The organism is Aeromonas sp. MR19 (assembly GCF_963899305.1).
Taxonomy (GTDB): Bacteria; Pseudomonadota; Gammaproteobacteria; order Enterobacterales; family Aeromonadaceae; genus Aeromonas; species Aeromonas bestiarum.
Genome location: NZ_CAWQWZ010000051.1, coordinates 1 through 56,051, shown reverse-complemented (window position 1 = coordinate 56,051; position 56,051 = coordinate 1). Strand labels below are relative to the sequence as shown.

At 61.8% G+C, this 56,051-nt stretch carries 52 protein-coding genes and 3 tRNA genes (1 of these 55 running past the window's edge); 37 read left to right on the top strand and 18 right to left on the bottom strand.

All coding sequences use genetic code 11. The features are described from left to right. From arcC to AACQ95_RS18655, 3 genes are all read left to right on the top strand, one after another. Positions 1–209 carry the 3' end of a carbamate kinase gene (gene arcC, locus AACQ95_RS18665; RefSeq protein ID WP_043142723.1) on the top strand. Its footprint begins 718 nt before the window's first position, so 209 of the gene's 927 nt are visible here — the last part of the coding sequence; the start codon falls outside the window, past its left edge; it ends in the stop codon at positions 207–209. 102 nt (positions 210–311) lie between these two features. After that, the gene (gene argF / locus AACQ95_RS18660; protein WP_042870242.1) at positions 312–1,316 is read left to right on the top strand and encodes an ornithine carbamoyltransferase; all 1,005 of its coding nucleotides are present in this window, start codon (positions 312–314) and stop codon (positions 1,314–1,316) included. Between the two features lie 122 nt (positions 1,317–1,438). Continuing rightward, on the top strand, positions 1,439–2,845 hold the full coding sequence (locus AACQ95_RS18655; RefSeq protein ID WP_241279307.1) for a YfcC family protein: 1,407 nt from the start codon (positions 1,439–1,441) through the stop codon (positions 2,843–2,845). A gap of 166 nt (positions 2,846–3,011) precedes the next feature. On the opposite strand, the gene AACQ95_RS18650 is transcribed toward AACQ95_RS18655, so the two are convergent. From AACQ95_RS18650 to AACQ95_RS18635, 4 genes are all read right to left on the bottom strand, one after another. Further along, positions 3,012–3,503 carry an arginine repressor gene (locus tag AACQ95_RS18650; protein WP_042870238.1) on the bottom strand — a complete coding sequence of 164 codons (492 nt, stop codon included), beginning with the start codon at positions 3,501–3,503 and terminating at the stop codon, positions 3,012–3,014. Between the two features lie 201 nt (positions 3,504–3,704). Continuing rightward, entirely contained in the window at positions 3,705–4,169 is a 465-nt protein-coding gene (pyrI, locus tag AACQ95_RS18645; protein WP_005318436.1) for an aspartate carbamoyltransferase regulatory subunit, read from the bottom strand. Positions 4,170–4,186: 17 nt separating this feature from the next. Further along, complete coding sequence (gene pyrB, locus AACQ95_RS18640; protein ID WP_241279306.1) at positions 4,187–5,107, bottom strand: aspartate carbamoyltransferase; 921 nt, start codon at positions 5,105–5,107, stop codon at positions 4,187–4,189. Between the two features lie 274 nt (positions 5,108–5,381). Continuing rightward, positions 5,382–5,924, bottom strand: a complete 543-nt coding sequence (locus AACQ95_RS18635) for a hypothetical protein (RefSeq protein ID WP_241279305.1) — start codon at positions 5,922–5,924, stop codon at positions 5,382–5,384. Positions 5,925–6,125: 201 nt separating this feature from the next. Here AACQ95_RS18635 and AACQ95_RS18630 point away from each other — a divergent pair. From AACQ95_RS18630 to AACQ95_RS18620, 3 genes are all read left to right on the top strand, one after another. Continuing rightward, positions 6,126–6,202 (top strand) — tRNA-Trp (locus AACQ95_RS18630). Positions 6,203–6,520: 318 nt separating this feature from the next. Continuing rightward, positions 6,521–7,891: a phosphatidylserine decarboxylase family protein gene (locus AACQ95_RS18625; RefSeq protein WP_241279304.1), complete on the top strand. Its 1,371-nt coding sequence runs from the start codon at positions 6,521–6,523 to the stop codon at positions 7,889–7,891. A 255-nt stretch (positions 7,892–8,146) separates the two neighbouring features. Further along, positions 8,147–10,036: a methyl-accepting chemotaxis protein gene (locus tag AACQ95_RS18620; protein WP_241279303.1), complete on the top strand. Its 1,890-nt coding sequence runs from the start codon at positions 8,147–8,149 to the stop codon at positions 10,034–10,036. Between the two features lie 64 nt (positions 10,037–10,100). Here the strand turns inward: AACQ95_RS18620 and AACQ95_RS18615 are convergent, their stop codons facing one another. After that, positions 10,101–10,613: a lipocalin family protein gene (locus tag AACQ95_RS18615; RefSeq protein ID WP_241279302.1), complete on the bottom strand. Its 513-nt coding sequence runs from the start codon at positions 10,611–10,613 to the stop codon at positions 10,101–10,103. A gap of 17 nt (positions 10,614–10,630) precedes the next feature. Further along, positions 10,631–11,533: an AraC family transcriptional regulator gene (locus tag AACQ95_RS18610; protein WP_043142706.1), complete on the bottom strand. Its 903-nt coding sequence runs from the start codon at positions 11,531–11,533 to the stop codon at positions 10,631–10,633. Positions 11,534–11,678: 145 nt separating this feature from the next. Here AACQ95_RS18610 and yqhD point away from each other — a divergent pair, with 145 nt between their 5' ends. From yqhD to AACQ95_RS18570, 8 genes are all read left to right on the top strand, one after another. Beyond that, on the top strand, positions 11,679–12,842 hold the full coding sequence (yqhD, locus tag AACQ95_RS18605) for an alcohol dehydrogenase (RefSeq protein ID WP_241279301.1): 1,164 nt from the start codon (positions 11,679–11,681) through the stop codon (positions 12,840–12,842). A 507-nt stretch (positions 12,843–13,349) separates the two neighbouring features. Continuing rightward, a complete protein-coding gene (locus tag AACQ95_RS18600; RefSeq protein ID WP_043142703.1) occupies positions 13,350–14,873 on the top strand; it encodes a Re/Si-specific NAD(P)(+) transhydrogenase subunit alpha in 1,524 nt (507 codons plus the stop codon). Between the two features lie 11 nt (positions 14,874–14,884). Next, the gene (pntB, locus tag AACQ95_RS18595) at positions 14,885–16,369 is read left to right on the top strand and encodes a Re/Si-specific NAD(P)(+) transhydrogenase subunit beta (RefSeq protein WP_043142701.1); all 1,485 of its coding nucleotides are present in this window, start codon (positions 14,885–14,887) and stop codon (positions 16,367–16,369) included. Between the two features lie 96 nt (positions 16,370–16,465). Beyond that, positions 16,466–17,218 carry a substrate-binding periplasmic protein gene (locus tag AACQ95_RS18590; RefSeq protein ID WP_098981620.1) on the top strand — a complete coding sequence of 251 codons (753 nt, stop codon included), beginning with the start codon at positions 16,466–16,468 and terminating at the stop codon, positions 17,216–17,218. Between the two features lie 185 nt (positions 17,219–17,403). Continuing rightward, a complete protein-coding gene (locus AACQ95_RS18585) occupies positions 17,404–18,072 on the top strand; it encodes a helix-turn-helix transcriptional regulator (RefSeq protein WP_209428576.1) in 669 nt (222 codons plus the stop codon). Between the two features lie 25 nt (positions 18,073–18,097). Then, the gene (locus AACQ95_RS18580) at positions 18,098–19,405 is read left to right on the top strand and encodes an L-cysteine desulfidase family protein (protein WP_043554160.1); all 1,308 of its coding nucleotides are present in this window, start codon (positions 18,098–18,100) and stop codon (positions 19,403–19,405) included. A 237-nt stretch (positions 19,406–19,642) separates the two neighbouring features. Then, positions 19,643–21,043, top strand: a complete 1,401-nt coding sequence (locus AACQ95_RS18575; RefSeq protein ID WP_098981622.1) for an L-cystine transporter — start codon at positions 19,643–19,645, stop codon at positions 21,041–21,043. An 87-nt stretch (positions 21,044–21,130) separates the two neighbouring features. After that, positions 21,131–22,459 (top strand): CoA-disulfide reductase, encoded by a 1,329-nt coding sequence (locus AACQ95_RS18570; protein WP_241279300.1) that lies wholly within the window; start codon positions 21,131–21,133, stop codon positions 22,457–22,459. Between the two features lie 126 nt (positions 22,460–22,585). Here AACQ95_RS18570 and AACQ95_RS18565 read toward each other — a convergent pair whose 3' ends face one another. Next, a complete protein-coding gene (locus AACQ95_RS18565) occupies positions 22,586–23,341 on the bottom strand; it encodes an outer membrane protein assembly factor BamD (protein ID WP_043119513.1) in 756 nt (251 codons plus the stop codon). 117 nt (positions 23,342–23,458) lie between these two features. On the opposite strand from AACQ95_RS18565, the gene rluD reads away from it, so the two are divergent. The 4 genes from rluD to AACQ95_RS18545 all read left to right on the top strand — a co-directional run bounded on the left by rluD (position 23,459) and on the right by AACQ95_RS18545 (position 28,970). Continuing rightward, positions 23,459–24,439: a 23S rRNA pseudouridine(1911/1915/1917) synthase RluD gene (gene rluD / locus AACQ95_RS18560; RefSeq protein WP_241279299.1), complete on the top strand. Its 981-nt coding sequence runs from the start codon at positions 23,459–23,461 to the stop codon at positions 24,437–24,439. 127 nt (positions 24,440–24,566) lie between these two features. Next, positions 24,567–25,304, top strand: a complete 738-nt coding sequence (pgeF, locus tag AACQ95_RS18555; RefSeq protein WP_241279298.1) for a peptidoglycan editing factor PgeF — start codon at positions 24,567–24,569, stop codon at positions 25,302–25,304. A gap of 207 nt (positions 25,305–25,511) precedes the next feature. Further along, entirely contained in the window at positions 25,512–28,085 is a 2,574-nt protein-coding gene (gene clpB / locus AACQ95_RS18550) for an ATP-dependent chaperone ClpB (RefSeq protein ID WP_043142678.1), read from the top strand. Between the two features lie 60 nt (positions 28,086–28,145). After that, positions 28,146–28,970 (top strand): MBL fold metallo-hydrolase, encoded by an 825-nt coding sequence (locus AACQ95_RS18545; protein WP_241279297.1) that lies wholly within the window; start codon positions 28,146–28,148, stop codon positions 28,968–28,970. 218 nt (positions 28,971–29,188) lie between these two features. On the opposite strand, the gene asnA is transcribed toward AACQ95_RS18545, so the two are convergent. Continuing rightward, positions 29,189–30,181: an aspartate--ammonia ligase gene (gene asnA / locus AACQ95_RS18540; protein ID WP_172955252.1), complete on the bottom strand. Its 993-nt coding sequence runs from the start codon at positions 30,179–30,181 to the stop codon at positions 29,189–29,191. A gap of 153 nt (positions 30,182–30,334) precedes the next feature. On the opposite strand from asnA, the gene asnC reads away from it, so the two are divergent. Further along, positions 30,335–30,796, top strand: a complete 462-nt coding sequence (gene asnC / locus AACQ95_RS18535) for a transcriptional regulator AsnC (RefSeq protein WP_042870194.1) — start codon at positions 30,335–30,337, stop codon at positions 30,794–30,796. Positions 30,797–30,992: 196 nt separating this feature from the next. On the opposite strand, the gene AACQ95_RS18530 is transcribed toward asnC, so the two are convergent. After that, positions 30,993–31,757: a substrate-binding periplasmic protein gene (locus tag AACQ95_RS18530; protein ID WP_241279295.1), complete on the bottom strand. Its 765-nt coding sequence runs from the start codon at positions 31,755–31,757 to the stop codon at positions 30,993–30,995. Positions 31,758–31,842: 85 nt separating this feature from the next. Here AACQ95_RS18530 and AACQ95_RS18525 point away from each other — a divergent pair, with 85 nt between their 5' ends. Then, positions 31,843–32,379, top strand: a complete 537-nt coding sequence (locus AACQ95_RS18525; protein WP_103472265.1) for a DUF2301 domain-containing membrane protein — start codon at positions 31,843–31,845, stop codon at positions 32,377–32,379. Here the strand turns inward: AACQ95_RS18525 and AACQ95_RS18520 are convergent. Next, positions 32,376–32,780, bottom strand: coding sequence for a CBS domain-containing protein (locus AACQ95_RS18520; protein WP_241279294.1), 405 nt, complete (start codon positions 32,778–32,780; stop codon positions 32,376–32,378). The two genes, AACQ95_RS18525 and AACQ95_RS18520, sit on opposite strands and share 4 nt — an antisense overlap. A 133-nt stretch (positions 32,781–32,913) precedes the next feature. Here AACQ95_RS18520 and AACQ95_RS18515 point away from each other — a divergent pair, with 133 nt between their 5' ends. Further along, entirely contained in the window at positions 32,914–33,618 is a 705-nt protein-coding gene (locus AACQ95_RS18515; RefSeq protein ID WP_103472263.1) for an SDR family oxidoreductase, read from the top strand. A 16-nt stretch (positions 33,619–33,634) separates the two neighbouring features. Here AACQ95_RS18515 and AACQ95_RS18510 read toward each other — a convergent pair whose 3' ends face one another. Then, positions 33,635–34,147 carry a 2-amino-4-hydroxy-6-hydroxymethyldihydropteridine diphosphokinase gene (locus AACQ95_RS18510; protein WP_156994783.1) on the bottom strand — a complete coding sequence of 171 codons (513 nt, stop codon included), beginning with the start codon at positions 34,145–34,147 and terminating at the stop codon, positions 33,635–33,637. A 127-nt stretch (positions 34,148–34,274) separates the two neighbouring features. Here AACQ95_RS18510 and cydH point away from each other — a divergent pair, with 127 nt between their 5' ends. From cydH to AACQ95_RS18490, 4 genes are all read left to right on the top strand, one after another. Further along, the gene (gene cydH / locus AACQ95_RS18505) at positions 34,275–34,367 is read left to right on the top strand and encodes a cytochrome bd-I oxidase subunit CydH (RefSeq protein ID WP_017409791.1); all 93 of its coding nucleotides are present in this window, start codon (positions 34,275–34,277) and stop codon (positions 34,365–34,367) included. 105 nt (positions 34,368–34,472) lie between these two features. After that, entirely contained in the window at positions 34,473–35,873 is a 1,401-nt protein-coding gene (locus AACQ95_RS18500) for a sensor histidine kinase (RefSeq protein WP_043554143.1), read from the top strand. 8 nt (positions 35,874–35,881) lie between these two features. After that, positions 35,882–36,397: a hypothetical protein gene (locus tag AACQ95_RS18495; RefSeq protein WP_043142662.1), complete on the top strand. Its 516-nt coding sequence runs from the start codon at positions 35,882–35,884 to the stop codon at positions 36,395–36,397. After that, on the top strand, positions 36,394–37,674 hold the full coding sequence (locus AACQ95_RS18490) for a sigma 54-interacting transcriptional regulator (RefSeq protein ID WP_042870179.1): 1,281 nt from the start codon (positions 36,394–36,396) through the stop codon (positions 37,672–37,674). Before AACQ95_RS18495 ends, AACQ95_RS18490 begins: the two co-directional genes overlap by 4 nt. Positions 37,675–37,746: 72 nt before the next feature. Here the strand turns inward: AACQ95_RS18490 and AACQ95_RS18485 are convergent, their stop codons facing one another. Further along, a complete protein-coding gene (locus AACQ95_RS18485; protein WP_241279293.1) occupies positions 37,747–38,229 on the bottom strand; it encodes a DUF1097 domain-containing protein in 483 nt (160 codons plus the stop codon). Between the two features lie 373 nt (positions 38,230–38,602). Between AACQ95_RS18485 and msrP the strand changes: the two genes are divergently transcribed. Then, positions 38,603–39,607, top strand: coding sequence for a protein-methionine-sulfoxide reductase catalytic subunit MsrP (gene msrP / locus AACQ95_RS18480; protein ID WP_241279292.1), 1,005 nt, complete (start codon positions 38,603–38,605; stop codon positions 39,605–39,607). A gap of 97 nt (positions 39,608–39,704) precedes the next feature. Continuing rightward, positions 39,705–40,337, top strand: a complete 633-nt coding sequence (locus AACQ95_RS18475) for a protein-methionine-sulfoxide reductase heme-binding subunit MsrQ (RefSeq protein WP_241279291.1) — start codon at positions 39,705–39,707, stop codon at positions 40,335–40,337. Between the two features lie 48 nt (positions 40,338–40,385). On the opposite strand, the gene AACQ95_RS18470 is transcribed toward AACQ95_RS18475, so the two are convergent. Further along, complete coding sequence (locus AACQ95_RS18470) at positions 40,386–40,634, bottom strand: PepSY domain-containing protein (RefSeq protein ID WP_043142652.1); 249 nt, start codon at positions 40,632–40,634, stop codon at positions 40,386–40,388. Between the two features lie 63 nt (positions 40,635–40,697). Between AACQ95_RS18470 and AACQ95_RS18465 the strand changes: the two genes are divergently transcribed. The 4 genes from AACQ95_RS18465 to AACQ95_RS18450 all read left to right on the top strand — a co-directional run bounded on the left by AACQ95_RS18465 (position 40,698) and on the right by AACQ95_RS18450 (position 43,830). Next, positions 40,698–41,030: a PepSY domain-containing protein gene (locus AACQ95_RS18465; protein WP_043142650.1), complete on the top strand. Its 333-nt coding sequence runs from the start codon at positions 40,698–40,700 to the stop codon at positions 41,028–41,030. An 82-nt stretch (positions 41,031–41,112) separates the two neighbouring features. Further along, entirely contained in the window at positions 41,113–41,769 is a 657-nt protein-coding gene (locus tag AACQ95_RS18460; RefSeq protein ID WP_005318517.1) for a response regulator transcription factor, read from the top strand. A gap of 37 nt (positions 41,770–41,806) precedes the next feature. Further along, the gene (locus AACQ95_RS18455; RefSeq protein ID WP_043142649.1) at positions 41,807–43,156 is read left to right on the top strand and encodes a sensor histidine kinase; all 1,350 of its coding nucleotides are present in this window, start codon (positions 41,807–41,809) and stop codon (positions 43,154–43,156) included. Positions 43,157–43,368: 212 nt separating this feature from the next. Further along, entirely contained in the window at positions 43,369–43,830 is a 462-nt protein-coding gene (locus AACQ95_RS18450) for a hypothetical protein (protein WP_043142646.1), read from the top strand. 223 nt (positions 43,831–44,053) lie between these two features. Here the strand turns inward: AACQ95_RS18450 and torA are convergent, their stop codons facing one another. Together torA and AACQ95_RS18440 are read right to left on the bottom strand one after the other, a co-directional pair. Continuing rightward, on the bottom strand, positions 44,054–46,534 hold the full coding sequence (gene torA, locus AACQ95_RS18445) for a trimethylamine-N-oxide reductase TorA (protein ID WP_241279290.1): 2,481 nt from the start codon (positions 46,532–46,534) through the stop codon (positions 44,054–44,056). A 22-nt stretch (positions 46,535–46,556) separates the two neighbouring features. Further along, complete coding sequence (locus AACQ95_RS18440) at positions 46,557–47,687, bottom strand: NapC/NirT family cytochrome c (RefSeq protein WP_241279289.1); 1,131 nt, start codon at positions 47,685–47,687, stop codon at positions 46,557–46,559. A gap of 366 nt (positions 47,688–48,053) precedes the next feature. Here AACQ95_RS18440 and AACQ95_RS18435 point away from each other — a divergent pair, with 366 nt between their 5' ends. Then, entirely contained in the window at positions 48,054–50,024 is a 1,971-nt protein-coding gene (locus AACQ95_RS18435; RefSeq protein ID WP_241279288.1) for a DNA topoisomerase III, read from the top strand. 72 nt (positions 50,025–50,096) lie between these two features. Here AACQ95_RS18435 and AACQ95_RS18430 read toward each other — a convergent pair whose 3' ends face one another. Beyond that, positions 50,097–51,452 (bottom strand): TrkH family potassium uptake protein, encoded by a 1,356-nt coding sequence (locus AACQ95_RS18430; RefSeq protein WP_103472257.1) that lies wholly within the window; start codon positions 51,450–51,452, stop codon positions 50,097–50,099. Beyond that, a complete protein-coding gene (locus AACQ95_RS18425) occupies positions 51,449–52,102 on the bottom strand; it encodes a potassium channel family protein (RefSeq protein ID WP_043554131.1) in 654 nt (217 codons plus the stop codon). The genes AACQ95_RS18430 and AACQ95_RS18425 overlap by 4 nt, the downstream gene beginning before the upstream one ends. Before the next feature lie 127 nt (positions 52,103–52,229). On the opposite strand from AACQ95_RS18425, the gene murB reads away from it, so the two are divergent. After that, positions 52,230–53,267, top strand: coding sequence for a UDP-N-acetylmuramate dehydrogenase (gene murB, locus AACQ95_RS18420; protein ID WP_241279287.1), 1,038 nt, complete (start codon positions 52,230–52,232; stop codon positions 53,265–53,267). Next, entirely contained in the window at positions 53,264–54,229 is a 966-nt protein-coding gene (birA, locus tag AACQ95_RS18415) for a bifunctional biotin--[acetyl-CoA-carboxylase] ligase/biotin operon repressor BirA (RefSeq protein WP_103472255.1), read from the top strand. Before murB ends, birA begins: the two co-directional genes overlap by 4 nt. Positions 54,230–54,306: 77 nt before the next feature. Here the strand turns inward: birA and coaA are convergent, their stop codons facing one another. Continuing rightward, on the bottom strand, positions 54,307–55,245 hold the full coding sequence (gene coaA, locus AACQ95_RS18410; protein WP_042036009.1) for a type I pantothenate kinase: 939 nt from the start codon (positions 55,243–55,245) through the stop codon (positions 54,307–54,309). Between the two features lie 261 nt (positions 55,246–55,506). On the opposite strand from coaA, the gene AACQ95_RS18405 reads away from it, so the two are divergent. From AACQ95_RS18405 to AACQ95_RS18395, 3 genes are all read left to right on the top strand, one after another. After that, a tRNA-Tyr gene (locus AACQ95_RS18405) sits at positions 55,507–55,591 on the top strand. Between the two features lie 38 nt (positions 55,592–55,629). Continuing rightward, a tRNA-Gly gene (locus tag AACQ95_RS18400) sits at positions 55,630–55,704 on the top strand. Between the two features lie 172 nt (positions 55,705–55,876). Further along, the coding region (locus AACQ95_RS18395; RefSeq protein ID WP_234839612.1) for a GTP-binding protein at positions 55,877–56,051 on the top strand (175 nt) is incomplete at its 3' end.

Here is a 56,051-nt window from a genome sequence, read left to right as displayed (position 1 = left end):
CCCAGCACCCGCTGCGCGTCACCAGCCCGGCCGAACTGGCTGGCGTCAAGTTCGATGCAGGCTCCATGGGGCCCAAGGTCGAAGCGTCCTGTGAATTCGTCAAGGCGACCGGCGGCATGGTCGGGATCGGTTCTCTGGAAGATGGCCTGGCCATCCTCAAGGGCGAAGCCGGCACCAATATCGTTGCCACCCGCACCGTGAATGCCTAGTCAACAACACTGCCCGAATGGGGCCTGAACAAGTTTGTACTGTGTATGCGTAGTCAATAACACTGCCCAAATTGGTCTGAACAAATATAGAGAGAACTCATCATGGCTTTTAATCTGCGTAACCGTAACTTCCTGAAACTGCTGGACTTCACCCCGCGCGAAATCCAATACATGATCGACCTGGCCATCGACCTGAAGAAAGCCAAATACGGTGGCTATGAGCGCAAGCACCTGACCGGCAAAAACATCGCCCTGATCTTCGAGAAGACCTCCACCCGTACCCGTTGTGCGTTTGAAGTGGCGGCCTTCGACCAGGGCGCTCAAGTCTCCTACCTCGGCCCAAGCGGTTCCCAGATCGGTCACAAGGAGTCCATGAAGGACACTGCACGTGTACTGGGCCGCATGTATGACGGCATCGAATACCGTGGCTATGGCCAGGAAATCGTGGAAGAGCTGGGTGCCTATGCCGGCGTCCCGGTCTGGAATGGCCTGACCAACGAATTCCACCCGACCCAGATCCTGGCCGACTTCATGACCATGCTGGAGCACGGCAAGGGCAAGCGTCTGGATCAGATCAAGTTCGCCTACCTGGGTGATGCCCGCAACAACATGGGCAACTCCCTGATGGTCGGCGCCGCCAAGATGGGCATGGACATTCGCCTGGTCGCACCGAAAGCCTTCTGGCCGGAAGAAGCGCTGGTTGCCAAGTGCCGCCTGATCGCCGAAGAGACAGGCGCGCGCATCACCCTGACCGAGGATGTGAAAGAGGGCGTGCTGGGTACCGACTTCCTCTACACAGACGTCTGGGTTTCCATGGGCGAAGCGAAAGAAGCCTGGGATCAACGGGTGAAACTGATGACCCCGTACCAGATCAACATGGATGTCATCAACGCCACCAAGAACCCGGATGTGAAGTTCATGCACTGCCTGCCGGCGTTCCACAACGATGAGACCACCATGGGCAAGGAAGTGGCTGACAAATATGGGATGAAAGGTCTGGAAGTGACCGAGGACGTGTTCGAATCCGAGCACAGCATCGTGTTTGACGAGGCCGAAAACCGGATGCACACCATCAAGGCAGTGATGGTTGCTACGCTGGGCGACTAAGGTCGCAGTAGTGGTGCCGGGGGGCGACCCCCGGCTTTTCGACCATGTGACGGCGGCATAATACCTCTAACCCTACGACCCGCAGCTTGCATGGATACCACACCACAGAAGGAAGCTGGACCATGACCAAATTCAAGTTCCCATCAGCCTACACCATACTGTTTGTGCTGATCGCCTTGGTGGCCGCCCTGAGCTGGGTAGTGCCAGCCGGCAAATACGACATGATCATGAACGACGCCCTCGGCAAGGAAGTGCCGGTGGCCGGAACCTACAAGCTGGTAGAGGGGAATCCCCAGGGGATAGTCGACGTGCTGCTGGCACCCATCGACGGTCTCTACAACCATGACACCTATCAGGCAGGCGCCATCGATGTCTCCCTGTTCATCCTGATCATCGGTGGTTTTCTTGGCATTGTGACCAAGACAGGTGCCATCGATGCCGGGATCGAGCGCGTTACCGATCGCCTGCGCGGTCGTGAAGAGTGGATGATCCCGATCCTGATGGCGCTGTTCGCCGCAGGCGGTACCATCTACGGCATGGCTGAAGAGTCGCTGCCTTTCTATACCTTGCTGGTCCCCGTGATGATGGCCGCCCGCTTCGACCCCGTGGTTGCCGCCGCGACCGTGTTGCTGGGCGCAGGTATCGGTACTCTGGGCTCCACCATCAACCCGTTTGCGACCGTGATTGCCGCCAACGCCGCTGGCATCTCCTTCACCGACGGTATCTGGCTGCGCGTCGCCATGCTGCTTGCCGGCTGGCTGCTGTGCGTGGCCTACGTCATGCGCTACGCCAAGATGGTGCGCAACGACCCCAGCAAGTCCCTGGTGGCTGACAAGTGGGAAGAGAACCGTGCCCACTTCCTCGGCAACAAGAGCGACCAGATGCTGGAGTTCACCCTTACTCGCAAGATAGTGCTGGGTATCTTCGTCGCCGCCTTCGCCGTGATGATCTACGGTGTGGCCGTGCTCGGCTGGTGGATGGCGCAGATCTCCGGCGTCTTCCTGGCCGCTGCCATCATAGTCGGCGTCATCTCCCGCATGAGCGAGGAGGAGCTGACCTCCAACTTCATCGACGGTGCCCGTGACCTGCTCGGTGTGGCCCTCATCATAGGTATCGCTCGCGGTATAGTCGTGGTGATGGACAACGGCATGATCACTCACACCATTTTGCACAGTGCGGAAGGGATAGTGACCGGCCTCTCCACCGTAGTGTTCATCAACGTGATGTTCGTGCTGGAGCTGGTGCTCTCCTTCCTGGTGCCGTCCTCCTCCGGTCTGGCCGTGCTGACCATGCCGATCATGGCGCCCCTTGCCGACTTCGCCAACGTGGGTCGCGAGCTGGTGGTGACCGCTTATCAGTCCGCCTCCGGCCTGGTGAACCTGGTGACCCCGACCTCCGCCGTCGTAATGGGTGGCCTGGCCATCGCCAAGGTGCCCTATGTACGCTGGCTGAAGTGGGTAGCACCGCTGCTCGGCATCCTGACAGTGCTGATCGTAGCCTGCTTGAGCCTGGGTGCCGTGCTGGCATAACAGGTGAAACACCGTATGAAACGGGAGCCAGTGGCTCCCGTTTTTTATGGCCGAGAAATAAGACAGGACAGGGAGTCCGGCGCTCCTCTTATATGAGCCCGCAATCAGGTGGGCAAGACAACAAAAAGGCGACCCCGGGGTCGCCTTGTGCATTCAGGGAGGCACGTCAGCGCGCCTGCTCCAGGGTACGCACCACGGCCGCGTGGGCCAGGCGGGTGCGGCTGATGTGGCGCGGCGCGACCAGTACCACGTCGTTGCCGGCGACGGCGCCCATGATCTCGGGATTGGCATTGCGATCCAGCAGGCGGGCCACCACAGTCGCGGCGCCCGGGGTAGTGTGGATCAACACCATCTGCTGGTTGTGCACCACCTCGCGCACCATGTCGTGGATGGAGCGGGTGCTGCCGGCGGGCTCCAGCTGCTCGTCCACCAGGGTGTAGACCTTCTTGCCGTTGGCATTCTGGGCCTTGGCCACGCCGAGGCGGCGCAGCAGACGGGAGATGGTGGACTGGCTGATGTCGGCAAAGCCGCGCTCCGCCAGCTCGCGGCGGATCTCCTCCTGGGTGCTGTAGCAGTGCTGGCCGATGATCTGGCGACAGGCATCCAGCTGGGCCAGATCGGGCTCTTGTTCAACGGGACGACTGAGGGTTTTGACCACGGCGATTTCCTTTGACTGTGACCGAAGGCTATCGCTCGAAATCTGCCATCAATGCCTTTTAATAGCTAAAAGTTCTGATGGAAAGGAGTGAGGCAGGGAATGAGCGATGTTTAGCCTTTATAGGATGGCAAATTATAGCTAAACGGAAAATCTGTGATGTGACAGGGGTCAAAAATGGGCCCCACAGGGCCCATTCAGATATCAGTAACGTTCGCTGACTATGTCCTGGGTGAAGGACTTCTCGCAGTATTTGCACTTCATGCGCACCACGCCTTTCACCTCCCGCACCCGGAAGTAGCTGTCCACCGGCTCGTTGTGGGAGATGCAGTTGGAGTTGGGGCAGTGGAACACGCCCGTGATGAACTCCGGCAGTTCCAGCTGGTGCTTCTTCACCACGGCGAAGTCTTCGATGATGTTGACGGTCGCCTTGGGGGCAAACAGGGCCAGCTGGTTGGCCTGCTCCGCGGTCAGGCGGGTGTTCTCTATCTTGATGAGATCCTTCTTGCCCAGCGCGCCGGATTTCAGGTTGAAACCGACGGTGATCCGCTCTTGGGTCTCGATCAGCTGGAACAGCTTGAGGATCTTGATGCCCTGGCCGGCGGGGACGTGGTCGATGACGGAGCCGTGACGGATGGCTTCGACTTGCAGTTGATTCTTCTCGGACATGATGTTCCCCTTTTCCCTTAGACGGTTTCGTTCAGTACCAGAGCCAGCAGTGCCTGGCGCGCGTAGACCCCGTTTTCCGCCTGCTGGAAGTAGTAGGCGTGGGGAGTCTTGTCGACCGCGACCTCGATCTCGTCGACGCGGGGCAGGGGGTGCAGGATCTTCATGGTGGGCTTGGCCCCTTCCAGGGTGGCCAGCTCCAGCACGAACTTGGCGGCCATGTGCTTGTATTCGGTCTCGTCGAAGCGCTCTTTCTGGACCCGGGTCATGTAGAGGATGTCGAGCTCAGGCATCACCTCTTCCATGGTCTCGTGCACGCTGAACTGGATGCCTTTCTCTTCCAGCTCCTCGCACAGGTAGTCTGGCATCGCCAGCGCTTCCGGGGAGATGAAGAAGAAGCGGCAGTTGAACAGGCTGAGGGCCTGGGCCAGGGAGTGGACGGTGCGGCCGTACTTGAGGTCACCGACGAAGGCGACGTTGAGGCCGTCCAGCTTACCTTGCGTCTCATGGATGGAGAAGAGGTCGAGCAGGGTCTGGGTCGGATGCTGGTTGGAACCGTCACCGCCGTTGATGACAGGCACGCGGGAGAACTCGGAGGCGAGGCGGGCGGCGCCCTCTTTCGGGTGACGCATCACCACGGCATCCGAGTAGGAGCCGATGATCTTGATGGAGTCGGCCAGGGTCTCGCCCTTCTTGGCGCTGGTGTTGCCACCGTCGGCGAAGCCGATGATGTTGCCACCCAGGCGCTGAACCGCGGTCTCGAACGAGAGGCGGGTGCGGGTGGACGCTTCGAAGAAGCAGCTGGCAACCAGCTTGTCTTTCAACAGGCGGGTGTCGGGCTCGGCCTTCAACCGCTGTGCGGTTGCGACCACCAGTTCCATGTCGGGCCGGGTCAGGTCCGAAATGGAGATGACATGTTTCTTATAGAGTGGATTGGTCATCGTCTGCATTCCCTTTGACATCAATGAAGGTTTTTCGGGCACAAAAAAAAGCCCCTGAAACAGGGGCTTTTTTTAAAAATAACTGGGGATCTGTGGGTCGGGAACCGGAAACAACGGGGCCGCTCTGGTGCGCTCCACCCGTCTGCAAGGCTGTTTTCTGAATCAAAAACTGCATCGTCTTGTCTCGACCTTTTTCAAAACCGGACAGATTATAGAGTCGCATTTTGAATTGTCAAAAATTTATTTCAAAGGCAAGATTTGCGCGGGAAAACGTTTAAGTGTCGTGAACGGGTCGGCAAACCCACACGCTGTGTTCCGTTTGCAGGGGCAGGGCATCTTCGGCCATGCAGCGCAGATAGGCGAGTCTGTGGTGTCCTTCCAGCAGGCAATAGGGTTGCGGCAGCGGCTGTCCGTCCGGGTAGCGGCTATCCGGTGCGGGAGCCAGCACTATGATGGGTTCGGACCAGGTGCCCTGGGTCAGCATGTATTCGCCGAGCCAGGATCGACGCACGTAACGATTGTGACGCAGCATCTCGCCCCAGCGCTCGATCACCTCCATATGGCGGGAGCTGACCTGGGTCACGATCTGCTCCGTGGGCCAGCTCTCGCACTTGAACTGGTGACGGGCCAGGTCGATAAAGCTCCAGTTGGACTCAAAACCGCGCCAATGGCGATAAATCCACTGGGAAAGCACGCTGTGGGGAATGAAGGGCACTCGCGGCGCGACCCGGTCGAGATAGTCGGGCAGGGACTCCGTCTTGCGTTCATCCCTGAAGTTGAGCGGTGCCAGTTGTTGGAGCAAGCGGTAATTGAGCATGAGTAGCCTCCCGGATCCAGACTTAACCCTACCCCCATTTATGTGGCTTTCCTACCCTGACAAGGCTGTAAATACAGCAAGTTACCCCGTCAGGCTGCGCAAATTGCCGCGAGTTGCTCGTCATTTGTGCAATCGCATCGAAAGTGAGAAAAAAGCCTTTACCTTTGAACCCGGCTTTGTATAATTCGCCTCGTTTGTTGCAGGGGCGTAGTTCCAATTGGTAGAACAGCGGTCTCCAAAACCGATGGTTGCGGGTTCGAGTCCTGCCGCCCCTGCCATTTTCAGAAAAGCCAGCTCATTGAGCTGGCTTTTCGCATTTCTGCGTTCCCGGTTTTCCTCCCGTCACACCTGCTCCTATGGTTGCCGTTTTACGGCGGCGTCAGCCCGTTCCCGGCGCCTCTTTCCCTTCAGATCCCGCACCGCCCCTGACCGCTAGTCGTTATTGCGCCAATTTGCCCTGTCGTTTCTGGCAATCGTGCTTCACGGGCTCGTGTGCTACACCACATGGGCGGTGTCATTGCGTGTTGATGGCAAACCGGTAGCCAATGCTCAAGCCGTGGATTGTGGGCGTGAACATCATTTGAGGAGATAGACTCATGAACAAGGCAGTTGAAACCCGACTGAACAAGTCTCGCCCCGGCGGCTGGGTGCCACAGGATAGTGCCCATATCGAGCGCTGGATCCGGCGGATCAGGCACTATGTTGCCAACCAGCCGAGCGCGCTTGTGCCGCCCATCGCCGAGCTGCGGGATCTGGTCAGCGCCGACCCTTCGCTGCACGCCCAGGCCGAAGCCATGTTCAAGGAGGCCTGGCGCCACAAGCACCTGACCCCGCTCGGTCAGGTCGAGGTGCGATCCTTCGAGGAGTTTCTGGGGCTGCTCAACGGCATCATGACCACGGCCCCCGAGGCGTATCAGGACATTCCGACGCACGAACCCTCCGGCCTCATAGGTTTTCCCATCAATGCGCTGCTCGACTGGCCCATGGCGACCCAGTCCGGTTATCACTTCTTCGCCAACGCCCTGATCAACCAGCAGTTCAAGAAGATCCTCGATTACTGGGCGCTGTTTCTGCAAAGCCCGGCTTCGCGCTACGTGTTGAACGAGCCGGTCAGCCGGCTGGATCATGAGACACTGGTGGTGCCCTGGCTCGGCAAGGTGGCCAAGGCCGAGATGGTCAAGGTGGCGACCGGCGCCCTGGGTGAAGGCACCAACCCCACGCCAGCCAGCTTTGAGCAGATCTTCCAGTGCGATCCGGCGGCCGAGTATCATGGCTTCGGCAGTTGGGATGGGTTCTTCACCCGCACCTTCCGCCCCGGTGTGCGGCCTGTCTCGGCGCCGGCGGATGACAACGTCATCGTCAACGCCTGCGAATCGGCGCCGCTGCAGGTGAGAAAAGAGGTGAGCAGCAGCGATCAGTTCTGGCTCAAGGGTCAGCCCTATTCGCTGGACAACATGCTCGACTTCGACGATCTGGCGCCTCGCTTCGACGGCGGCACAGTGTATCAGGCCTTCCTCAGCGCCCTCAGCTATCACCGCTGGCACAGCCCGGTGAGCGGCACCATTCGCAAGGTGCGCGTGGTCAACGGCACCTACTATCTGGAGAACCAGTTCGAGGGCTTTGTCGACCCGCAGGGGGCGGATCCCAGCGCCCCCAACAACTCGCAGCCCTTCCTCACCTCGGTGGCAACCCGGGCGTTGATCTTCATCGAAGCCGACAACCCCAAAATCGGGCTGATGTGCGTGGTGCCTGTGGGCATGGCCGAGGTGTCGAGCTGCGACATCACTGTGCGGGCGGGGGACAGGGTGAAGAAGGGGGATCAGCTCGGCATGTTCCACTTCGGCGGCTCGACCCACTGCCTGCTGTTCCGCCCCGGGGTCAAGCTGGAGTTCGACTTTTACGGCCAGACCCCGAGCCTGGATGCCGGCAACATGCGGCTCAACACCGCCATAGCCCGGGTGCGCTAGCGCATTTTTCTGCGGGTTGAATGCATGCTGGCCACCTCCTGGAGGTGGCCTTTTTTACACCTGCTGGGGGGGCATCAGCCGGGGTGTTGGGGGGATTTCCCCATGCCGGATGGCGAGGGGCATTGCCAGGGTTCAGTTACTGATTTATTTAAAATCAACGGATTGAAATTCATGGATCGGGATTTTCTGTCGATATAGTCCACACAGGGCGTGCAGCTTTGTTTGACGCCATTGAGACAGCCATAAGGATATCCCATGAATCTCTCCCTTCGCGGCAAGTTGTTGGCCACCAGTCTTGGCGTGGTCCTGATCACGGTCTGCCTGCTGGGCATGACCGCCTTCTATACCCTGAAAAACCAGACCCTGAGCGCCATCGACAGCGAGGCGCGCAATTATGCCAGCGCCTACGCGGAGGGGATAGGCAAATGGATGCAGGACAGGCGCGAGAGCCTGACCGCCCAGGTCGAGGTCATCGCCAGCCACCCGACCTCCGAACTGGTGCCCCATCTGCAGCAAACCCTGCGCTCCGGCGGCTTCGGGCTGGCCTACTACGGCTCGGAGGAGGGGGTGATGACCCGCAACGATCCCTCCCTCAACAAGGGCAACTATGACCCGCGCGAGCGGCCCTGGTATCAGGACGCGGTCAAGGCAGGCAAGCTCATCATCACCGAACCCTATGTCAGTGTGACCATGCAGCAACTGGTGGTGACCCTGGCCGAGCCCGTGATGCAGCAGGGCCGGCTGGCCGGGGTGGTCGGTGCCAACCTGGCGCTGGAACAGCTCATCAAGGATGTGCTGGCGATGCGGGTACAGGGGGATGGCTACGCCATGCTGCTGGACAAGGGCGGCCTCATAGTCGCCCACCCGGACAAGGCGCTGGCGCTCAAGAAGAGCCAGGATCTGGCACCTGAGCTGGATGCCGGCCGACTGGTGAGCATGAGCCAGCAGGGCGGCCTGCAGCTGGTGCAGATCGGCGGACGGGATGCCCAGATGCTGGTGCTGCCCATTCCCAACACCGACTGGTTGCTGGCCATGGTGATGCATGAGGATGTGCTGATGGCGCCGCTGCAGAGCCTGCTATGGGAGCTGTCACTCATCAGTGCCGGCCTGATCCTGGTATTCGGCCTGGTGCTGACCAGCACCTTCAAGCTCCTGTTCCAGGATCTGGGGCGGGTGGCCGGGGCCTTGCACGACATAGCCCACGGCGAGGGGGATCTCACGGTTCACATCAATACCCGCAGCAAGGATGAGGTGGGCCAGCTGGCCGAGAGTTTCAACCAGTTCGTGGCGCGGCTGCACGGCATCGTCAGCCGCCTGCGTGATGTGACCCTGGAGCTGACGGCCCAGTCCCGCACCCAGGCGGCCGGAGCCCAGGCGCGCAGCCAGCGGGTGCGCCAGCAGCAGGACGAGATCGTCATGGTGGCGACCGCGGTGACCGAGATGGCCTCCGCCACCCAGGAGATTGCCGGCAACGCCGAGTTCGCGGCCACCACCTCCGGCGATGCGGTCAAGCTGGCCGTCGCCGGTCAGTCGCAGGTCGGCCAGAGCCAGCGCAGTATCACGGGGCTGGCGGACGAGGTGGCCGATGCCAGCCAGATCATTGTGGAGCTGGATGCCCACGCCCAGAAGATCAGCGGCATTCTGGCCACCATCAGCGGCATCGCCGAGCAGACCAACCTGCTGGCGCTGAACGCTGCCATCGAGGCGGCCCGGGCCGGTGAGCAGGGGCGCGGCTTTGCCGTGGTGGCGGACGAGGTGCGGGTGCTGTCGCGCCGTACCCACGACTCCACCGACGAGATCCAGCAGATGATAGAGACGCTGCAGCAGACCACTCGTCGCGCCGTAGGGGGCATGGAGACCAGCCGTCAGCTGGCGGGCACCAGCGTGGAGGATGCGGAAGCCGCCAATCTGAGCCTGGGGCAGATCAACGAGGCGATCGGTGCCATCAGCGACATGGCGACCCAGATAGCGGCGGCGGCGGAGGAGCAGACCTCGGTCACCAGCGAGATCAGCCGCAACACCGAGAACATACGCCATGTCTCCCAGGAGCTGGCCGAGCAGGCCAATCAGGAGGCGGCCCAGGCCGCCGAGCTGAAGGCGCTGACCGAGCGGCTGGAACAGGAGATAGGCCGCTTCCGGCTCTGATCATCCCGCCACCTCCATCAACAGAAAGGGCAGCCCGCGGGCTGCCCTTTGCCATTTCTGGCGCTTATCCCGGCTGTTTGACCCAAATCAGCTGGTCGGTGGCAAAACCCAGCCCCCTGGCCTTGGCGATCAGCTCATCCACCTTGGCTTTCGGCGGCTTGGGGGAGCGGGAGAGGATCCAGAGGTAGTCGCGGTTGTAGCTGGTCACCAGGGAGAGCTGGTAGTCGGGGTCCAGATCGATGACGTTGTAACCGCCGTAGAAGGGGCCGAAGAAGCTCACCTTGAGCCGTGCCTCGTCCGGCTTGTCGACGAAGTAGGCCTTGCCCTCGGCCTCGCGCCAGCTGCCATCGCTCTGTTTGCCGCGATTGAGCACCCTGACGCCGCCATCGTCACGCAGGCTGTAGTTGGCGCTCACCTCTTCCAGCCCCCGCTCGAAGCTGTGGTCCAGGCGGGCTATCTCGTACCAGGTGCCGAGGTAGCGATCGAGCTGGAAGCCGGTGACGGGGCGTATGCCTTCGGCCACGCCGGTACAGGCCGTCAGCAGCAGGGCGGTGAGCAGGCAAAGCAGTGAACGCATGAGTCATTCCTCTCTGGTTATCCTTCGATGATGCGCAGCTGGCCATCCCGAAAGCGGGAGGCCTGATCCGTCGGCGTGCTGCCGAAGAAGCGCTTGTACTCCCGGCTGAACTGGGAGTTGCTCTCGTAACCGACCCTGGCCGCCGCGGCACCGGCCTTGATGCCGTCGTGCAGCATCATGATGCGCGCCTTGTGCAGGCGAAACGACTTGATGTACTGCAGCGGCGAGGTGGCCGTGACCGCCTTGAAGTGGTGATGAAAGGCGGAGACGCTCATGTTCACCTCCCGCGCCAGCTCCTCCATGGTGAGGTTGTCGGCGAAGCGCGACTCTATCATACGCAGCACACGGGCGATCTGGCCCACATGGTTGTGACGGTTGGCCAGCGCCTGCAGCGCCGGGCCGCCGCCCTCGTGCAGGGCGTAGAACAGCATCTCCCGCACCGTCTGCGGTCCCAGCACCCGGGCGTGGTGGGGCTTGTCCATCAGGTCGATCAGCCGCTCGGCGGCGCAGAACATGGCCTCCGACAGGGGCACAGAGTGGACGCCGCTCTTCTGTGGGGCAGGGGCGGGCAGGGCATCGCCCAGCTCCAGCAAGAGTGCCTGCAGGGTGACCAGATCGATCTCGAGGGAGAAGCCGATGAGAGGCTGCTCGGGGGAAGCGAAACACTCGCACTCGCACGGCAGCGGCAGCGTCATCAGCAGGTAGTGGTTGGGATCGTAGCGAAACACCTGATCCGCCAGATAACCCACCTTGTGCCCCTGCAATATCACTATCATGCGTGGCTGGTAGAGCACAGGGGTGCGGCCGTGGTACTCGGTGGTGTAGATGAGGTTCACCTGCTCCACCGGAGAGGGGGTGATGCCGGGGGCTGTGACGTGACGGGTCAGCTTGGCGGCGAGGTCGGCGTAGCGGCTCTGCATTGTCTCTCTTTTGTTGTGGTTCTGGCCTCTTTGTAGAAATAGGCAAGAATCAAGCAGGATGTTGCCTTGATGGTAGAGGCTGTCTGGAGAAAAATGCAATCACATTTCGCGGCAAGACCGCTCGGAACATGAAAAGGCAATGTCGATGAACAATTTTACCCTGCATACCCCGACCAAGATCCTGTTCGGCAAGGGCCAGGTTGCCCAGCTGCGCGAACAGCTCCCTCCCGACGCCCGCATCTTGATCACCTATGGCGGTGGCAGCGTGGTGCGCACCGGTCTGCTGGCGCTGATCCGCAGCGAGCTGGCCGGCATGACACTGTTCGAGTTCGGCGGCATCGAGCCCAACCCCACCTATGAAACCCTGATGGGGGCGGTGGCGCTGGCCCGAGCCGAGCGCATCGACTTCCTGCTGGCCGTCGGCGGCGGCTCCGTGCTGGACGGCACCAAGTTCATCGCCGCCGCAGCCCACTACGACGAGGCCAGGGATCCCTGGCACATACTCGAGACCGTGGGTAACGAGGTGCGCTCCGCCATTGCGCTCGGCGCCGTGCTGACCCTGCCGGCTACCGGTTCCGAGATGAACATGGGCGCCGTGGTGACCCGTCGCAGCACGGGTGACAAGGTGCACTTCTTCTCGCCCTTCGTGATGCCGCGCTTCGCCGTGCTGGATCCCGTGCTCACCTACACGCTGCCGGCCCGCCAGGTGGCGAATGGCGTGGTGGATGCCTTCATCCACATTCTGGAGCAGTACCTCACCTATCCGGTCAACGCCAAGGTGCAGGATCGCTTCGCCGAAGGCCTGCTGCTGACCCTAGCCGAGGAGGGCCCCAAGGCGCTGCTGGAGCCGGAAAACTACGAGGTGCGTGCCAATATCATGTGGAGCGCCACCCTGGCCCTCAACGGCCTGATCGGGGCCGGTGTGCCGCAGGATTGGGCGACCCACATGCTGGGCCACGAGCTGACCGCCCTGCACGGTCTCGACCACGCTCAGACCCTGGCGGTGGTGCTGCCGGCCCTGCTGCAGGCCAAGCGCCAGCAGAAACACGCCAAGCTGCTGCAATACGCCGAGCGAGTGTGGGATCTGCGCAGCGGCAGTGAGGAGGATCGCATCGACGGTGCCATCGCCGCCACCCGTGACTTCTTCGAGCGGATGGGGGTCAAGACCCGGCTGCGGGACTACGGTGTCGCCTCGCTGGGGATAGACACCCTGATCGGCAAGCTGGCGGAGCACGGCATGACCGCCATCGGCGAGCACGGCGACATCGACCTGGTACAGAGCCAGCATATTTATGAAGCGGCCTGGTAAGGGCGCCGCGCCAGGGCATCAGGATCGAAACGATTGAACTTAAGGGGCCGGATCCTGCCATTTGGCGGGGGATCGGCCCCTTGTCTGTTACAAAACAGTTACTTTTTCCACTTTCACCCCGATATCTGTGATCGGAGTGAATTTCGTAAGAACAAAAAGCGCTAAGATAGAGGGCCGGTAAAACATTTTTTTTGACTGGTTGGATCACTTTTTCCAGCGCTTTTTACTGGTATAAGTCGCTAATTTGGTTTGTTTTTTTAAATCATGCTCCGGGATGGGCTGAATTCTGTACGCGCACCATCGGGACTGCGGTTGTAATAAAACTCCAAAATTTGATACTAATCACCTTCGCGCCTGAAAAGCGGGGGCCTGGCCATGACAGGAGGTTGAGGTAAAGCCTACTGATTTTCATAACAAAGGGCCCGTGACCTGCACTTTGGTCATGTCTTGTTTCGCCAGAAATGCGACACTGGGCAGCGATTGTTTATTAACCATCAGGGAATAGTCATGCAGATTGGAATACCGAGAGAGAGTCTCGCCGGTGAGACCCGGGTCGCAGCGACCCCGGCCACCGTTGAGCAGCTGAAAAAGCTCGGCTTCGAGGTCGCCATCGAGGCCGGTGCCGGCCAGCTGGCCAGCTTCGATGATGCCGCCTTCGAGGCTGCCGGTGCCAGCGTGGTGCCGAGCGTCTGGCAAGCCGACCTTATCTTCAAGGTCAATGCGCCGACCGATGCCGAGATCGCACAAATTAAAGATGGTGCCACCCTGGTGAGCTTCATCTGGCCTGCCCAGAACCCTGAGCTGGTCAAGAAGCTGTCCGAGCGCAACATCAATGTGATGGCGATGGACATGGTGCCGCGGATCTCCCGTGCCCAGTCCCTCGACGCCCTCTCCTCCATGGCCAACATAGGCGGCTATCGCGCCGTGGTCGAAGCCGCGCACCAGTTCGGTCGCTTCTTCACCGGTCAGATCACCGCCGCCGGCAAGGTTCCGCCTGCCAAGGTACTGGTGATAGGTGCCGGCGTGGCCGGCCTGGCTGCCATAGGTACTGCCGGTTCCCTCGGCGCCATAGTGCGGGCGTTCGATACCCGTCTGGAAGTGGCCGAGCAGATCGAATCCATGGGGGGTGAATTCCTCAAGCTGGACTTCGGCAGCGAAGACGGTGCCTCCAGCGATGGTTATGCCAAGGTCATGTCCGATGAGTTCATCGCGGCCGAGATGGCGCTGTTTGCCCAGCAGGCCAAGGAAGTGGACATCATCATCACCACAGCCCTGATCCCGGGTCGTCCGGCGCCCAAGCTGATCACCAAAGAAATGGTCGACAGCATGAAGCCGGGCTCGGTGATCGTGGATCTGGCGGCGGCCACCGGCGGCAACTGTGAATACACTGTGCCGACCGAGCTGTTCGTGACCCCCAATGGCGTCAAGGTGATAGGTTACACCGATCTGCCGGGTCGTCTGCCCGCCCAATCATCCCAGCTCTACGGGACCAACCTGGTCAACCTGATGAAGCTGATGTGCAAGGAGAAGGACGGTCAGGTTGCCATCAACTTCGAAGACGTGGTGCAGCGCAACATGACGGTAATCCAGGCCGGTGAAGTCACCTTCCCGCCGCCCGCCATCGCCGTCTCCGCCGCCCCGCAGAAGCCTGCCGCTGCCCCGGTCAAGAAGGCCGAGGCGAAGCAGCCGTCCAACAAGAAGTTCGTGTTCGGTGCTCTCGGCATCGCCGCCTTCGGTTGGGTCGCAGCCGTGGCGCCTGCTGCCTTCCTCTCTCACTTCACCGTATTCATCCTGGCCTGCGTGGTCGGTTACTACGTGGTGTGGAACGTCTCTCACGCCCTGCACACGCCGCTGATGTCGGTCACCAATGCCATCTCCGGCATTATCGTGGTCGGTGCCCTGCTGCAAATCGGGCAAGGGTCGACTTTGGTCACCGCATTGGCCTTTATCGCCGTGCTGATTGCCAGTATCAACATCTTCGGTGGCTTCACAGTCACTCAGCGCATGCTGAAGATGTTCCGTAAGGATTAAGGGGGTTTAACGTGTCTCAAGGACTGGTAACAGCATCCTATATCGTTGCCGCCGTGCTCTTCATCCTCAGTCTCGCGGGACTGTCGAAGCAAGAAACGGCCAAGCATGGCAACTTGTTCGGTATCGCGGGTATGGCCATCGCCCTGCTCGCCACCGTCTTCAACCCGGAAACCAGTGGCGTGCACTGGATCATCCTGGCCATGGTCATAGGTGGTTCCATCGGCGTGCGGCTGGCACTCAAGGTCGAGATGACCGAGATGCCCGAGCTGGTCGCCGTGCTGCACAGCTTCGTGGGCATGGCGGCTGTGCTGGTGGGCTTCAACAGCTTCATCGATCTGCACCCGTCTGCTCCCGCCGAGGTGGTGGTTTCCGTCGGTTCCAACCTGGATGCGACTCTGGCTGCGGCCCGGGCGGCGTTCGAACAGGCGGCCAGCGTCGCTCAGGTCGAGCACCTCTCCGGCGCCATGCTGAACATCCACCTGGTCGAGATCTTCCTGGGCGTCTTCATCGGTGCCGTGACCTTCACAGGTTCCGTGGTTGCCTTCGGCAAGCTGCGTGGTCTCATCTCTTCCAAGCCGCTGATGCTGCCGCACCGTCACAAGCTGAACCTGCTGGCCGTGGTGGCCTCGCTGGTACTGATGATCTCCTTCGTCAACGCCGGTGGCTCTACCTTCGCCCTGCTGGTGATGACCCTGATCGCCTTCGCCTTCGGCTGGCACCTGGTGGCCAGCATAGGTGGCGCCGACATGCCGGTCGTGGTCTCCATGCTGAACTCCTACTCGGGTTGGGCGGCGGCGGCGGCGGGCTTCATGCTCTCCAATGACCTGCTGATCGTGGTCGGTGCCCTGGTGGGTTCCTCCGGTGCGATTCTGTCTTACATCATGTGCAAGGCGATGAACCGCTCCTTCATCTCGGTGATCGCCGGTGGCTTCGGCTCCGACGGCGTGGCCTCCACGGCCGACCAGGAAATGGGCGAATACCGCGAGACCAACGCCGAGGAAGTGGCTGACCTGCTGAAGAACGCCAGCTCCGTCATCATCACCCCGGGCTACGGCATGGCGGTGGCGCAGGCCCAGTACCCGGTGGCCGAGATCACCCACAAGCTGCGCGAGCGCGGCGTCAAGGTGCGCTTCGGTATCCACCCGGTTGCCGGTCGTCTGCCAGGCCACATGAACGTGCTGCTGGCGGAAGCCAAGGTTCCTTACGATATCGTGCTGGAAATGGACGAGATCAACGAGGACTTCAACGATACCGATGTGGTATTGGTGATCGGTGCCAACGACACCGTCAACCCGGCCGCCATGGAAGATCCGGGCAGCCCCATCGCCGGCATGCCGGTGCTGGAAGTGTGGAAGGCGCAGAACGTCATCGGCTTCAAGCGTTCCATGAACACTGGCTACGCCGGCGTCCAGAACCCGCTGTTCTTCAAGGAGAACACCCAGATGCTGTTTGGCGATGCCAAGGCCAGCGTCGAGGCGATCCTGAAAGCGCTGTAAGCGTGGTTCGGGAAAGACAAAAGGAGGCTCAGGCCTCCTTTTTTATTACTTACTTTTTGGTATATCCTCAGCCAATGCATGGGTGGAGAGAACGGCATGGTATGGCGTAAAGGATGGATCCTGATCTGCCTCTGGTGGGGTTTGGCAGCACAGGCAGCTGAACAGCCAACCCTGACCCTGTTGACCGAGTTGTGGCCGCCCTATGTGATGCGGCTCGATGACGGCAGCCTGGGGGGCGCCGATCTGGAGCTGGCCCGCACCGTGCTCACGCGGATGGGTTATCGCACCACGGTCAAGGTGCTGCCCTGGAAGCGGGTGTTGCAGGAGGCCAGGTTGCAGCAGGGGGATGGCATAGTCGATGCCTTCTTCGAGGAGCGGCGACTGGAGTGGCTGCACTACCCGGATGAACCCCTCTCCCAGAGCGGTGAAGTGATCTTCTTCCCCCTGGACAAACCCGTGGATTACCAGAGCCTGGCCAGCCTCAAGGGGCTGCGCGTCGGTACCCAGACCGACTATGCCTATGGCGAAGCCTTCCTGACCGCCGCCGGGTTCACCCGGGTTCCCATGACGGGGGAGAGCAACATGATCAAGCAGTTGCACCTGATGATGGCAGGGCGGCTCGATGCCGTTGTGATGAACCAGATGGTGGGCCGCTACCTGGTCAGGGGGCAGGGGCTGCAGGATCAGATCGGCCATAGCGACAAGACGGTGACCGACAGCAACCGCAACTTCCTCGCCTTCACCCACAAGCCCGGCCACGAGAAGCTGGCCTATCAGTTCTCCCTCGCCCTCAAGGCCTTCAAGCAGACCCCAGAGTACCAGGCCCTGTTGACCCGCTACGGACTCTGAATCGGGACGTTCAGGTTCCGTCTGTTGAGCCCTGCGACCCGTTCAGACCCTGCCGTTGTGCGCCAGTTCACAATCTGTGGCGCTTTGCCGCCAGTTGGGCATAATGCCTGCGAAAAAGCGATGCGGCTCAACTTTATTTGAGTCCCTTTGCTTTAGAGTTACCCCAAGTTGACTGGATGACCCCTATGATGCAGGCCACCCCATTACGCCAAGCCAGTGCGCTGACCGATGAAGAGCGCCACCTGATCGCCAGCTTCGAACCCGCCGTGGAGGCGCTCTCCGCCTTGTTCGGCCCGGGTTGTGAAGTGGTGCTGCACGCTTTCGACAGCTTGCACGCCTCCGTCATCAAGATCGCCAACGGCCATATCACAGGCCGGGAGGAGGGAGCACCCGTCACCGACTTCGCCCTCAACAAGCTGCAGAGCGCGGCGGGCAGTCAGTGGAGCAGCTACTTCTCCCGCACTCGCGAGGGGGCGCTGCTCAAGTCCTCCTCCATCACCATCAGCAACCGGGAGGGCAAACCCGTCGGCATGCTGTGCGTGAACTTCAGCCTGGATACGCCGCTCGGCGCCCTGCTCGATACCTTCTCGTTGCCCGCCGCGCCGGCGCCGCTCAACAACGAGACCTTCGCCAGCTCGGTGGACGATCTGGTGGCCCAGGTGATCGACAAGGTGGATCAGGATGCCAGCCTCGGCAGCAGCGTGCGCAACAAGGCGATCGTGCACCGGCTCTACGACATGGGCATCTTCGAGATCAAGGATGCCGCCCAGCTGGTGGCCGAGATGCTCGGCATCTCCCGTCATACCGTCTATCTGCATATCCGCAACCGCAAAGCGGATCTGACCGAACAATAAGAGCCCGCCCGTGGGCGACATGAACATGAGAAACATCGCAATGAAAGCACAATGGACCGACTTTATTACCCTGCTCAAGCGTGAAGTGGTGCCGGCCTTGGGCTGCACCGAGCCCATGTCGGTGGCGCTGGCGGCGGCCAACTGCCGCAAGCTGCTGGGGCAGGATCCGACTCGCGTCAGCGTCTGGGTCAGCGGCAACCTGTTCAAGAACGGCATGGGGGTCGGCGTGCCCGGCACCGGCATGATAGGGCTGCCGGTGGCGGCGGCGGTCGGTTTCACCGGGGGCAACCCGGATGCGGGGCTGGAGGTGCTCAATACCCTGACCCCGGCCCAGGTGGAGGCTGCCAAGGCGCTGCTGCCCATCATCAAGGTGGACGTGAAGGATGTGGCTGACGTGCTCTATGCCGAGGTCTTGGCGGAGGTGGAGGGCCACAGCGCCCGTGTGGTGATCTGTACCGACCACACCCGCATCGTCTTGATGGAGCTGGACGGCGAGGTGCTGATGGAGCAGGCCAGCGCCCCCGGCGTGCAGATCCAGCCCGCCAAGTCCGGCAAGCCCGCCATGACGCTGCGCGAGATAGTGGCGTTTGCGCTTGAGGTGCCGCTGGCGGAGATCGACTTCATTCGCGCCGCGGCCACCATGAACCAGGCGCTGGCGGATGAAGGGCTGCAGGGTTATGGCTTGCAGATCGGCAAGATCCTGACCGAGCAGGTGGAGCGCAAGCTGCTCTCGGACGATCTGATGACGCTGGCCATGCGGCTCTCCTCGGCGGCCTCCGATGCGCGCATGGACGGCGCCATGCTGCCCGCCATGTCCAACTCCGGCTCCGGCAATCAGGGCATAGCCGCCACCATGCCGGTGGTCGCCGCCGCCCGCTTCCTCAAGGCGAGCGACGAGCAGCTGACCCGGGCGCTGGTGATGAGCCATCTGGTGGCCATCTACATCAAGACCCATCAGAACAAGCTGTCGGCCCTCTGCGCCGCCAGCACGGCTGCCATGGGGTCGGGGGCCGCCATCACCTGGCTGCTGGGCGGCCAGTTCGAGCAAATTAGTCACTGCATCAACAACATGATCGGTGACGTTTCCGGTATCATTTGCGACGGCGCGGGCAGTGCCTGTTCCATGAAGGTCTCTACCTCCACCTCGGCGGCGGTCAAATCGTCGCTGATGGCCATCAACAATCTGCACGTACCCCAGAGCGAAGGCATAGTCTCCGACGACGTGGATCAGACCATAGCCAACCTGGGCCGTCTCTCCAAACTGGGGATGCTGGATACCGATATCGAGATCATCAACATCATGCGGGCCAAACAACAGGGCAAGGCCCAGTGATGCAAGGGGTGGCGCAAGCCACCCTCTGTTTTTCTGTCTGCTGACGCCGCCCCGGCCACGGGGCGTCCGATGCGGTCGATGTCAGGGTTGCGCCTGCCAGGCGCGGCCCGGTTTTGTGTCACCCCGGTTGCACCGGGGGGCAAGTCGCCACGATGCGGCACGTTTCAGGGAGGAGTGTGCACTGGACACTCGTCCGTATACCTCGGGCCCGGCCCGATTATTTTGGGGAATATCGTCATGACTCTTAGCGTTATAGGTAATCTGGCCATCCTGGTCATGTTGCTGCTGTTTCTCTATCGGTTGCAGCAAACCCACGTCAGCTTCACCCGCCGGGTCTTCTCGGGGCTGGGGCTGGGCATCCTGTTCGGCGCCGCCTTGCAACTGTTGTATGGTGCCGGCTCCAGCGTGCTGGTGCAGACCGGTGACTACCTGGATATCGTCGGCAGCGGCTATGTGAAGCTGCTGCAGATGATCATCACCCCGCTCATCATGGTCTCCATCATAGGCGCCATCCTCAAGCTCAACGGCGGTACCGCCCTTGGCAAGATCAGCGCCATGACCATAGGCGTGCTGATCTTCACCACCATGATCGCCGCCGGGGCGGGCATACTGATGTCCAACCTGTTCGGCCTGACCGCTGAAGGACTCACCGCCGGCGCCGCCGAGACAGCTCGTGGCGCCGCGCTGCAGACCACACTCGGCAGCGTCGAGGGAATGTCCTTTGCTAAGATGGTGTTGGAATTCATCCCGGCCAACCCCTTCCTCGATATGACGGGGGCGCGCAAGACCTCCACCATAGCCGTGGTGATCTTCTCCATCTTCATCGGCCTGTCAGCCACCGGCATCGCCCGCAAGAAGCCCGAGATCTTCGCGAGCTTCGGCCACTTCATGCAGGTTGCCCACGTCATAGTGATGCGGATGGTGACTCTGGTGCTGCGCCTCACTCCCTATGGCGTGCTGGCGCTGATGACCAAGGTGGTGTCCGGTTCCAACTACGCCGACATCCTCAACCTGCTCAGCTTCGTCATGGCCTCCTACGGCGCCATCGCCATCATGTTTGCGGTGCACCTGCTGCTGGTGAGCCTGGTGGGCATCAACCCGGCCCGCTATCTGAAGAAGATCATGCCGGTGCTGGCCTTTGCCTTCACCTCCCGCACCAGTGCGGGCTCCATCCCGATGAACGTGCAGACCCAGACCAAGGCACTCGGCATTCCGGAGGGGATCGCCAACTTCGCCGCCTCGTTCGGTTCGACCATAGGCCAGAACGGCTGCGCCGGCATCTATCCGGCCATGTTGGCGGTGATGATAGCCCCGACCGTGGGGGTCAATCCCATGGATCCGGGCTTCATCATGACGCTGATCGCCATCATCACCGTCAGCTCGTTCGGGGTGGCCGGGATCGGTGGCGGAGCCACCTTCGCCGCGCTGATCGTGCTCTCCGCCCTGGACTTTCCGGTGGCGCTGGCGGGCCTGCTCATCTCCATCGAGCCGCTGATCGACATGGGCCGCACCGCGCTGAACGTTTCCGGCTCCATCACGGCCGGTACTGTCACCAGCCGCCTGTTGGGCGAGACCGACATGGCGGTGTTCAACAGCGAGCACGAGGTGTGTCTGGACGGCGAAGAGTCCACCATCTGATCCGCTTGCCAGGGGAGGGGCCAGCCCCTGCCCATCGATAGACCAGAGGGAGGGCATGCCCTCCCTCTGCCATTGAAAGGAGAAAGTATGAGAATCCTGATCATAGGTGGCGAAGCCGCCGGTATGAGTGCGGCGGCCAAGGCCCGTCGTCTGGCCAAGGATGCCGAGATAGTGGTGTACGAGGCTTCCGAGGTGATCTCCTTCGGCGCCTGCGGCCTGCCCTACTTCGTCGGCGACGAGTTTCAGGAGCCGGGCTACATGGCCGAGTTCACCCCGGAGCAGTTCGCCGCCAAGGGGATAGAGGTCAAGACCGGCCACCGGGTGCTCGGTATCGATGCGGCCGCCCATACCCTTCGGGTGGAGCACAAGGGCGACACCTTCACCGATCGTTACGATCGGCTGATGATAGCCACAGGTGCCCGTGAAGTGATGCCCCCCATCCCCGGCCTGCAGCAGCAGGGGGTGTTCGGCCTGCGCCGCATGGCCGACGGGCTGGCGCTGAAGGAGGCGGTGCAGGACAAGCGCAATACCCGCGCCCTGGTGATCGGCTCCGGCTTCATCGGGCTGGAGGTAGTCGAGGCCCTGGTGCATCAGGGTAAAGAGGTGCGGCTCATCGAGCTGGCGGATCGGGTCATTCCCGACGCTTTTGATAGCGAAATCACCCAGCACATAGAAACCGAACTGCGCGAGCAGGGGGTCTGTGTCCATCTGGGTGAGCGGGTTGAGGCTCTGCTGGGGGATGGCAGGGTCACGGGCGTGCGAACCAGCCAGGGCGAGTATGAGGCCGATATAGTGGTGGTCTGTACCGGGGTCAAGCCCAACACCGAGTTCCTGGCCGACACCGGCATCAAACGGCTGGCCAATGGCGCCATCGAGGTGGACAGGCAGGGCCGCACCTCGCTGGCCAACGTCTGGTCTGCCGGCGACTGCGCCAGCGTTTGGCACAGCGTCAAACAGCAGCAGGTTTATGTGCCGCTCGCCACCATAGCCAACAAGCTGGGCCGCATGGTGGGCGAGAACCTGGCCGGGGCCGAACAGGTGTTCCCGGGCACGCTGGGCTCCGCGGCGCTCAAGGTGCTGGGGCTGGAGGCGGGTCGCACCGGTCTTTCTGAGCAAGAAGCCAAGGCGATGGGTGTCGACTATCGCACCGTCGTCATCAAGGACAAGTGCCACACCAACTACTGCCCCGGCCAGTCCGATATCCACGTCAAGCTGGTCTATGAGGCGGGCAGCAAGCGGCTGCTGGGGGGGCAGATCCTGGGTCGCAAGGGGGCTGTCCACCGCATAGATGCGCTGGCGGTCGCCATCACCATGGGAGTGACCACGGAGCAGCTCGGCATGCTGGACTTTGCCTACGCCCCGCCCTTCTCCCGCACCTGGGACGTGCTCAACGTGGCGGGCAATGTGGCCAAATAGCTGACTGAAGATGGCGGCGCATACACGGCGCCGTCATGCCAGTTGCACTCTGCAGGTAAATGGCTGACATAAAAAAACCGATGCCTGGGCATCGGTTTTTTGTTGCGACCGGTTTGGCCGTTGAACTCAGCCGCGGCCGAGACGATTGTCCGGGTAGTTCTTGGCCAGCACTTCGCGGGCATGCTGGGCCAGGGCCGGCATCTTCAGCGTGTCGTAAGACTCGACCATGATCTCCAGCGCCTTCTCGGTTTCGGCCGTGTCGGGATAGGTCTCGACAATCAGCTTGGCCCGGTTGGCGGCGGCGATCAGCGCATCGCGCTTCACGTAGTACTCGGCCACGCTCAGGTCGTAACGGGCAAGGCGGTTCTTCAGGCCGATCATGCGAGCACGTGCATCGGCGGCATAGACGCTGTTGGGATAGTTCTGCAACAGGGTCTTGAAGTCCTGGAAGGCCTGACGGGCATAAGAGGGGTCTTTATCGTCCCGATTGATGCCCAGGAAGTCCTGGAAGAAGTTGTAATCGCCGGCCATGTTGGTCAGGCCGCGCATGTAGAACACATAATCGATATTTTTATGCGCCGGATTGAGGCGGATAAAACGGTCGATATTGGCGATCGCCTGGGCGGTATCGTCCTGTTTGTAGTAGGCGTAAATGAGGTCAAGCTGTACCTGGTTGGAGTAGGCGCCGAAAGGATAGCGCGAGTCCAATGCTTCCAGTAATTCGATAGCATTCAGGTAGTTACCGGCATCCAGCTTGAGGCGTGCTTTCTGGTACAGGGTCTCCGGCGGTTCGTCGGGGACCTTGGGTTTGGTGCTGGAACAGCCCGTGATCAAGGTAGCAACCAAGGCGAGCGACATCAGCAGGTGAGACTTCTTTCCCATCAACAACATCCGGTCCATTTCCACGAAATTGGCAAAGTATCCGTTATGCTTGGCTAAAAGAAAAGCTAGAATACCCGGATTATTTCGAATTGATACCCCCCGCTCAAGAGACCATACATGAGCCAGCATATTGAACTGACAGGCGAATTTCAGGATCACCAATTCGGGCAGCGACTCGACCAGGCCCTGGCCGAATTGTTTCCAGACTACTCCCGAACCCGCATCAAGGAGTGGATTTTACAGGACAGAGTGACCCTGGATGGTCAGGTTGCGAACACCCCGCGCGAGAAGGTACTGGCCGGGCAACAGGTGCATGTAGATGTCGAGCTGGAAGATGACACCCGTTGGGATGCCCAGGACATAGCACTCAACATCGTCTACGAAGATGAACACATTCTGGTGATCGACAAACCGGCCGGTCTGGTGGTTCACCCGGGTGCAGGCACGCCGGATGGCACCATACTCAACGCCCTGCTGCACCGCTATCCGGGCATCGCCGAGGTGCCCCGCGCCGGTATAGTGCACCGTCTGGATAAAGACACCACAGGCCTGATGGTGGTTGCCAAGACAGTGCCCGCCCAGACCCATCTGGTGGAAGCGCTGCAGGCGCGCCAGATCACCCGTGAGTACGAAGCCATCGCCATCGGTCACATGACCGCAGGCGGTACAGTGGATGCGCCTATCGGCCGTCACCCGACCCAGCGTACCCACATGGCTGTGGTGCCCAATGGCCGTCCTTCCGTGACCCACTACCGGGTACACGAGAAATTCCGTGGCCACACCCGTCTGCGTCTGCGTCTGGAAACCGGTCGTACCCACCAGATCCGTGTGCACATGGCTCACATCAAGCATCCGCTGGTGGGGGATCCCGCCTACGGTGGCCGTCTGCGCCTGCTGCGCAATGCGACCCCTGAGCTGACCCAGATGCTGCGCAGCTTCAATCGTCAGGCGCTGCATGCCACCATGCTGCAACTGGCGCACCCCATCACGGGTGAAGTGATGCAGTGGCATTCCGAGACGCCGCAGGACATGGTGGCTCTGATAGAAGTGCTGCGCGCTGACACCTTGGCCAATCCGGACGATCTGGTCTGGAACTGATGAAGAGGGTGGTTCTGCGACGATTCCTGCCGTAGCCCTGCCCTTGAATCAGGCCTGAAACGGGGCTCCTTGACTGGCAACAGCTAAGGAGCCCCGTTTTTATATGAATAAATGAAAGGAGCCACAGATGAAATGGATCGAACCCGACTGGCCGGCACCGGCTCGTGTCAGAGCCCTGTCGACCACCCGGGATGGCGGCGAGAGTGAAGGGGTCTTCGCCGGCCTCAATCTGGGCGCCCATGTGGGGGACGCGGCGGTGCGGGTCGAGGCCAATCGTGCCCGCCTGCAACAGGCTGCGGATATTCCCGGCCCCCTCAACTGGCTCAATCAGGTGCATGGCACCGCAGTGCATCCGGTCAGCAACCAGTATGATGCCGTGCCGGATGCCGATGCGGCTTGCGCCCATGAGGCGGGGCAGGCCTGCATAGTGATGACCGCCGACTGCCTTCCCGTGTTGTTTTGCGATCGGGCTGGCACTGTGGTGGCTGCCGCCCATGCCGGTTGGCGCGGGCTGCAAGGAGGCGTATTGGAAGCCAGCATCGCGGCCATGGGTTGCGATCCTCGCGATCTTCTCGCCTGGCTTGGCCCTGCCATAGGCCCCACGGCGTTCGAGGTGGGGGGCGAGGTGCGCGACGCCTTTATGGCGGAGCAGGCCGACGCCGCCGCTGCCTTTGTGCCTTCCCCCAACGAGGGCAAGTGGCTGGCGGATATCTACCGGCTGGCCCGGCTGCGCCTCGCCCGGGCCGGTGTGAGCGCCGTCTACGGCGGCGAGTTCTGCACCTTCGGCGATGGCGAGCGGTTCTACTCTTATCGTCGCGACGGTCAGACCGGCCGAATGGCCTCCGTCATCTGGTTGGCCCGCTAAGAGCCTGACAAGCACCCGGTCAGCCATCACCCCGCTCTTCTCACGACCAGATCAGCGTGAGAGGGGCGGGGATCCTGCCTTCTCCCCGCTTTGCAGAAAAAATAACCAGGCCAGGCCCTTGAAATAACCCGTACGGGCCGCATCTTTCTTGTCAGAAAGTCATGTTGTTTGCCGCATGAGCGGCGTCTGTCTGAAAGGGGGAGTGCGATGCGCCTCGATCGCCTGACCAGCAAATTCCAAGTTGCTATTTCCGATGCCCAGTCTCTTGCACTGGGTCGTGATCATCAATTTATCGAACCCGTCCACCTGATGACCGCCCTGGTCAATCAGGACGGCGGCTCCATTCGTCCACTGCTCACCCTGACCGGGATGGACATCAATGCCCTGCGCTCTCGCCTCGGCGAAGAGCTGGATCGGCTGCCCAAGGTGAGCGGCGTGGAGGGCGATGTGCAGCTCTCCAACGGCCTGGGTCGCCTGCTCAACGTCTGTGACAAGCTGGCTCAGCAGCGCAAGGATCAGTTCATCTCGTCCGAGCTGTTCGTGCTGGCCGCTCTCGACGAGAAGGGCAACCTGGGCGAGCTGCTGCGTGCCCAGGGCTTGAGCAAGGAGAAACTAGAAGCCGCCATCGACAAGGTGCGCGGTGGCAGAAAGATCGAAGATGCCAACGCCGAGGAGAATCGCCAGGCGCTGGAGAAGTACACCATAGACCTCACGGAGCGGGCCGAGATCGGCAAGCTGGATCCTGTGATAGGTCGCGATGAAGAGATCCGCCGTACCATCCAGGTGCTGCAACGCCGTACCAAGAACAACCCTGTGCTGATCGGTGCCCCCGGCGTCGGCAAGACCGCCATCGTCGAAGGGCTGGCCCAGCGCATCATCAACGGCGAAGTGCCGGAAGGGCTCAAGAACAAGCGGGTGCTCTCCCTGGACATGGGCGCCCTGGTGGCCGGTGCCAAGTACCGCGGCGAGTTTGAAGAGCGGCTGAAAGCCGTGCTGAGCGATCTCGCCAAGGAGGAGGGCAACGTCATCCTCTTCATCGACGAGCTGCACACCATGGTCGGCGCCGGCAAGGGCGAAGGGGCCATGGACGCGGGCAACATGCTGAAACCTGCGCTGGCCCGTGGCGATCTGCACTGCGTCGGTGCCACCACCCTGGATGAGTACCGCCAGTACATAGAGAAGGATGCCGCGCTGGAGCGCCGCTTCCAGAAGGTGCTGGTGGAGGAGCCGAGCGTGGAGGACACCATCGCCATACTGCGCGGCCTGAAGGAGCGTTACGAGCTGCACCACCATGTGCAGATCACGGATCCGGCGATCGTGGCGGCGGCCCAGCTGTCGCACCGTTACATCGCCGATCGCCAGTTGCCAGACAAGGCCATCGACCTGATCGACGAGGCTGCGGCCAGCATCCGGCTGCAGATCGACTCCAAGCCCGAGTCCCTCGACCGGCTGGAGCGGCGCATCATACAGCTGAAACTCGAGCAGCAGGCGCTGATGAAAGAGGATGACGACGCCAGCCGCAAGCGACTGGATCTCATCAATCAGGAGATTGGCGAAAAGGATCGGGAATACAACGAGCTGGATGAGGTGTGGAAGGCCGAGAAGGCTGCCCTTGCCGGTACCCAGCACATCAAGGCGGCACTGGAGCAGGCCCGTCAGGATCTCGACGTGGCGCGCCGTGCCGGCGATCTCGGTCGCATGTCAGAGCTGCAGTACGGCCGTATTCCCGAGCTGGAGAAGCAGCTGGATCTCGCCACCCAGGCCGAGATGCAGGAGACCAGCCTGCTGCGCAACCGCGTCACGGACGTGGAGATAGCCGACGTGCTGGCCCGTGCAACCGGCATTCCTGTGGCGCGCATGCTGGAAGGGGAGCGCGACAAGCTGCTGCGGATGGAAGATCAGTTGCACAGCCGTGTGATAGGCCAGGAGGAAGCGGTTGAAGCCGTCTCCAACGCCATTCGCCGCTCCCGTGCCGGGCTCTCGGATCCGAACCGTCCCATCGGCTCCTTCCTGTTCCTCGGTCCCACCGGGGTGGGCAAGACCGAGCTGTGCAAGGCGCTGGCGGAGTTCCTGTTCGATACCCAGGACGCCATGGTGCGGATCGACATGTCCGAGTTCATGGAGAAACACAGCGTGGCCCGTCTGGTGGGTGCACCTCCGGGATACGTGGGCTATGAGGAGGGGGGTTATCTGACCGAGGCGGTACGCCGTCGCCCCTACTCTGTGATCCTGCTCGATGAAGTGGAGAAGGCGCACCCGGATGTGTTCAACATCCTGTTGCAGGTGCTGGACGATGGCCGCCTGACCGATGGTCAGGGTCGTACCGTCGATTTCCGCAACTCGGTCGTCATCATGACCTCCAACCTGGGGTCGGATCTGATCCAGGAGCACCACTCCGAGAAGGATTACGACGAGATGAAGGCCATGTTGATGGAGGTGCTGACCCGCAGCTTCCGGCCCGAGTTCATCAACCGGATCGACGAGACTGTGGTGTTCCACCCCCTCGACGAGGCTCACATCAAGTCTATCGCCCGCATCCAGCTCAAGAGTCTGATGGGCCGTCTGGAGGCTCAGGGTTACGAGGTGGAGGTGAGCGAGGCGCTGCTCGAGAAGCTGGTGCACGCCGGGTTTGACCCCGTCTACGGGGCACGGCCCCTCAAGCGGGCGATCCAGCACAAGGTGGAGAACCCGCTGGCTCAGGCGCTGCTCTCCGGTCGCATCGTTCCCGGCAAGAAGTTGCTGCTGGGGGCCGACAGCAACGGCCTGACCATGACCCAGTAACGGGATTGTCGATGAAAAACGCAGGCCTGGTGCCTGCGTTTTATTTTGTGGGGAGGTGGCATGCTCAAGTTTTCTGTACTGGTCGATGACGAGGTGCATCAGCCCGGCTGCTTGCCGGAGAAAGGGTTGGCGCTGCTGCTGGAGTGCGATGGCCTCAAGGTGCTGTTTGACAGCGGGAGGGGGAGGGCCTTGCGCCATAACGCCGGGGTCATGGGGATGGATCTCGCCTCCCTCACCCACGTGGTGCTCTCCCACGGTCATTACGATCATGTGGGCGGTATCGGCTCGCTGCCCGTCTATCCCGATCCTGTCCCCTTGATCGCCTGTCCGGATGTGTTCCATGAGCGGGGCTACTTCCTGCCCTGGCCGTTTCGGCGCCACAACCTCTATCGACTCTCGGGCGATCTTGCGCCGGAGGCTCTGGTGGCCAGAGGGCTGCTGCCCCGCAGCTCTGCCGAGCCGGTCTGGTTGTCCGAGCGGCTGGTGTTCCTGGGATCCATACTGCGACGGGAGCAAGCCAAACCCTCCTTGCTGGGTTACATGGTGCGGGGCGGGCGAGTGGAGAAAGACCTTATCAGCGATGATTCGGCGCTGGCTTATAAGAGTTCCAAAGGCCTTATCGTCTTTATCGGCTGCGGCCACTCAGGGGCCGAGAACATCGTCCAGTGGGCCAAGGAGGTGTGCGGCGATGAGCGGGTGCATGCCGTCATAGGTGGTCTGCACCTGAAATTTTCCGGCCCGCAGCGGGCGGCGGCGCTGGGTATGTATCTGCAACAGGAGGGCGTGGAGAGCCTCTTTGCCTGCCATTGCACCGGCAAACGGAAGGCGGGGCTGCCACGGCAGACCAACATAGGTGCGGGGTTCACATATGTATTCCCGCCATAAAAAAGCGGCAATCCGAAGATTGCCGAGAGGAATGTAGTGACGCGACCTGACGTGGGTTGAGCGGGTCGCAGGGGCAAGCCCCGGTTTCGCAGAGGGCCATCAGGGATGCCCACTCTGCTTACAGCATGCCCGTGATGCGCTCTCTCATCCCGGGCGGCCACACACCTGTCAGGCCTGACCCGCGTGCCGCGGCTCGCAGGCTAGACCCATTGAATTGCTTACAGCATGCCCGGGATGGCGGTTTTCATCTCCGCCGGCCAGACGCCGACCTGCACCTGACCTATGTGTTCCTTTTGCAGCAGCAACATGGCCAGACGGGATTGGCCTATGCCGCCGCCTATGGTCTGCGGCATGCGCGCGGCCAGCAGATCCTGGTGCCAGTCGTATTGCAGGCGATCTTCATCGCCCGTGATGGCGAGCTGGCGGCGCAGGGCCTCGGCGTCTACCCGGATCCCCATGGAGGAGATCTCGAAACTGTCTTCCAGCACAGGGTTCCACACCAGGATGTCACCGTTCAGGCCGGCCAGCCCCAGCTCGCTGTGGCTGCTCCAGTCGTCATAGTCAGGGGCACGCACATCGTGGCGCTCGCCGTGGGAGAGGGCTCCGCCTATGCCGATGAGGAAGACGGCACCCAGCTCCTTGGCGATGGCGCGTTCGCGCCCCTTGGCGTCGAGATCCGGGTAACGGGTCAGCAGCTCTTCGCTGTGCAGGAACTGGATCTCGCCTGGCAGGAAGGGGGTCAGCGCGTGTTCGGCACAGACGGCGCGCTCGGTAGCCTTGATGGCGGCCCAGATGCCGCGCACCGTCTCCTGCAGATAGGCCAGATCGCGGCGCTCGCTCGGCATCACCTTCTCCCAGTCCCACTGATCCACGTAGACGGAGTGGATGGGGGTGAGGCGATCCTCGTCCGGACGCAGCGCCTTCATGTGGGTGTAGATGCCTTCGCCCGGGCCGAAGCCGAAGCGACCGAGCGTCTGGCGCTTCCACTTGGCCAGGGAGTGCACCACCTCGTAGCTGTGTTCAGGCAGGGTCTTCACCTTGACCTGCACCGCATTCTCGTGGCCAGAGAGGTTGTCTTGAGTGCCATCACCGACCCGGCTCAGAATGGGGGCTTGCACCTCCATCAGGCCCAGTTGCTGGGCGAGTTGGCGGGAGAACATCTCTTTGACGAAGCTGATCTGTTGCTGGCTGCGAATGTAGTGCTGTTTCATGCTGAATACCTGTCTCAAATCCGTTGGATGTGACGATTCTTCAACAGATTGCCAAGTAAATTCAATATTCGATAATAGAAATAGGCTTTGTGTGTTTTTTTCTTCAAAATAAACCCATTATTAATGAAGTATCGTCAACGGGAGTGCAAAAAAGTGCCGGAAAATTATCGGATCGATAATCTCGATCAGGCCATCCTCACCGCCCTGATGGACAATGCGCGGATCCCTTACGCCGAGTTGGCCAAACAACTGGCGGTCAGCCCGGGCACCATTCATGTGCGGGTGGAGAAGATGAAGCAGGCGGGGATCATCGAGGGGACGCGGGTGCAGGTGAATGCCAAGAAGCTGGGTTATGACGTCTGCTGCTTTATCGGCATCAACCTCAAGAGTGCCAAGGATTACCCCTCGGCCCTGGCCAAGCTGCAGGCGCTGGACGAGGTGGTGGAGGCCTACTACACCACGGGCCACTACAGCATCTTCATGAAGGTGATGACCCGCTCCATCGACGAGCTGCAGACTGTGCTGATCCACAAGATCCAGACCATAGACGAGATCCAGTCGACGGAAACCCTGATCTCGCTGCAGAACCCGATATTGCGAGACGTTAAGCCCTGAGGCTTGTTGCGTGGGGGACGCGGGAGATCCATTTCACATGCGAAACTCTGATTCCACTGCAAAACCCGATATTGCGAGACGTTAAGCCCTGAGGTCTGTTGCGTGGGGAGGGACGCGCGAGATCCATTTCACATGCGAAACCCTGATTTCACTGCAGAATCCGATCTTGCGTGATGTGAAGCCCTGATCGCCGGGATCAGGGTTCGATATAGGGGATGCCGTACTTGTCGTAGATGGCCTTGAGCCTGCCGTCGCGCTTCATGTGCAACAGCTCGGCATCATAGGCCGCCATCAGGGCCGGGGTGCCGGCATCGGCCCTGGCCTTGGTCCAGACGGTGTAGTAGGGGCTGGCCTTGAGCGGCTTGGGCAGGTAGTCGAGCTTGCCCTCCAGCCCCTCCTCCTTGATCTGGGCGAAGGCGGTGACCAGCGGCATGGGCACGGCATCTATGCGTCCGGCGATCAGCTTGCGCAGTTGCAGCTGGTTGATGGGGATCTCCTGGAAGTGATAGGCCGGATCGGCCAGGGCCGCCGTCAGCTCAGGGGTGTAGGAGAAGTCTTTGGTGACGCCGATGCGCCAGGGTTTGAGATCGCTCAGGGTGTCGTAGCGGATCTTCATCATGTCGGCCTTGCGCACGAAGAAGTGCCAGCTGTGGCGCAGGTGGGCCTGCTGCGGGTAGAGCAGATAGCGCTCTCGCTCCGGCTTGTAGGAGTGGGTCATCACCAGGTCATACGCGCCGGTTTCGGCATTGCGGGTGAGGCGGGCGCCCGAGTCGGTCAGCTCGATCCTGATGGGGACCTTGAGCTTGCCGAAGATGGCGGTGACCACGTCCACATCCAGCCCGCAGGGGCGGGCCTGGCCGTCCAGAAATTTCAGCGGCGGCTCCAGCGTGCCACCTATGATCAGTTCTTTGGCCTGGAGCCAGAGGGGAAGCAGCAGGCAGAGCAGAATGAACCTTCGCAAACCACATCTCCTGCACGGAATAGGGAATCGCCCACGGGCATAATTCAAGTATATTGGCCCGGATATTCAACAGAGACGACCCCGGATGGCAAATCCTGAAATCGAAAGTGAACTGGACGGTATCGACAGCTTGTCGGTCTGCCTCTATCGCCTTGGCCTGAGTCTGGCAGCTTTATTGCTTGTGTGTCGAGGGGCCAGCCTGCTGATTGGGCAGGATTTTTTACCGCCTGCGATCTGGCTGGCGGCCATGGCGGTGGCGAGCGGGGTGTGCGGGCTCTGTCTGCATATCTATGACAAGCGTATTCGCTTCATCCTGCAGGCGACGGCCTGGGGCGGCCTGATGCTGAGCGCCTGCGGGGCGCCGGACGTGCTGGTGCTGGGGGCTGTGCTGGCCACGCTCTCCGGCCTGGCGTTCAAGGAGCAGTTCTGTTTCGCCATTCCTGGCATCAAGGCGGTGCCCCTGTTGCTGCCGCTGTTATGGGGGCTGGAGTGGGCCCGGCTCGGCTGGGCCGCCGCCCTGGTTGCGCTGGCGTGCGGCCTGTTGCTCTGCCTGCTCAGTCTGGCCAAGTGGCGCATGCCCCTGCACTTCGACATAGGTGACAAGGGGCGCTACCAGAGCTAGGTCTGCTGGCAGCCCTTCATCTGGCGGTTGAGGGCCTGCATCACCTGATGGCGGCTGATGATGCCGATCACCTTGCCCCCTTGCAGCACCGGGTAGATCTTGGGCCTGGCCTCGCTCATCTGGCGCGCCAGCTCCAGTATGTTGTCGTCCGGGGCGACCGAGAGCGGTGTGCGGCTCATCAGATCTTCTACCCGGGTACGGGTATCGCAGTGATAGCTGCCGGTGAGCAGGCTGGGAATGCAGTCCTGCTCGGAGAGAAAACCGATCAGCCGCTGCTGCTCGTCCAGCACCGGCAGGCCGCTCAGCCCTGAGTGGTGCAATCTGTCCAGCGCCTCGGCCAGGCCGAGTTGCGGGGTGAGGGAGTGGGTCAGGCGGCTCATGTGATCGCGGATCTGCAGCATCTGGGTGGCTCCAAAAGAGGTAAAGTGGTGTCACTATGGCCGCTGGGCGGCGGACGGGGCCAATGGCTTGTGCCGTGGAGATTGATAGGCAGGGCCCTGCCACGGGTCGGCAAGCAATGACAAAGGAGAGGTTATGCGTGCATTGGTGACGGGGTGTGGCCGCCGGCTCGGCTTCTATCTGTGCGAGCAACTGGTGGCGGCCGGCTGGCAGGTGACGGGCAGTTATCGCAGCGAGCGGCCCGAGCTGGCCAGACTGGCGGCGCTCGGGGTCGAGCTGGTGCAGGCGGATTTCGCTCGTGAAGAGGAGGTCGGCAGGCTGATCGAGGTGCTGGCCGCCCATCAGGATCTGGGGCTGGTGATCCACAACGCCTCGGCCTTCGAGCCCCAGGCCGCGGATCCGGCGGTGCAACTGGCCCAGTTCGAGCAGTTTTATCGGGTGCACATGGCGGCCCCCTTCCAGCTCAACCGGGCGCTGGCGCCCCAGCTGGCGTGCAACGCCAATGCCGGCATCATCCACATCACGGATATCTATATTCACGCCCCGGCCCCCCAGTTTGCCAGCTATGTGGCCACCAAGGCGGGTGCTCACTCCCTTGCCATGAGCTTTGCCCGCGAACTGGCACCCGCCATCCGGGTCAACACCATAGAGCCTGGCCCCATCCTGTTTCTCGACGAACATGGCGACGCGTGGCGCCAGCAGGTGCTGGCGAAAACGCCGCTGGCGCGGGAAGGGGGGTTGGAGCCCATCTGGCAGGCGGTGCAGTTGCTGATGGAGAACGACTACATGACGGGAGCCAGCATCCGGGTCGATGGCGGCCGCAGCCTGGCCGTCATCTGAGCCCTGAGCGAGGCGCTCAGCTCCGGGCGACAGAGGCCTCTGCCGCCTGTTGCAGGGCCAGGGGGGTGAGGCCGACCTGCTGCTCCTCGATCACCTTGCCCGCCATCAGCCGGGTGTGCAGTGGCAAGGTGACCTTGCGATCGCGCACCTCCCCCTGCCCATACAGCTCGGCCAGCAGCTCGTTGAGGTAGGCATCGACCCGGGTGGCGGCGAAGTCATCGGTCGGGTTGCTGGCCAGAATGTCGATGTCCAGCGGCCGGTCGAGCACCTTGCAGTTCGGATCGCTGCGATCCCGGCCGTGCGCCAGCTCCATGGCGATGAAGACGGTTTTCAGCTGCAGGGGCGTCAGCGTGCTTTCGGTGACGAACAGGCAGTTGAGGAAGTCGTGGCGGGAGTGCATCCCCACCGGCTTGGTCTGGATCACCGAGCTCAGTTGCAGGCGACCGAAACGCTCGAGCAGTTCACCGACCGCCTGGCTGACATGCTGGTGGGGATCCAGATTCGATCCAATGCTGCACAGATAGAACATCTTCATCGGTCCTTGAGTAGGGCTCATCTGAAATGTATACACGGCTCACGGTAATCGGATTAACTATGCATTAACATCAAATTGTCTGTTGTGATCAGGCTCTATGTTGGCAAGAAAGGAGGTTTGCATGAGTGTGGAACTGAAGTGGGCACTGTTGACCGCGTCTGGCGCGTTGGCGATGATCCTGATTATCTGTGTGGCATCCGTCGGTCTGGCGTGAACCCCATCCCTCATTTTGCAGTATGAACCGGCCTCCTGGCCGGTTTTGCTTTTTGGGGGAGTGCGGATATGCTGGCCCACCCATGATGAATCGAGACAGCCCAAGATGACCAAGGTACGTCCACGCTCCCTGTTGCAAGTGGTATTGATGGGCTTCGTTCTGGTATTGATGCCGCTGGGCGGCATGATCTGGCACGACAGCCAGGCTCTCGAACACCTCAGCCAGTTGACCAGCGACGAGCTGGAACGGGCGGTGCGCGATACCCGGCGGGCGACGCTGCTCACTACCCAAGCCATTGATCTGGAACGTACTCTTCGTCGTTATGCCGTGCTGGGGGATGATCGCATCCTGGCCAGCTATCAGCAGCAGCTGGCGAGCTATCGCGGCCTGCTCGCCGCCCATCAGAGTTCGATCCCGGATGCCGAGGCCTACACGGGTCTCGAGCAGGCACTGACCTGGCTCGACAGCCTGCAGGATCTGGCCCGTGCCAAGGCCGAGTCGACCAGTCCAAAGTTTGATGATTTTAACCATGTTAATCAGCAGCTTGAGATCATCACCCGCAGCCAGGTAGACGAGCATGTCAGCCGGGTGCGAGCCACCATTGCCGACCTGATGACGGAGATCTGGTGGGTCAGCGGTTTCGTGGCCGTACTCAGCCTGCTGCTGGTATTGCTGTTTACCTATCTGATCATCCACCCGGTACGTCAGATTGAGTCGCGGATCTTGAGCCTGGGTGCCGGTGTGGAACCGGACAAGCGCCCGGTGGACGGGCCGGCCGAGCTGGTGTTGCTGGGGGAGCGGATCGGCTGGCTGCACGACAAATTGAAGGAGCTGGAGCAGCAGAAATACCAGTTCCTGCGCCACGTTTCCCACGAGTTGAAGACCCCGCTGGCGGTGCTGCGGGAGGGGGCGGATCTGCTCTCAGAGCAGCTTGTAGGGCCCTTGACCCCGGATCAGCAGGAGATCTGCCAGATGCTGGAGGAGAACAGCCGCCGGTTGCAGACCCTGATCGAACGCCTGCTCGATTTCAACCGCCTCAGCCAGCAGGAGGTGTTCAGCCTGACTCCGGTGGCGCTGGCGCCCCTGTTGTCAGAATTGTCTGCAGAGTACCGGCTGGCGCTGGAATCCAAACAAATCAGTGTACACTTGCCGACCGATCCGATCATGCTGCAGGCCGAGCCGTATCGCTTGCGGCTGATCCTCGATAATCTGTTTTCCAACGCGGTCAGTTATGGCGCCATGGGCGGCCAGATCTGGATCCGCGCCGGGCAGGATGCCGATGGCGGCTGGCTGGAGGTGGCCAACGAAGGGCCCTCCATTCCGGTGGCCGAGCGGGAACGGATCTTCGAGCCGTTCGAGCAGGGCAGCATAGTGCGGCAAGGTTTGTTGAAGGGCTCCGGCATGGGGCTCTCCATCGCTCGCGAGTCGGCGATGAGCCTGGGCGGCGAGTTGGTATTGGTTGAAGATGAACAGGCGGATGTCTGTTTCCGGTTGACGTTGAAGTGAAGCCTAAGATGAAACAATGTGTTGTTCCGGTATTGATGATGGGTCTGCTCACAGGCTGCTCCCTGTTGCCCGCGGGTGAACCGGCGGCGTCGTCGGATCTCGCCCTCGCCAAGCGGATGGAGTTTGCCAACAAGGAGATGCAGGTGCGCCTGCAGTACTCGGACTGGCTGCTGGCCAGCCATGCCCAGCAGCGGGTGCAGGAGCGTCAGCGCCTCAAGGGGGCGAGCGACATCGAGAGCCGGGTCAGCCTGGCCATGGTCAACACCCATCCGTCCGAGTCGGTGGCAAATCGCCGGGCCGGACTGGACAAACTCAAGAGCCTGCTGCCCGAGCTGGGGCTGGATGCCCAGGCCTTCCTGCGCAGCTGGATTGCCCTCGGCGAGGAGCTGCTGGCCCGTGACAGTCGGCGTGACGATCAGAGTCAGGAGGTGCAGCGTCTGCGCCGCCAGATCGAACAGCTCTCCGCCATCGATGAACAGCTCAATCAGCGCAAGCTGAACGGCAATGGCGAGGCGCTAAAATGAGTCGCATCCTGCTGGTCGACGACGATGTCAGCCTGCTCAAACTGATGAGCATGCGCCTGCGCAGCCAGGGCTACGAGGTGGATACCGCCGACAGCGCCGAAGGGGCGCTGGACAGACTGCGCCAGCAGCGGGCCGATCTGGTGCTGAGCGATCTGCGCATGACCGGCATGGACGGACTGGCGCTGTTCGAGCGCATCCAGTCCCAGTGGCTGGGGCTGCCGGTCATTATCATGACAGCTCACGGCACCATACCCGACGCCATTCAGGCCACCCGTTCCGGGGTATTCAGCTTTCTCACCAAGCCCATCGACAAGGATGAGCTGTTTGCCACCATAGAACATGCGCTGAGCCTGACTCGCCCAAAGCAGCGGCAGGATTGGCAATCGCTGATCCTGACCCGCAACCCGCAGATGGAACAGTTGCTGATCCAGGCCAACAGCATAGCCGGCATGGAAGTGCCCGTGCTGATCATGGGTCCTTCCGGCTCCGGCAAAGGGGTGATGACCCAGGCGCTGCATCAGGCCAGCAGTCGCCGTGACAAGCCGCTGCACGCCATCAACTGCGCCGCCTTGCCGTGGGCCGCGCTGGATCTGCAACTGTTCGGCGAGGACGGTCAGTCCGGTCTGTTCGAGCAGGCCAAGGGGGCGACCCTGTTTCTGGACGAGATAGGGGATCTGTCGGAGTCATTGCAGGCCAAGCTGCTGCAGGTGCTGCAGGAGTACGGTCAGGGCATCCCCGAGGTGCGGGTCATCAGCTCCAGCCATCAGGATCTGGTGGCGGCGATGGAGGAGGGGCGCTTTCGGGAGGATCTCTTCTATCGCCTCAACGTGGCCAACATCACCTTGCCGCCCCTCAGTGCCCGCAGCGAAGACATTCCGCTGCTGGCCAGACAGGCGCTGGACGAATATCGCAGCCGTCACGGCGACTGCGCCGCCCTCGGCTTCTCGCCGGAGGCGCTGGCCCTGCTGGCCGCGGCGGGCTGGCCCGGCAACGTACGCCAGCTCTACAGCGTGGTGGAACAGCTGGCCAGCCTCTGCTGCAGCCCGGTGATCGGCGCCGCCATGGTGGAGTCCGCCCTGAGCGGCGGCAGCGGCGGCATCCCCTCGTTCAACGAGGCGCGGGCCGAGTTCGAGAAGGAGTATCTGATCCGGCTGCTGCGTACCACAGAGGGCAACGTGACCCTGGCGGCCAACATGGCGGGCAGAAACCGCACCGATTTCTACAAGCTGTTGAATCGGCACGGCATTGAAGCCGCGAACTTCAAGTCGAAGGGATAAATGACAGAGGGGCGGCCCGTCGATGACGGACCGCCCCTCTTGGTTCAGACCGAATCGGCCTGGTCGGCAGGTTCAGGCCGGGTCGGTGACGCCAGCCGTGGCCTGGGCTTTCTGGGTTTTCTGGGAGAGCCAGAGGCCGCTCGCCTTCATCAGGTAACCGAACAGCGCGCCTATCACCAGGGAAGGCAGTATCAGTCGCCACTCTCCCGCCGCCCCGAAGGTGGCGCAGCAACCGGCGAAGGTGCCGGGAATGTAGCCGAGCCACTGCTGCTTGGCCTGCACGCACATCAGGGTCGCGACCAGCCCCGTCATCATGTAACCCGTCACACCGGCTCCCCACCAGGCATCCCCGTGGATCAGCAGCAGGGCCCACAGCATGCCGCTCACATTGCACAACATGGTTTGCAGCAGCGCCTTGTAGCCACCGCTGGAGGCGAAGTAGCTGGTACAGCCGAGGAAGCCGACCCAGGAGATGAGGCCGAGGGCGACGGCAACCCAGCCCCAGATGGCGGAGAGGATCCCGGTCGTGATGGCGATGGCGATCAATGGGCTCATGGTGTGACTCTTCAAAGTAGTGACATCTGGAAAAAGGGGGAGCCTACCCCTCGCAGGGGGGGCGGCAAGCAGGGGCGGAATTGTGTGTGATCTTCATCACTTATTTCAACTCAGGAATACGCTTGCGCTCGCGAAAAAAATTCATTGGTGGCGTCTTTGGCCCTGCACCATAGTTAGAGGCCCTGTCCTGCTCATGGAGTGAGTCTGATGGTGCCAAATGTGATCGTTCCTCTGCTGGTGTTCGTAGTGTTGTTCCTGGTCGGAACCATGGCCAAGGCCCTACCCCTGCACCAACTCATGTAAATTTGTGTGAAATAAAACTCGGCCGGGGCGGGTCTTATGGTTATCACCCTCATAGCCCCGGGAGTTTTTCATGTTGATCAAGCGCCGCTCTTCCCACCATCCCACCGAGCAGGATGTCACCCCGGAAGCCGTCTATCAGGATCGTCGCCTCATCCTGAAGGGACTCGGGCTGGGGGCCGCGACCCTGGCGTTTCCCACTCAGGCGAGCGTGCTCGATCTCTTCTCCGCCGACAAGCCAACCCCCGCCGCCGCGACCAGGCCGCTCAACATCCATGCCGCTGCCCGGCCCGAGGGCGTGATCATCACCCCGGAGGAGAAGGCCACCACCCACAACAACTTCTATGAGCTGGGCACCGACAAGGGGGACCCGGCCCGCAATGCCCATTACCTCAAACCCGAGCCCTGGACCCTCAAGGTGGAGGGGGAGGTGGCCAAGCCGTTTACGCTGGACGTGTGGGATCTCATCAACAAGAGCACGCTCGAAGAGCGCATCTACCGGCTGCGCTGTGTGGAGGCCTGGTCCATGGTGCTGCCCTGGAGCGGCATTTCGCTGGCGGACCTCATTCGCCGTGCCGAGCCCACCAGTCGCGCCAAGTTCGTGGCCTTCGAGACCCTGTATGACCCCGAGCAACTGCCGGGACAGGCCTCCCGCTCCCTCGGTGGCGGCATCGATTATCCCTACGTGGAGGGGCTGCGCATGGACGAGGCGATGCACCCGCTCTCCTTCCTGGCGATGGGGCTCTACGGCAAGACGCTGCCTGCCCAGAACGGAGCCCCGATCCGGCTGGTCGTGCCCTGGAAATACGGCTTCAAGAGCATCAAGAGCATCGTCTCCATCCGGCTGGTAGAAGAGATGCCGCCCACCACCTGGAATCTGCTGGCGTCGAACGAATATGGCTTCTACGCCAACGTCAATCCGCAGGTGGATCACCCGCGCTGGAGCCAGGCCAGCGAGCGCTTCATCGGCGAGGGGGGCATCTTCGGCGCCAAGCGTCAGCCGACCCTGATGTTCAACGGCTATGCCGACGAGGTGGCCTCCCTCTATCAGGGGATGGATCTGCGCAAATGGTATTGAAACTGACGCTCTGCCCGAACGGTGTCTTGCCCCCTTCTCCCCTTGTGGGAGAAGGGTTGGGGATGAGGGGTGGGAAAAACATAACGGGAACTGCGATATGACGCCGAGGCTGAAAACAGCCCATATCAACGGCTTGCGCCTGCTGGTACACCTTGCCTCGCTGGGGTTTCTGCTCTGGCTGCTGGTGGCTGTGCCCGGCGGCCTGCTGGGAGGAGACCCGGTACAGGGGCTGACCCACTATCTCGGCAAGGGGGCGCTGCATCTGCTGCTGCTCACCCTGCTGGTGTCACCGCTGGCCAAACGCTGGCGGCAGGGCCAGCTCATCAAGTTGCGCCGCCCCCTCGGGCTCTGGTGCGCGGCCTGGGCCGGGTTGCACTTTATGGTCTGGCTGGGGCTGGATCTGCAGTTCGACTGGGGCCTGATTGGCGGCGAGCTGGTGAAGCGCAGCTACATACTGGTGGGGGCGCTGGCGCTCTTGCTGCTGGTGGCGCTGAGCATCACCTCGATCCCGGCCCTGCTGCGGATTATGGGGCCGGCCTGGCAGAAGCTGCACAACTGGATCTATGCGGTGGCCCTGCTGGTGCCTGTGCACTACTGGTGGTCGGTGAAGAGTGGCTGGCAGGAGCCGCTCATCTATTTGCTGCTGGCCTGTGCCCTGCTGTGGCCACGGCGGGACAAGCTGCTGCGCCCCTGGCGCCAGCGTCAGCCACAAAAACTGAAAGAGGCGTGACTCGTCGCGCGCTCATCCAACGTGCGCAGCGCACATAGCAAAAGAGGCCTAGTCGGCCTCTTTTTTGGTGATCTCCCCGCTGTAGGCATCGACCAGCAGTTGCACTCGCTGCTCCTGGGCGTCCAGGGTTTCTACCTCGAATTTATCCCCTTCCAGCTCCACTTCCCGAATGTCGTGGTACCCTTGGGCCAACAGCAGCTTGACCAACGCCGGCATGTCGAGACGCGTCTGGGCCGCCCAGCCAAGGGTGGAAAAGAGGCAAAGGATCAGCAGGATACTGCGTGGGATCATATTCATTCCGGATTCATGGCTGGCAGACTATAAACGGCATTATGTTAGGTTTTTGGAGATGAATCATCCATGAATAGAGCCCTGTCTCTGCTTGGGTTGCTGCTGCCCGTGATGGCGCAGGCAACCACGCCGAACGAGGCCTTGCTGCAACAAGCTGTCAGCGAGGGTCGGATCAGGCCCTTTCATGAGGTGATGGAGGTGGCCTCTCGCCTGCCGGTGCGCGTGCTGCGCGTCGATCTGGGGGAAGAGGATGGCATCTGGTTGTATGAGCTCAAGCTCATCGACAGCGAGAACAGCGTCATCAAGGTGGGCTATCGCGCCGACAACCTGGAGATGGTGTGGCTCAAGGGCCATCATCTAGAGCGGCTGTTCGAGCCTCGCCCTCCACCGGAAGAAGAGTGACCCGGTTGGGCGCTCTGGCAGACATGGCTGCCCGACCCCCTCTCCGCTGACGCAAGTGTAACCCTGCTTTGGATACCCATTTATGCGCATTCTGATAGTTGAAGATGAGAAGACACTGGCGGGCCAGCTGGCGGAACAGCTGCGTCTGTCCGGTTTCGTGACCGACCTTTGCCATGATGGCAACGAAGCCGGCTTTCTCGGCGAGACCGAGCCCTATGACGCCATCATCCTGGATCTCGGCCTGCCGGGTCGCGATGGCCTGAGCGTGCTGAAAGAGTGGCGCAGCAAGGGGATAGATACCCCAGTGCTGGTGCTGACCGCCCGCGGCCAGCTGCACGAGAAGATTGAAGGGCTCAATGCCGGTGCCGACGACTACCTCACCAAGCCGTTCCAGGTGGCCGAATTGGTGGCGCGGGTGCAGGCGCTGGTGCGCCGGGCGGCGGGCAATGCCAGCTCGATCCTGGAGATTGGCGGAGTGCGGCTCGACATGGCGGCCTCCCAGGTGTGGTACGAAGGCACCCCCATCAAGCTCACCGCCCACGAGTTCCGGGTGCTCGGCTATCTGATGCAGCACAGGGGCAAGGTGGTGTCGCGCAGCGAGCTGATCGACCACATCTATGCCCAGGATTTTGATCGCGACTCCAATACCGTCGAGGTGTTCATCGGCCGGATCCGCAAGAAGACCCACGCCGATCTGATTGAGACTGTGCGTGGCCTCGGATACCGGATCAACGAATGAGTCAGGCCTTGATGCAATCGCTGCCAGGGTGCGGTGAATGAGGCTGGTACGGACCCTGCGGGGGCGGCTGGTGGTCATAGCCCTGGTCTGGTGCGGCCTCTTCCTGTTCGCCACAGGTTTCAGCCTGCAGACCATGATGCGCAACTACTGGCAGGAGGCGGAAGCCGACGGCCTGCGCTTGCAGCTCTATGATCTGCTCTCCCGGCTCGAGATCCAGCCGGACGGCCTGCCCATAGTCACCGAGCCCATGGCCGATCCCCGTTTCCGTCAACCTTACTCCGGCTACTACTGGCAGCTGGAGCTGGGGGATGCAGTGGTCAGCCGCTCCCGCTCCCTGTGGGATGTGCACCTCGACGTGCACGGCCTGAAGTCGGCGTTTGGCGATCCGGATCTGTTCGTCGGCAAGGGGCCCAACAAGGAGCCCCTGCTGATCATGACCCGTGCCGTGCTGCTGCCGGGCTCTGACAAGGTGTTTACCCTGGTGATGGCCAAGGACAGCAGCGCCCTGACCCAGACCCTGAAGAAGACCCGGATCAGCCTGTTCCTCGGCCTCGGCTTTGCCGCCACCGGCCTGGTGCTAGGCTTCATGTTCCAGATCGTCTATGGTCTGCGCCCGCTGCATCTGCTGCGCCGCGAGCTGGGGCGGGTGCATCAGGGGCATCAGGAGGGATTTCGGCTGCGTTACCCGCTGGAGATCCAGCCGCTGGTGGAGGACATCAACCGCCTGCTGCACCACTACGGTGAGCTGCTGCAACGGGCCCGCTCCCACACCGGCAATCTGGCCCACGCCCTCAAGACGCCGCTCAGCATAATGCGCAATCAGGTGGCCCAGTTGTCGCCCGAGGATCAGGCCGCCATCGGCGAGCAGCTCGACCAGATCCAGCGCCACATCGACTATCACCTCGGCAAGGCCCGGGTGACGGGCGCCGCCAAGATCCTCGGGGTGTCGACCCCGGTGCGGGCGCGAGTGGAGTACATCTGCCGCGCCTTCTCCCGGCTCTACCCGGGCAGGGAGGTGGATCTGCAGGTGCCGGCCAATCTGGCGGTCGGGGTGGAGGAGCAGGACTTCGACGAGATGGTGGGCAACCTGCTCGAGAACGCCTTCAAGTGGTCGGCCGGCCAGCTGCGCATCTCCAGCGCCGAGCTGGGGGGCTGGATCACATTGCGCATCGAGGATGACGGCCCCGGCATGAGCGAGGATCAGATCGCCAAGGCGGTGCTGCGTGGGGTGCGGCTCGACGAGAAGGTGCCGGGCTCCGGGCTCGGCCTCAACATAGTCTCCGATCTGGCCGAGGCCTATAGAGGCAATCTCATCATGGGCCGGGCGGAATTGGGTGGCCTGGCGGCGTCTCTGTCACTGCCCAAGGTGGCAAGGGTGGATAGCTAGGGATCAAGCCGGTTATAGGGCGGATGAAATAATTGGGGTGGCCCGTTCCCCGCCAACGCCCAAGGTGGCCTGGGTAGAGAGCCTAGTATTATCAAGCCTCGTCATGGGGCAATGGAATTAGGGTGGTCCGCTCCCCGCCACCGCTCAAGGTGGCACGGGGAGCGGGCCAAGCATAAGATAAGACACTTGTTCAAGCCTGAGGAAGGGTAGCAATGACAGACGATCCATGGGCACTATGTCATCTTGATGACTCGTTCGATTCCTCTGTACTGGGGATCAAGGGGGCTCAGCTCCAGTGGTTCGAGGACAGAGATAGCCTGATCGCATTCCTGCTGGAAGATTTCATCGATCTGCTGGCCGATGTGGGTGAGTTGGACGAAGACGAAATCGCGAGTGCCCGCGAGCGCTTCACCCTGCTGGTGGAGCAGATCAGAGACGATCGCGGTCTGGTGGATGCGCTCAACGATCTCGCCTCCGGCCTGCGCCGCATCGCCTGGCTGGGACCGCTCTCCGAGCTGGCCGAGGTCAGCGACGACTTCGCCGCCGGCCTGCGGCGCTATTTCTGGACCCAGTACGACGGCGACGAAGATGACCCGGATGCCTGGGTGCCGGAAGAGCTCTGGCCTCAGCTGGTGGAGTGTGCGGAAGAGTACATGCAGGAAGGGGACTTCTGAGTCACCTTGTCCGTGCTCCGGCTGCAGAGCGGGTGGCGTGTGCACAAGAGTACATGGTGGAAAGGGACTTCTGAGTATTCCCGTCCGCTCTGGTCACATCATGAGTTGAGTGTGCGGAAGAGTACATGCAGTAAGGGGACTTCTGAGTCACCACTGCCACAGCAAATTGACTGCAATAAAAAACGGCGCCTGATGGCGCCGTTTTTGTTGGTCGAGAGTGAACTCAGCCGTTGGCCGGCACCGCGTGAGCGGTATTGGCCAGTGCCGGGCCCCTGTATTTCTCGATCTGCAGCTGGGCCATGTGGCCGCAGTTGCCCTGCGCCAGGCTGGAGGTGCCCTCGTCGAAGGTCAGGCAGTTGACGTTGCCGTTCTTGCAGATGGCCCCCGCCTCACCCGGTTTGGCCGGGTCGAACCAGGCCCCTTCACAGATGCGCACCACACCTGGACGTATGTCTTTCGACACCAGGGCGCCCACCAGGATCTGGCCGCGATCGTTGAAGGCGCGCACCAGGTCCCCATCCTGAATGCCACGGGCCTTGGCATCATCCGGGTGGATCAGGATGGCCTCGCGATCGGCGATGGCGAACTTGTCCCGCAGCGGCGTGTTGTCCAGCTGGGAGTGCAGCCGCTGGGTCGGGTGCGAGGTGTTGAGCGACAGCGGATAACGGCTGGCGGTCTCGCTCTTCACCCACTCCTTGGGCTCATACCACTTGGGATGGCCGGCGCAGTCGGCATAGCCCATGCCGGCGATGGTATTGGAGAAGATCTCGATCTTGCCGGACGGGGTGCCGAGCGGGTTGAGCAGCGGGTTCTCGCGAAAATCGGCGTGACGGATCCACTGGCGGTTCGCCTCCGGAATGGGGAAGCGGATGTAGTTGTTGGACTCCCAGAACATGTTGAACGGCGGCAGTGCCACCCGGGCGCCACGAGCCTGGGCGGCCATGCCGTCATACATCTGCTTGAGCCACAGCATCTCGTCCTTGCCTTCGGTGTAGGCCTCCAGCAGGCCCAGCTTGGCGGCGATGGCGCTGAAGATGTCGAAGTCGTTGCGTGACTCGTGCTGGGGCGGCACGCACTGGTGCATGGGGAAGACGTAGCGCTGGGAGTAATCGCCGCCCATCTCCAGATCGTTGCGCTCGTAGCTGGTGGTGGCCGGCAGCACTATGTCAGCGTGCTTGGCGGTGGCGGTCCAGTAGGGTTCATGGACTATCACGGTCTGCGGCTTGCGCCAGGCCTTGAGCAGGTTGTTGGTGTCCTGATGGTGGTGGAAGGGATTGCCACCCGCCACGTAGACCAGCTTGATGTCCGGATAGCTGAGCTGACGGCCGTTGAAGTCGATGGTCTTGCCCGGATTGGCGAGACAGTCGGCGATGCGGGCCACCGGGATCGGCGCCGGGCTGTTCTTGGGGGCGTTGCCGGCCGAGATACCCGCCAGTATGCCGCCCTTGGCGGTGGGGCTGCCACCGGAGGAGTAGTGGTAGCTGAAGCCGTAACCGCCACCGGGCAGGCCGATCTGGCCCAGCATGGCGGCCAGGGTCACCAGCATCCAGTTGGGCTGCTCGCCGTGATGCTGACGCTGCATGCCCCAGCCCGCCATGATCATGGTGCGCTTGGACGCCATGTCGAGGGCCAGCTGACGGATCACGGCGGCATCGACGCCGCAGACAGTGCTCGCCCACTCGGCGCTCTTCGGCTGGCCATCCTCCTTGCCCAGCAGGTAGGTGAGGAACTTGTCGAAGCCGCTGGTGTAACGGTCGAGGAAGGCCTGATCGTGTTTCTGCTCGGTATAGAGGGTGTGGGCCACCCCCAGCATCATGGCCACGTCGGTATAGGCGTTCGGCGCAATCCACTCGGCCCCGGCCAGCTTGGCGGTCTCGTTGTAGACGGGGTCGATGCTGATGATGCGGGTACCCTTCTCCTTCAGCGCCTGGAAGCCGGCCTGACCCTCGTGGTCCGGCATGTTCCAGCTGTTCTTCAGGGTTACCTGGGCGTTGACGCCCCACAGCACCACCAGTTCGGCGTGTTCGATCACGTTCGGCCAGGCGGTCTGCTGCTCATACACCTCGATGGAGCCCATGACGTGGGACATGATCACCTGGGCGGCGCCGGCGGAGTAGTCACCGGCATAACCGGTGAAGCCGCCCGCCAGGTTCATCAGGCGGTGCAGCAGGGTGCGGCTGTTGTGGAACATGCCGACGCTCTTCCAGCCGTAGGAACCGGCGTGGATCGCCTGCGGGCCGAAGTCGCTCTGCACCCGGCCAATCTCGCCGGCCACCAGTTCGATGGCCTTGTCCCAGCTCACTCGCACCCATTCGTCGGCGCCGCGCAGCTCGGGTTTGGCGCCAGGGCCCTGCTCCAGCCAGCTCTTGCGCACCATGGGGTACTTGATGCGGTTCTTGGCGTGAACCTGGAACGGGGCCATGTCGATGAGATCGTTCGGCGCCGGATCATCGGCCACCGGCTGGACACGCACCATGCGGCCCTCTTCGACTATGGCTTCAAAGGCGCCCCAGTGGGCGCCGGTCAGTATGCCCTTCTGGGCCGGCACCAGGGTCGGGAACTGTTCAAGCGCCGTGCTGATGGCCTTGGCCAGGGCGCTCTTCGGGAAGATGCCGGCCAGCAGCGGCAGGGCCGCGCAGGCGCCGAGCCCCTTGAGCAGGTTGCGGCGGGACAGATTGGTTTTCTTATCGGTAAAAAAAGTCATGACGATTTCCTCTGTGCCAGCCTTAGTGCGCCGCGCTCATGTCACTGGCATGTTTCTGGACGTATTGGGTCAACATGCGAGCCTGTTCCGGGGTCAGGGAGGTACGGGATTCCATCCCCTTGATGACGCCGATCCACTGGTTGGCATTGAAGTGATCCAGCGCGGTGAGGCCGTGGCAGCCGGTGCAGTTGTTGGACATCAGGGTGGAGGCGTATTGCCACAGCTTGCCCTGATCGCCGATGAGCTGGCTCTGATCCACCCAGGCGGTCAAGGTGACCTGATGCCAGGTGAGGTTGGTGGCGCTGTCGGTTTCGCTCTGGCCGGTGACCAGGGATTTCTTGGCGGCATCACCGACCAGCACGCTCAGGATCCGCTTGCCGGGGGCGGCGTAGAAGACTTCACTCACGCCGTCCTGCTGCCAGCCTTCGATCTGCACCTGGGCGCGGCCATTCTCGTTGGCCAGCACTTCCACCCTGGTGGAGGGCATCAGGGTGCCTTCGTCTGTCTTGGCGGCGGCATCGAGGAACAGCGGCGCCGTGGCGATGGCGTAACGGGTGGTGACGCTGGTCGGGGTCTGGGCGGCAGCCTGGGCCAGCTCGCTCGCGCCGGCGGCGGCCAGCTCGCTCATGTCAGGCATGATGTGGGCGACACCGCGGTGGCAGTCGATGCAGGTCTGGCCTTCCTTGATGGCGACCGGGTGCTCGGCCCGGGCATTGGGGCGCTGGGCCAGAATGTCCATGGCGGCGTAGCTGTGGCAGCTGCGGCAGGTGGCAGAATCGTTGGCCTTGAGCTCGTCCCAGACGGACTGGGCCATGCGCAGCTTGTGCGATTCGTATTTCTCCGGGGTGTCCAGGGTGCCGATCGCTTCGTGATAGATATCCTTCACTGCGCGGATCTTGGTCCACAGATAGGCGCTGGGTTCATTGGGGATGTGGCAGTCTGCACACTCAGCCCGGATGCCCTTCACGTTCTGGAAGTGGACGCTGCCCTGATACTCGGCCAGCGGTGTCTGCATGGAGTGGCAGGAGACGCAGAACTCGGTAGAACTGGTTTTATGCATCACTGTCACTGTGACACCCAATGCCGCGACGCCCAGCAGGGCCCCGAGCAGCAGGAGCCAGAACCAGGTCTTTCTCAATAATTTTCCAAGCATGGCGGCGTTTTCCTACGATCAAATATTACCAATATAGTAGTAGCTAGGGAGAGGTAGTGGCTTGACCTCTATCATGATTTTTATTTCGTATTGTTATTTTAAATGCATTTATTATTTTGTATTTTATCATTTAATTGAATTTAATTTAACTTCAGCGCTTTTATCATCCTGTTCGCACTCGTTCGGGCCAGGTTTCATCATCTGGCTCGCATGAGCATCCTCAAGGGTAGTTGCATCCTTGACCCCGAGTCGCGGCGCTGACCGACAGCGTGCTCGCGATCACCGGATCCACGGGTGGCCGGGCTTGGGCTTTGCAAAAGGCTCGGTATATACTGTTCGCATATACAGTATTCAGGTATGTTTGCCATGCGACTCTTTATCGCCGAGAAGCCCAGTCTGGGCCGCGCCATTGCCGATGTGTTGCCCAAGCCCCACAAGAAGGGGGACGGTTTCATCGAGACAGCCCAGGGGGACGTGGTGACCTGGTGCATCGGCCACCTGCTGGAGCAGGCCGAGCCCGATGCCTACGACGCCGCCTTCAAGCAGTGGCGCATGGAGCAACTGCCCATCATCCCCGCCCAGTGGCAACTGGTGGCCAAGCCCAAGACCAAAACCCAGCTCACCGTCATCAAGCGGCTGATCAAGCAGGCTGACTGCGTGGTGAATGCGGGTGACCCGGACAGGGAAGGGCAACTGCTGGTGGACGAGGTGATCGATTTTCTCGGCTACCCCAAGACCAGGCCCGTGCAGCGCTGCCTTATCAGTGATCTCAACCCGCCGGCGGTGCGCCGTGCCCTCGACAAGCTCAGGGACAACAAGGAGTTCGTGCCGCTGGCGGTGTCGGCGCTGGCCCGCAGTCGCGCCGACTGGCTCTATGGCATCAACATGACCCGGGCCTACACCCTGCTCGGCCGCAAGGGCGGTTGCAGCGAGCTGCTGTCGGTCGGCCGGGTGCAGACCCCGCTGCTGGGGCTGGTGGTGCGGCGGGATCTGGAGATAGAGGCCTTCGTGCCCAAGCCCTTCTACGAGGTGCTGGCCCATGTGGTGACCGAAGGTAACGAGCGCTTCAGCGCCAAGTGGCTGCCTTCCGAGGCCTGCCTGCCCTGGCAGGATGAGGAGGGGAGGGTGCTCAACCGGGCACTGGCCGAGAAGGTGGTCAGTCGCATCAATGGCCAACCAGCCGTGGTGGAAGAGGTCGAGGAGCAGGCCCGCAAACAGGCGGCGCCGCTGCCCTACAACCTCTCCAGCCTGCAGATCGATGCCGCCAAACGCTTTGGCATGGATGCCAAGCGGGTGCTGGATGTGTGTCAGGGGCTCTACGAGCGCCACAAGCTCATCACCTACCCGAGATCCGACAGTCGCCACCTGCCGAGCGATCATTTCAACCGCGCCGGCCAGGTACGGGATGCCATAGCCGCGACCGCGCCGGCGCTCGCCAGGGCGGTGAGCGAGGCGGACGGCAAGATCCGCAGCAAGGCGTGGAACGACAGCAAGGTGGATGCCCACCACGCCATCATCCCCACCGAGAAGCGCGGCAACGAGGCCAGCCTCAGCGGCGATGAGGCCAAAATATACGGTCTGGTGGCGCGCCAATACCTGCTTCAGTTCTACCCGCCGTTCGAGTACAACGACAGCAAGGTGCTGCTGCGCATCGCGGGTGGCCTCTTCCAGGCCAAGGCGCGGCGGATCCTCAAGGCGGGCTGGAAGGCGCTGCTGGGGGTGGAAGAAGATGACGACGAAGAGAAAGCCGGTACCCTGCCCGCCCTGAAAGAGGGGGAGCAGCTGCTGTGCGAGCGGGGCGAGCTGCTGGAGAAGATGACCCAGGCCCCCAAGTCGTTCACCGATGCCACCCTGCTGGCCGCCATGACCGGCATAGCCCGCTACGTGCAGAACCCCGAGATCCGCAAGACACTGCGCGAGACCGACGGCCTTGGCACAGAGGCGACCCGGGCCGGCATCATAGACCTGCTGTTCAAGCGCCGTTTTCTGGTGCGCCAGGGCAAGAGCATCAAGGGCACCCCCACCGGACGGGCGCTGATCCTGGCATTGCCTGCCACCGCCACCACGCCTGACATGACGGCCCTGTGGGAGCAGAGCCTGGGCCAGATCGCCGAACGGCACGCCAGCTACCAGCAATTCATGGGGCCGCTGACGGAGCAGTTGAACGGCTTGATCGAGGGGGCCAGACAGGATTCAGGCGCCAGCTTCAGCGCCCTGCCCAAGGCGGCGCCGGGTGCCAGCAAGCAGCGCTTCACCCGCCGCAAGAGCAGCGCGGGGACGGCTGGCGCGGCTCGCAAGAGTGCGGGCAAACGGCCGGCCAAGGCCAAGGTGGCCTGAGCCGTTGAACCGGGCGTTAATGCCGAGAAAAAGAAGGGGCCATAATGGCCCCTTCTTTTTATGGATGCGGGCTCAGCCCGTATAGACACCCTCTTCCGGGTACTTGATGCGGGTTTCGCTCGGGCGCGCCAGCATGAAGGCCAGGGTCAGCGGGCCGAGACGGCCGCAGATCATCACCAGCACCAGAATGAGCTTGCCCGGTTCGCTCAGGCCGGCGGTGATGCCGGTGGAGAGGCCCACGGTGGCAAACGCCGATATGGTCTCGAACATGATCTTGTCGAAGGATTGCTGCTCGGTGATCATCAGCAGGAACATGGCCAGCATCAGCACCATGGTGCTGACTATGATGATGGCGAGCGATCGGGTCACTATCTGGGGCGACAGGGTGCGGCCGAAGGCGGTGACGTGGGGACGCTTGGTCAGGAAGGCCTTGGTGGCCAGCAGCACCACCGCAAAGGTGGTCACCTTGATGCCACCACCGGTAGAGGTGGCACCGGCACCGATAAACATCAGCATCATCATGAACAGCAGGGAGGCGGGTACCATCTGACCTATGTCGATGGAGTTGAAACCCGCGGTACGGGCGCTGGTGGACTGGAAGAAGGCCGCCAGCCACTGGCCCCCGAAGGAGGCCTTGCCGAGGGTGCCCGGGTTGTTGTGCTCCAGCAGCCAGAACATCAGGGTACCCAGCAGCAGCAGGGCCGGCGTCATGATCAGCATCAGCTTGCTGTGCAGCTTCAGCTTGCGCCAGCGGCGGTTGCGTACCAGATCGACGATGACGGTGAAGCCAATCCCCCCCAGGATGATCAGCGCGGCTATGGTCAGGCTGATGACTGGGTCGTCTCTGTAGTCCATGAGATTGTTGGCAAACAGCGAGAAACCGGCGTTGTTGAAGGCCGATACCGCGTGGAAGAAGCTGACATAGAGGCCGCGCCCCCAGCCCATCTCGGGTACCCAGCGTATCGCCATGAGGGCGGTGCCGATCAGCTGGGCGATGAAGGCGAACAGCACTATGCGCTTCACCAGCTGGATGATGTTGACCGAGCCCTCCTGGCCCAGCGCCTCCTTGGCCAGTACCTGCTGGCGCAGGCCGACCCGTTTGCTGAACATGGCGATCAGCAGCAGCGTCATCGTCATCTGGCCCAGGCCGCCAATTTCCATCAGCATCAGCAGGAAGATCTGCCCCTGCAGGGTGAAGGCAGTGCCGGTATCCACCACGCCTAGGCCGGTCACGCTGATGGCCGAGGTAGCGGTGAAGAGGGCGTTGACGAAGGTGACCTCGCCCTTGTGGCTGGAGGGTTGCACCAGGAACAGGGTGCCGACCAGCAGTATGATCAGGAAACTGCCCAGGATCAGCTTGGCCTCGCTCCAGCGGGACTCATCGTCCCGGTGCAGGGCGAAGGCGTAGCTGCTACGCCAGCGTGTCATAAGGTTTCCAGCCAGTGGTCGATGGCATGCTTGTTGCCAGCCAGGATCAGGATGTCACCCAGTTGCAGCTCCATCTTGCCGGTAAGCACGTTGTGCAGCACCTGGCCACGCTTGATGGCCAGCAGCTGCAGCTCGGTCTGTTGCAGCAGGTGCAACTCGGCCAAGGTGCGGCCATTTTGCGGCAGACCTATGACGAACTCGGTCAGCACCATGTCGTGACCCAGCTCCAGATAGTCGAACAGCCGGTTGTCCAGCATGCTCTGGGCGACCCGGCGACCCATGTCCCACTCGGGGTTGATCACCTTGTCTGCGCCGACCTTTTGCAGGATCTTGGCGTGGAACTTGTCGCGCGCCTTGACCCACACCTTCTTCACCCCGGCCTCCTTCAGCACGAGCGTGGTGAGTATGCTGGTCTCGAGGTTGTCACCTATGGCGACGAAGACGATGTCGAAATTGGCCAGCCCCAGTTCGGCCACCGTGGACTCATCGGTCGCATCGGCGACGACGACATGGTTGCACAGGGTGGCGATCTGGCGAGTCTTGCTCTCGTCTATATCAATCGCCAGCACCTCGGCATCCTGCCGTTGCAGCTCTTCGCACAGGGCGCTGCCAAACAGTCCCAGGCCGATGACGGCAAATTGGTTGTTCATGAGTACTTCCTCAAGAGTCGGAGCCGCATACTCTACTCCAGCGGATCGAGTCCGAAAAGAGGGCCGGATTTTTCGTCCGGCGGGAATATAAGGTAGACTGCCCGCTCGCCATTGTCGGGACACGCAGATGAAACTCACCCCTCACGCCTCCTTGTTGACGCTCAACACCCTCGCCCTCGATGCCCATTGCCTCTGGCTGGTTGAGGTGGCACAGGTCGACGACCTGCAGCAACTCGTGACCAAGCCTGAACTGACCGACCTGCCTCGCCTGGTGTTGGGTGGCGGCAGCAATGTGCTGTTTTGCAATGATTTTGCCGGGCTGGTTGTACTCAACCGTTTGAAGGGCATCCAGCTGCAGGATGAGGGGGAACACTGGCTGCTGCACGTGGCGGCCGGGGAAGAGTGGCATCAGCTGGTGTGCCACGCCCTGCAACAGGGCTGGTACGGCCTGGAGAACCTGGCGCTGATCCCGGGCACGGTCGGCGCCGCGCCTGTGCAGAACATAGGCGCCTACGGGGTCGAGCTGGCCAGCTTCTGTGCCTATGTCGAGGCGTTCAACTGGCAGAGTGGCCAGCTGGAGCGCATCGATGCCGCCGATTGTCACTTCGGCTACCGCGACAGCATCTTCAAGCATGAGTATCAGGATTCCCATTTCATCACTGCCGTCGGCCTGCGCCTGCCCAAGGCCTGGACGCCGGTGCTGGGTTACGGTCCGCTGGCGGCGCTTGGGGACGCACCCACCGCGCAGGCCATCTTCGATACCGTCTGCGCCACCCGTCGTGCCAAGCTGCCGGATCCCGCCGTGCTCGGCAACGCGGGCAGCTTCTTCAAGAACCCAGTGGTGACGAGGGCGCTGGCTGACACGCTCAAGCTGCAATATCCGCACATGCCCTGCTACCCGGCCGGGGAGGGGCAGGCCAAGCTGGCCGCGGGCTGGTTGATAGATCAGTGCGGCCTCAAGGGCTTTGCCATCGGCCGCGCCGCCGTCCATCAGGAGCAGGCGCTGGTGCTGGTCAACCTGGGGGGCGCCAGCGCCATGGAGCTCATCGCCCTGGCGGCCCATGTGCGCGACAGCGTGGAACAGAAATTCGGGGTGGTGCTGGAGCACGAGGTGCGCTTTATGGGCCTGACCGGTGAGACTTGGCTCGATGAGGTACTGGCATGACGCTGACTCCCACCAGACAGACGCTGATCACCCTGCTCAGCGATGGTCAGTTCCACTCAGGCGAGCAGCTCGGCGAGCAGCTCGGCATCAGTCGTGCGGCCGTGAGCAAGCACATGGCCGCGCTCAAGGAGCTGGGGCTGGACTTGTTCAGCCTGACCGGCAAGGGCTATCGGCTGGCGGTGCCCATGGCGCTGTACGATCAGGTGCAGTTGCAGGCGATGGCCCCCATGGCGCCGGTACACTGCTTCCCGGTGATCGACTCCACCAACCAGTACCTGCTGGAGCGGGTCAACCAGCTGCAGTCCGGCGAGAGCTGTCTGGCCGAGTGCCAGACAGCGGGGCGCGGTCGCCGTGGCAAGCCCTGGGTCTCTCCCTTCGGCTGCCAGCTGATCCTCAGCATGTACTGGCGGCTCGAGCAGGGCATGGCGGCGGCCATGGGCCTGAGTCTGGCGGTCGGTGTGGCCGTGGTGCAGGCGCTGGAGTCGCTCGGTTATCCGGGGGTCGAGCTGAAGTGGCCAAACGATCTCTACTATCAGGGCCGCAAGCTGGCGGGCATTCTGGTGGAGATGAGCGGCAGCGCCGGTGCCAGCTGCAACCTGGTGATCGGGGTTGGCCTCAATCTGGCGATGCCGGCCCGGGAGGGGGAACGGATCGATCAGGCCTGGTCCGAGCTGCGCCACATACAACCGGAACTGGTGGATCGCAATCTGCTGGCCGCCCGCATGCTCGAGCACCTGCAACAGGCCATGGTCACCTTCGAGCAGAGCGGCCTGGCCAGCTTTGTCGACGACTGGAACCGGCTCGATCACTTCGCCGGCCGACCTGTGCGGCTCCTGATGGGGGAGCAGGAGATCCGCGGGGTGGCTCGCGGCATAGACGATCGCGGCGCCCTGCGCCTGGAGACAGGTGAAGGGACAAGATTCTATCTGGGGGGGGAAATCTCCCTGCGCCGGGGCGACTGAGTCCTTGTCACAGCGACAGCAATGAAAGAGGGGGCCTGCGGGCCCCCTCTTCGTTCAGGTACTGTGTGCCTCGGCCATCACTTGCGCAGCTTGATCTGCTCGATGGCGTGCTCGTGGCCCTTGGTCAGGATCAGGTTGGCCCGTTCCCGGGTTGGCAGGATGTTTTCCTGCAAATTCAGATAGTTGATATCTTGCCATATGGTGTTGGCAATCTTGCTGGCTTCACTCTCCGCCAGTTTGGCGTAGTGATGGAAGTAGGAGTCCGGGTCCGAGAAGGCGCCGCTGCGGAACTTGAGGAAGCGCTCGACATACCAGGTACGCAGCAACTCGGCCTCGGCATCCACATAAATGGAGAAATCGACAAAATCCGACACGAAGACGCGATGGGGTTCCTGCGGGTAATCCATGCCGCTTTGCAGCACATTGAGCCCTTCCAGGATCAATATGTCAGGCTGCTCCACCACCTTCTTCTCATCAGGAATGATGTCGTAGATGAGGTGGGAGTAGACGGGGGCCTCGACCTTCTCGTGGCCGGCCCGGATATTGGCGACAAATTCGACCAGATGACGGATGTCGTAGGATTCCGGGAAGCCCTTGCGACGCATCAGGCCGCGCTCTTCCAGCACCTTGTTGGGATAGAGGAAGCCATCCGTGGTGACCAGTTCCACCCTCGGGTGTTCGGGCCAGCGCTCCAGCAGCGCCTGCATGATGCGGGCCGTGGTGCTCTTTCCCCCCGCCACGCTGCCAGCGATGCTGATGATGTAGGTGCCCTTGCCGCGCGACTGGCCGAGGAACTGCTCCAGCACCCGGCTGCGGCGCTGCTTGGCCTTGACGTAGAGATTGAGCAGGCGGGAGAGGGGCAGATAGATCTCTTCCACCTCCTGCAATGACACCTTCTCGTTGATCCCGCGCAGGGTCTGCAGATCGTGTTCGGTCAGGGTCAGGGGGACAGCATCGCGCAATAACGCCCATTGTTCGCGGGTGAATTGCAGATAGGGGTTATGCTCTGTCGTCATGGTGTCATCACTGTTTCTTGGGCAGGGCGACCATACACCAAGGGGTGGGGAGCGACAAGAGACGCGGCGGATTCGAGGAGAGAGTGAGTCCTTTTTTGCATGCTTCCCGGCAATAATGCACATTTTGCAAGGCGCAATGGTTGCATCCCCAAAATCCTTACAATAAAATGCGCGACGCTTGGATGTCTGTCGCCTATTTGCCCGGCAAAAGCGACAAAACAACGGGTGCAAGCAGAATTACCGTTGTGGCATTTATGCACTGGAGGGGTTCCCGAGCGGCCAAAGGGATCAGACTGTAAATCTGACGGCTCTGCCTTCGAAGGTTCGAATCCTTCTCCCTCCACCATATTTCTCTGCGGTTTGAGTTCTTTGGGTTAGAGAAATGCGGGCATCGTATAATGGCTATTACCTCAGCCTTCCAAGCTGATGATGCGGGTTCGATTCCCGCTGCCCGCTCCAAGATGCTGATACGGCTCAGGCGATACCAAGAGTCACACCTCAGGGTGAGTTCGGCAATCGAACCTGGCTGTCAGCACCAACCTCTCTTCCCCACCAGATTCAAATCCATCATATAAACTGTTCTGTGGTTAGCTTGCCACCGCGTACTCAGCGTTAGTTTAGAGGGACGATCATGTCTAAAGAAAAATTTGAGCGTAATAAACCGCACGTTAACGTGGGTACCATCGGCCACGTTGACCACGGTAAAACCACCCTGACCGCCGCCATCACCAACGTGCTGGCCAAGCACTTCGGTGGTAAAGCTTTCGCCTTCGACCAGATCGACAAGGCGCCGGAAGAGCGTGAGC

Bases quoted from the DNA above. Each gene is read 5' to 3' on its own strand.
- argF (WP_042870242.1), top strand. From the start codon at position 312: ATGGCTTTTAATCTGCGTAACCGTAACTTCCTGAAACTGCTGGACTTC.
- AACQ95_RS18655 (WP_241279307.1), top strand. From the start codon at position 1,439: ATGACCAAATTCAAGTTCCCATCAGCCTACACCATACTGTTTGTGCTG.
- pyrI (WP_005318436.1), bottom strand. From the start codon at position 4,169: ATGTCCGAGAAGAATCAACTGCAAGTCGAAGCCATCCGTCACGGCTCC.
- pyrB (WP_241279306.1), bottom strand. From the start codon at position 5,107: ATGACCAATCCACTCTATAAGAAACATGTCATCTCCATTTCGGACCTG.
- AACQ95_RS18635 (WP_241279305.1), bottom strand. From the start codon at position 5,924: ATGCTCAATTACCGCTTGCTCCAACAACTGGCACCGCTCAACTTCAGG.
- AACQ95_RS18625 (WP_241279304.1), top strand. From the start codon at position 6,521: ATGAACAAGGCAGTTGAAACCCGACTGAACAAGTCTCGCCCCGGCGGC.
- AACQ95_RS18620 (WP_241279303.1), top strand. From the start codon at position 8,147: ATGAATCTCTCCCTTCGCGGCAAGTTGTTGGCCACCAGTCTTGGCGTG.
- AACQ95_RS18615 (WP_241279302.1), bottom strand. From the start codon at position 10,613: ATGCGTTCACTGCTTTGCCTGCTCACCGCCCTGCTGCTGACGGCCTGT.
- AACQ95_RS18610 (WP_043142706.1), bottom strand. From the start codon at position 11,533: ATGCAGAGCCGCTACGCCGACCTCGCCGCCAAGCTGACCCGTCACGTC.
- yqhD (WP_241279301.1), top strand. From the start codon at position 11,679: ATGAACAATTTTACCCTGCATACCCCGACCAAGATCCTGTTCGGCAAG.
- AACQ95_RS18600 (WP_043142703.1), top strand. From the start codon at position 13,350: ATGCAGATTGGAATACCGAGAGAGAGTCTCGCCGGTGAGACCCGGGTC.
- AACQ95_RS18590 (WP_098981620.1), top strand. From the start codon at position 16,466: ATGGTATGGCGTAAAGGATGGATCCTGATCTGCCTCTGGTGGGGTTTG.
- AACQ95_RS18585 (WP_209428576.1), top strand. From the start codon at position 17,404: ATGATGCAGGCCACCCCATTACGCCAAGCCAGTGCGCTGACCGATGAA.
- AACQ95_RS18580 (WP_043554160.1), top strand. From the start codon at position 18,098: ATGAGAAACATCGCAATGAAAGCACAATGGACCGACTTTATTACCCTG.
- AACQ95_RS18575 (WP_098981622.1), top strand. From the start codon at position 19,643: ATGACTCTTAGCGTTATAGGTAATCTGGCCATCCTGGTCATGTTGCTG.
- AACQ95_RS18570 (WP_241279300.1), top strand. From the start codon at position 21,131: ATGAGAATCCTGATCATAGGTGGCGAAGCCGCCGGTATGAGTGCGGCG.
- AACQ95_RS18565 (WP_043119513.1), bottom strand. From the start codon at position 23,341: ATGGGAAAGAAGTCTCACCTGCTGATGTCGCTCGCCTTGGTTGCTACC.
- rluD (WP_241279299.1), top strand. From the start codon at position 23,459: ATGAGCCAGCATATTGAACTGACAGGCGAATTTCAGGATCACCAATTC.
- pgeF (WP_241279298.1), top strand. From the start codon at position 24,567: ATGAAATGGATCGAACCCGACTGGCCGGCACCGGCTCGTGTCAGAGCC.
- clpB (WP_043142678.1), top strand. From the start codon at position 25,512: ATGCGCCTCGATCGCCTGACCAGCAAATTCCAAGTTGCTATTTCCGAT.
- AACQ95_RS18545 (WP_241279297.1), top strand. From the start codon at position 28,146: ATGCTCAAGTTTTCTGTACTGGTCGATGACGAGGTGCATCAGCCCGGC.
- asnA (WP_172955252.1), bottom strand. From the start codon at position 30,181: ATGAAACAGCACTACATTCGCAGCCAGCAACAGATCAGCTTCGTCAAA.
- AACQ95_RS18525 (WP_103472265.1), top strand. From the start codon at position 31,843: ATGGCAAATCCTGAAATCGAAAGTGAACTGGACGGTATCGACAGCTTG.
- AACQ95_RS18520 (WP_241279294.1), bottom strand. From the start codon at position 32,780: ATGCTGCAGATCCGCGATCACATGAGCCGCCTGACCCACTCCCTCACC.
- AACQ95_RS18515 (WP_103472263.1), top strand. From the start codon at position 32,914: ATGCGTGCATTGGTGACGGGGTGTGGCCGCCGGCTCGGCTTCTATCTG.
- AACQ95_RS18510 (WP_156994783.1), bottom strand. From the start codon at position 34,147: ATGTTCTATCTGTGCAGCATTGGATCGAATCTGGATCCCCACCAGCAT.
- cydH (WP_017409791.1), top strand. From the start codon at position 34,275: ATGAGTGTGGAACTGAAGTGGGCACTGTTGACCGCGTCTGGCGCGTTG.
- AACQ95_RS18500 (WP_043554143.1), top strand. From the start codon at position 34,473: ATGACCAAGGTACGTCCACGCTCCCTGTTGCAAGTGGTATTGATGGGC.
- AACQ95_RS18495 (WP_043142662.1), top strand. From the start codon at position 35,882: ATGAAACAATGTGTTGTTCCGGTATTGATGATGGGTCTGCTCACAGGC.
- AACQ95_RS18490 (WP_042870179.1), top strand. From the start codon at position 36,394: ATGAGTCGCATCCTGCTGGTCGACGACGATGTCAGCCTGCTCAAACTG.
- AACQ95_RS18485 (WP_241279293.1), bottom strand. From the start codon at position 38,229: ATGAGCCCATTGATCGCCATCGCCATCACGACCGGGATCCTCTCCGCC.
- msrP (WP_241279292.1), top strand. From the start codon at position 38,603: ATGTTGATCAAGCGCCGCTCTTCCCACCATCCCACCGAGCAGGATGTC.
- AACQ95_RS18475 (WP_241279291.1), top strand. From the start codon at position 39,705: ATGACGCCGAGGCTGAAAACAGCCCATATCAACGGCTTGCGCCTGCTG.
- AACQ95_RS18470 (WP_043142652.1), bottom strand. From the start codon at position 40,634: ATGAATATGATCCCACGCAGTATCCTGCTGATCCTTTGCCTCTTTTCC.
- AACQ95_RS18465 (WP_043142650.1), top strand. From the start codon at position 40,698: ATGAATAGAGCCCTGTCTCTGCTTGGGTTGCTGCTGCCCGTGATGGCG.
- AACQ95_RS18460 (WP_005318517.1), top strand. From the start codon at position 41,113: ATGCGCATTCTGATAGTTGAAGATGAGAAGACACTGGCGGGCCAGCTG.
- AACQ95_RS18455 (WP_043142649.1), top strand. From the start codon at position 41,807: ATGAGGCTGGTACGGACCCTGCGGGGGCGGCTGGTGGTCATAGCCCTG.
- AACQ95_RS18450 (WP_043142646.1), top strand. From the start codon at position 43,369: ATGACAGACGATCCATGGGCACTATGTCATCTTGATGACTCGTTCGAT.
- torA (WP_241279290.1), bottom strand. From the start codon at position 46,534: ATGACTTTTTTTACCGATAAGAAAACCAATCTGTCCCGCCGCAACCTG.
- AACQ95_RS18440 (WP_241279289.1), bottom strand. From the start codon at position 47,687: ATGCTTGGAAAATTATTGAGAAAGACCTGGTTCTGGCTCCTGCTGCTC.
- AACQ95_RS18435 (WP_241279288.1), top strand. From the start codon at position 48,054: ATGCGACTCTTTATCGCCGAGAAGCCCAGTCTGGGCCGCGCCATTGCC.
- AACQ95_RS18430 (WP_103472257.1), bottom strand. From the start codon at position 51,452: ATGACACGCTGGCGTAGCAGCTACGCCTTCGCCCTGCACCGGGACGAT.
- AACQ95_RS18425 (WP_043554131.1), bottom strand. From the start codon at position 52,102: ATGAACAACCAATTTGCCGTCATCGGCCTGGGACTGTTTGGCAGCGCC.
- murB (WP_241279287.1), top strand. From the start codon at position 52,230: ATGAAACTCACCCCTCACGCCTCCTTGTTGACGCTCAACACCCTCGCC.
- birA (WP_103472255.1), top strand. From the start codon at position 53,264: ATGACGCTGACTCCCACCAGACAGACGCTGATCACCCTGCTCAGCGAT.
- coaA (WP_042036009.1), bottom strand. From the start codon at position 55,245: ATGACGACAGAGCATAACCCCTATCTGCAATTCACCCGCGAACAATGG.